This window comes from Tistrella arctica (assembly GCF_039630945.1).
Taxonomy (GTDB): domain Bacteria; phylum Pseudomonadota; class Alphaproteobacteria; order Tistrellales; family Tistrellaceae; genus Tistrella; species Tistrella bauzanensis.
This window is the reverse complement of the sequence record NZ_JBBKTV010000012.1, coordinates 57,672-115,342: the sequence shown is the minus strand read 5'-3', so window position 1 is coordinate 115,342 and position 57,671 is coordinate 57,672. Positions and strand designations below refer to the sequence as shown.

General features: G+C 67.1%; 51 protein-coding genes (2 of these 51 cut by a window edge). 22 read left to right on the top strand and 29 right to left on the bottom strand.

From position 1 onward, the window contains the following. Window positions 1–500, bottom strand: the 5' portion of a protein-coding gene (locus WG924_RS23560; protein WP_345935490.1) for a LysR family transcriptional regulator. 424 nt of this gene lie to the left of the window's left edge; 500 of the gene's 924 nt are visible here — the first part of the coding sequence; its start codon is at window positions 498–500; its stop codon lies off the left edge, out of view. A gap of 115 nt (window positions 501–615) precedes the next feature. On the opposite strand from WG924_RS23560, the gene WG924_RS23555 reads away from it, so the two are divergent. From WG924_RS23555 to uvrA, 3 genes are all read left to right on the top strand, one after another. After that, window positions 616–1,950 (top strand): ArgE/DapE family deacylase, encoded by a 1,335-nt coding sequence (locus WG924_RS23555; protein ID WP_345935489.1) that lies wholly within the window; start codon window positions 616–618, stop codon window positions 1,948–1,950. 55 nt (window positions 1,951–2,005) lie between these two features. Then, window positions 2,006–2,218: a hypothetical protein gene (locus WG924_RS23550; RefSeq protein WP_345935488.1), complete on the top strand. Its 213-nt coding sequence runs from the start codon at window positions 2,006–2,008 to the stop codon at window positions 2,216–2,218. A 155-nt stretch (window positions 2,219–2,373) separates the two neighbouring features. Continuing rightward, the gene (gene uvrA, locus WG924_RS23545; RefSeq protein WP_345935487.1) at window positions 2,374–5,277 is read left to right on the top strand and encodes an excinuclease ABC subunit UvrA; all 2,904 of its coding nucleotides are present in this window, start codon (window positions 2,374–2,376) and stop codon (window positions 5,275–5,277) included. A gap of 79 nt (window positions 5,278–5,356) precedes the next feature. On the opposite strand, the gene WG924_RS23540 is transcribed toward uvrA, so the two are convergent. Continuing rightward, window positions 5,357–6,136: a DeoR/GlpR family DNA-binding transcription regulator gene (locus WG924_RS23540; RefSeq protein WP_345935486.1), complete on the bottom strand. Its 780-nt coding sequence runs from the start codon at window positions 6,134–6,136 to the stop codon at window positions 5,357–5,359. A gap of 107 nt (window positions 6,137–6,243) precedes the next feature. Next, the gene (locus WG924_RS23535; RefSeq protein WP_345935485.1) at window positions 6,244–9,591 is read right to left on the bottom strand and encodes an autotransporter domain-containing protein; all 3,348 of its coding nucleotides are present in this window, start codon (window positions 9,589–9,591) and stop codon (window positions 6,244–6,246) included. A gap of 606 nt (window positions 9,592–10,197) precedes the next feature. Between WG924_RS23535 and WG924_RS23530 the strand changes: the two genes are divergently transcribed. Both WG924_RS23530 and trmFO read left to right on the top strand, forming a co-directional pair. After that, window positions 10,198–10,743 carry a hypothetical protein gene (locus tag WG924_RS23530; RefSeq protein WP_345935484.1) on the top strand — a complete coding sequence of 182 codons (546 nt, stop codon included), beginning with the start codon at window positions 10,198–10,200 and terminating at the stop codon, window positions 10,741–10,743. A 100-nt stretch (window positions 10,744–10,843) separates the two neighbouring features. Continuing rightward, the gene (trmFO, locus tag WG924_RS23525; protein ID WP_345935483.1) at window positions 10,844–12,211 is read left to right on the top strand and encodes a methylenetetrahydrofolate--tRNA-(uracil(54)-C(5))-methyltransferase (FADH(2)-oxidizing) TrmFO; all 1,368 of its coding nucleotides are present in this window, start codon (window positions 10,844–10,846) and stop codon (window positions 12,209–12,211) included. Window positions 12,212–12,227: 16 nt separating this feature from the next. Here the strand turns inward: trmFO and WG924_RS23520 are convergent, their stop codons facing one another. Further along, entirely contained in the window at window positions 12,228–13,085 is an 858-nt protein-coding gene (locus WG924_RS23520; RefSeq protein ID WP_345935482.1) for a phytoene/squalene synthase family protein, read from the bottom strand. A gap of 294 nt (window positions 13,086–13,379) precedes the next feature. On the opposite strand from WG924_RS23520, the gene WG924_RS23515 reads away from it, so the two are divergent. The 3 genes from WG924_RS23515 to WG924_RS23505 all read left to right on the top strand — a co-directional run bounded on the left by WG924_RS23515 (window position 13,380) and on the right by WG924_RS23505 (window position 17,395). Beyond that, the gene (locus WG924_RS23515; protein ID WP_345935481.1) at window positions 13,380–15,197 is read left to right on the top strand and encodes a phytoene/squalene synthase family protein; all 1,818 of its coding nucleotides are present in this window, start codon (window positions 13,380–13,382) and stop codon (window positions 15,195–15,197) included. A 1-nt stretch (window position 15,198) separates the two neighbouring features. Then, window positions 15,199–16,428: a hydroxysqualene dehydroxylase gene (locus tag WG924_RS23510; RefSeq protein ID WP_345935480.1), complete on the top strand. Its 1,230-nt coding sequence runs from the start codon at window positions 15,199–15,201 to the stop codon at window positions 16,426–16,428. A gap of 367 nt (window positions 16,429–16,795) precedes the next feature. Next, a complete protein-coding gene (locus WG924_RS23505; RefSeq protein WP_345935479.1) occupies window positions 16,796–17,395 on the top strand; it encodes a superoxide dismutase in 600 nt (199 codons plus the stop codon). 107 nt (window positions 17,396–17,502) lie between these two features. Here WG924_RS23505 and WG924_RS23500 read toward each other — a convergent pair whose 3' ends face one another. The 4 genes from WG924_RS23500 to yajC form a co-directional block, all read right to left on the bottom strand. Beyond that, entirely contained in the window at window positions 17,503–17,886 is a 384-nt protein-coding gene (locus tag WG924_RS23500) for an Mth938-like domain-containing protein (protein WP_345935478.1), read from the bottom strand. A 67-nt stretch (window positions 17,887–17,953) separates the two neighbouring features. After that, window positions 17,954–18,913 (bottom strand): protein translocase subunit SecF, encoded by a 960-nt coding sequence (secF, locus tag WG924_RS23495; protein ID WP_345935477.1) that lies wholly within the window; start codon window positions 18,911–18,913, stop codon window positions 17,954–17,956. A gap of 22 nt (window positions 18,914–18,935) precedes the next feature. Next, window positions 18,936–20,504: a protein translocase subunit SecD gene (gene secD / locus WG924_RS23490; RefSeq protein WP_345935476.1), complete on the bottom strand. Its 1,569-nt coding sequence runs from the start codon at window positions 20,502–20,504 to the stop codon at window positions 18,936–18,938. 95 nt (window positions 20,505–20,599) lie between these two features. Next, entirely contained in the window at window positions 20,600–20,998 is a 399-nt protein-coding gene (gene yajC / locus WG924_RS23485) for a preprotein translocase subunit YajC (RefSeq protein ID WP_188580841.1), read from the bottom strand. 266 nt (window positions 20,999–21,264) lie between these two features. Between yajC and WG924_RS23480 the strand changes: the two genes are divergently transcribed. The 3 genes from WG924_RS23480 to fabF all read left to right on the top strand — a co-directional run bounded on the left by WG924_RS23480 (window position 21,265) and on the right by fabF (window position 24,160). Then, window positions 21,265–22,158: an ATP-binding protein gene (locus WG924_RS23480; RefSeq protein ID WP_345935475.1), complete on the top strand. Its 894-nt coding sequence runs from the start codon at window positions 21,265–21,267 to the stop codon at window positions 22,156–22,158. A 134-nt stretch (window positions 22,159–22,292) separates the two neighbouring features. Continuing rightward, window positions 22,293–22,898 (top strand): TetR/AcrR family transcriptional regulator, encoded by a 606-nt coding sequence (locus tag WG924_RS23475; RefSeq protein ID WP_345935474.1) that lies wholly within the window; start codon window positions 22,293–22,295, stop codon window positions 22,896–22,898. Next, on the top strand, window positions 22,895–24,160 hold the full coding sequence (gene fabF / locus WG924_RS23470) for a beta-ketoacyl-ACP synthase II (protein ID WP_345935473.1): 1,266 nt from the start codon (window positions 22,895–22,897) through the stop codon (window positions 24,158–24,160). Before WG924_RS23475 ends, fabF begins: the two co-directional genes overlap by 4 nt. Before the next feature lie 108 nt (window positions 24,161–24,268). On the opposite strand, the gene WG924_RS23465 is transcribed toward fabF, so the two are convergent. The 10 genes from WG924_RS23465 to WG924_RS23420 form a co-directional block, all read right to left on the bottom strand. Next, on the bottom strand, window positions 24,269–25,663 hold the full coding sequence (locus WG924_RS23465) for a peptidoglycan DD-metalloendopeptidase family protein (RefSeq protein ID WP_345935472.1): 1,395 nt from the start codon (window positions 25,661–25,663) through the stop codon (window positions 24,269–24,271). A gap of 143 nt (window positions 25,664–25,806) precedes the next feature. After that, entirely contained in the window at window positions 25,807–26,472 is a 666-nt protein-coding gene (locus WG924_RS23460; protein WP_188574672.1) for a protein-L-isoaspartate(D-aspartate) O-methyltransferase, read from the bottom strand. 2 nt (window positions 26,473–26,474) lie between these two features. Next, window positions 26,475–27,230, bottom strand: a complete 756-nt coding sequence (gene surE, locus WG924_RS23455) for a 5'/3'-nucleotidase SurE (RefSeq protein ID WP_345935471.1) — start codon at window positions 27,228–27,230, stop codon at window positions 26,475–26,477. A gap of 96 nt (window positions 27,231–27,326) precedes the next feature. Continuing rightward, window positions 27,327–28,619 (bottom strand): serine--tRNA ligase, encoded by a 1,293-nt coding sequence (gene serS, locus WG924_RS23450; RefSeq protein ID WP_345935470.1) that lies wholly within the window; start codon window positions 28,617–28,619, stop codon window positions 27,327–27,329. A 173-nt stretch (window positions 28,620–28,792) separates the two neighbouring features. Next, complete coding sequence (gene tatC / locus WG924_RS23445; protein WP_345935469.1) at window positions 28,793–29,635, bottom strand: twin-arginine translocase subunit TatC; 843 nt, start codon at window positions 29,633–29,635, stop codon at window positions 28,793–28,795. 6 nt (window positions 29,636–29,641) lie between these two features. Further along, window positions 29,642–30,163 carry a Sec-independent protein translocase protein TatB gene (gene tatB, locus WG924_RS23440; protein WP_345935468.1) on the bottom strand — a complete coding sequence of 174 codons (522 nt, stop codon included), beginning with the start codon at window positions 30,161–30,163 and terminating at the stop codon, window positions 29,642–29,644. A 55-nt stretch (window positions 30,164–30,218) separates the two neighbouring features. Continuing rightward, entirely contained in the window at window positions 30,219–30,458 is a 240-nt protein-coding gene (tatA, locus tag WG924_RS23435) for a twin-arginine translocase TatA/TatE family subunit (RefSeq protein ID WP_188574663.1), read from the bottom strand. A gap of 85 nt (window positions 30,459–30,543) precedes the next feature. Further along, the gene (locus WG924_RS23430; protein WP_345935467.1) at window positions 30,544–31,605 is read right to left on the bottom strand and encodes an ABC transporter ATP-binding protein; all 1,062 of its coding nucleotides are present in this window, start codon (window positions 31,603–31,605) and stop codon (window positions 30,544–30,546) included. Between the two features lie 44 nt (window positions 31,606–31,649). After that, window positions 31,650–33,377, bottom strand: coding sequence for an ABC transporter permease (locus WG924_RS23425; RefSeq protein WP_372045114.1), 1,728 nt, complete (start codon window positions 33,375–33,377; stop codon window positions 31,650–31,652). A gap of 209 nt (window positions 33,378–33,586) precedes the next feature. Beyond that, window positions 33,587–34,651 carry a Fe(3+) ABC transporter substrate-binding protein gene (locus WG924_RS23420; protein ID WP_345935466.1) on the bottom strand — a complete coding sequence of 355 codons (1,065 nt, stop codon included), beginning with the start codon at window positions 34,649–34,651 and terminating at the stop codon, window positions 33,587–33,589. A gap of 397 nt (window positions 34,652–35,048) precedes the next feature. On the opposite strand from WG924_RS23420, the gene WG924_RS23415 reads away from it, so the two are divergent. Next, on the top strand, window positions 35,049–35,405 hold the full coding sequence (locus WG924_RS23415; RefSeq protein ID WP_345935465.1) for a hypothetical protein: 357 nt from the start codon (window positions 35,049–35,051) through the stop codon (window positions 35,403–35,405). Between the two features lie 108 nt (window positions 35,406–35,513). Here WG924_RS23415 and WG924_RS23410 read toward each other — a convergent pair whose 3' ends face one another. The 3 genes from WG924_RS23410 to WG924_RS23400 all read right to left on the bottom strand — a co-directional run bounded on the left by WG924_RS23410 (window position 35,514) and on the right by WG924_RS23400 (window position 39,418). Next, window positions 35,514–36,827, bottom strand: a complete 1,314-nt coding sequence (locus tag WG924_RS23410) for a hemolysin family protein (protein WP_345935464.1) — start codon at window positions 36,825–36,827, stop codon at window positions 35,514–35,516. Next, window positions 36,824–37,594, bottom strand: a complete 771-nt coding sequence (locus tag WG924_RS23405; RefSeq protein WP_345935463.1) for a TerC family protein — start codon at window positions 37,592–37,594, stop codon at window positions 36,824–36,826. The genes WG924_RS23410 and WG924_RS23405 overlap by 4 nt, the downstream gene beginning before the upstream one ends. A gap of 165 nt (window positions 37,595–37,759) precedes the next feature. Next, window positions 37,760–39,418, bottom strand: coding sequence for a Na/Pi cotransporter family protein (locus WG924_RS23400; protein WP_345935462.1), 1,659 nt, complete (start codon window positions 39,416–39,418; stop codon window positions 37,760–37,762). A gap of 277 nt (window positions 39,419–39,695) precedes the next feature. On the opposite strand from WG924_RS23400, the gene WG924_RS23395 reads away from it, so the two are divergent. Together WG924_RS23395 and WG924_RS23390 are read left to right on the top strand one after the other, a co-directional pair. Beyond that, complete coding sequence (locus tag WG924_RS23395) at window positions 39,696–40,031, top strand: STAS domain-containing protein (RefSeq protein WP_345935461.1); 336 nt, start codon at window positions 39,696–39,698, stop codon at window positions 40,029–40,031. Between the two features lie 57 nt (window positions 40,032–40,088). After that, a complete protein-coding gene (locus tag WG924_RS23390) occupies window positions 40,089–40,529 on the top strand; it encodes an ATP-binding protein (protein ID WP_345935460.1) in 441 nt (146 codons plus the stop codon). A 13-nt stretch (window positions 40,530–40,542) separates the two neighbouring features. On the opposite strand, the gene WG924_RS23385 is transcribed toward WG924_RS23390, so the two are convergent. Beyond that, window positions 40,543–40,770 carry a hypothetical protein gene (locus tag WG924_RS23385; RefSeq protein ID WP_345935459.1) on the bottom strand — a complete coding sequence of 76 codons (228 nt, stop codon included), beginning with the start codon at window positions 40,768–40,770 and terminating at the stop codon, window positions 40,543–40,545. Here WG924_RS23385 and WG924_RS23380 point away from each other — a divergent pair. From WG924_RS23380 to WG924_RS23365, 4 genes are all read left to right on the top strand, one after another. Next, window positions 40,760–42,235, top strand: coding sequence for a circularly permuted type 2 ATP-grasp protein (locus tag WG924_RS23380; RefSeq protein ID WP_372045113.1), 1,476 nt, complete (start codon window positions 40,760–40,762; stop codon window positions 42,233–42,235). The two genes, WG924_RS23385 and WG924_RS23380, sit on opposite strands and share 11 nt — an antisense overlap. A gap of 88 nt (window positions 42,236–42,323) precedes the next feature. After that, window positions 42,324–43,271, top strand: coding sequence for an alpha-E domain-containing protein (locus WG924_RS23375; protein ID WP_345935458.1), 948 nt, complete (start codon window positions 42,324–42,326; stop codon window positions 43,269–43,271). A gap of 30 nt (window positions 43,272–43,301) precedes the next feature. Further along, window positions 43,302–44,138 (top strand): transglutaminase family protein, encoded by an 837-nt coding sequence (locus WG924_RS23370; RefSeq protein ID WP_345935456.1) that lies wholly within the window; start codon window positions 43,302–43,304, stop codon window positions 44,136–44,138. A gap of 71 nt (window positions 44,139–44,209) precedes the next feature. Then, window positions 44,210–44,929 (top strand): proteasome-type protease, encoded by a 720-nt coding sequence (locus WG924_RS23365; RefSeq protein ID WP_345935455.1) that lies wholly within the window; start codon window positions 44,210–44,212, stop codon window positions 44,927–44,929. A gap of 111 nt (window positions 44,930–45,040) precedes the next feature. Here WG924_RS23365 and WG924_RS23360 read toward each other — a convergent pair whose 3' ends face one another. Then, on the bottom strand, window positions 45,041–45,226 hold the full coding sequence (locus WG924_RS23360) for a YqaE/Pmp3 family membrane protein (RefSeq protein ID WP_188574638.1): 186 nt from the start codon (window positions 45,224–45,226) through the stop codon (window positions 45,041–45,043). Window positions 45,227–45,412: 186 nt separating this feature from the next. Continuing rightward, on the bottom strand, window positions 45,413–45,664 hold the full coding sequence (locus WG924_RS23355) for a YMGG-like glycine zipper-containing protein (RefSeq protein ID WP_345935454.1): 252 nt from the start codon (window positions 45,662–45,664) through the stop codon (window positions 45,413–45,415). Window positions 45,665–46,000: 336 nt separating this feature from the next. Here WG924_RS23355 and WG924_RS23350 point away from each other — a divergent pair, with 336 nt between their 5' ends. Beyond that, on the top strand, window positions 46,001–47,755 hold the full coding sequence (locus WG924_RS23350; RefSeq protein ID WP_345935453.1) for a uracil-xanthine permease family protein: 1,755 nt from the start codon (window positions 46,001–46,003) through the stop codon (window positions 47,753–47,755). A 72-nt stretch (window positions 47,756–47,827) separates the two neighbouring features. Here the strand turns inward: WG924_RS23350 and WG924_RS23345 are convergent, their stop codons facing one another. Then, the gene (locus WG924_RS23345) at window positions 47,828–48,499 is read right to left on the bottom strand and encodes a winged helix-turn-helix domain-containing protein (RefSeq protein WP_345935452.1); all 672 of its coding nucleotides are present in this window, start codon (window positions 48,497–48,499) and stop codon (window positions 47,828–47,830) included. A gap of 416 nt (window positions 48,500–48,915) precedes the next feature. Here WG924_RS23345 and WG924_RS23340 point away from each other — a divergent pair, with 416 nt between their 5' ends. The 3 genes from WG924_RS23340 to WG924_RS23330 all read left to right on the top strand — a co-directional run bounded on the left by WG924_RS23340 (window position 48,916) and on the right by WG924_RS23330 (window position 50,485). Next, a complete protein-coding gene (locus tag WG924_RS23340) occupies window positions 48,916–49,293 on the top strand; it encodes an NHLP leader peptide family RiPP precursor (protein ID WP_345935451.1) in 378 nt (125 codons plus the stop codon). 4 nt (window positions 49,294–49,297) lie between these two features. Then, window positions 49,298–49,597, top strand: a complete 300-nt coding sequence (locus tag WG924_RS23335) for a hypothetical protein (protein WP_345935450.1) — start codon at window positions 49,298–49,300, stop codon at window positions 49,595–49,597. Between the two features lie 273 nt (window positions 49,598–49,870). Beyond that, on the top strand, window positions 49,871–50,485 hold the full coding sequence (locus tag WG924_RS23330) for a YqhG/Tai3 family protein (protein WP_345935449.1): 615 nt from the start codon (window positions 49,871–49,873) through the stop codon (window positions 50,483–50,485). Between the two features lie 65 nt (window positions 50,486–50,550). Here WG924_RS23330 and WG924_RS23325 read toward each other — a convergent pair whose 3' ends face one another. The 4 genes from WG924_RS23325 to scpB all read right to left on the bottom strand — a co-directional run. Beyond that, the gene (locus WG924_RS23325; protein WP_345935448.1) at window positions 50,551–53,589 is read right to left on the bottom strand and encodes an NHLP bacteriocin export ABC transporter permease/ATPase subunit; all 3,039 of its coding nucleotides are present in this window, start codon (window positions 53,587–53,589) and stop codon (window positions 50,551–50,553) included. Continuing rightward, window positions 53,586–55,853 carry an NHLP family bacteriocin export ABC transporter peptidase/permease/ATPase subunit gene (locus WG924_RS23320; RefSeq protein WP_345935447.1) on the bottom strand — a complete coding sequence of 756 codons (2,268 nt, stop codon included), beginning with the start codon at window positions 55,851–55,853 and terminating at the stop codon, window positions 53,586–53,588. The genes WG924_RS23325 and WG924_RS23320 overlap by 4 nt, the downstream gene beginning before the upstream one ends. After that, window positions 55,850–57,106, bottom strand: coding sequence for an NHLP bacteriocin system secretion protein (locus tag WG924_RS23315; RefSeq protein WP_345935446.1), 1,257 nt, complete (start codon window positions 57,104–57,106; stop codon window positions 55,850–55,852). Before WG924_RS23315 ends, WG924_RS23320 begins: the two co-directional genes overlap by 4 nt. A gap of 185 nt (window positions 57,107–57,291) precedes the next feature. Further along, window positions 57,292–57,671, bottom strand: partial view of an SMC-Scp complex subunit ScpB gene (gene scpB, locus WG924_RS23310; protein ID WP_345935445.1) — the 3' end only. Its footprint extends 391 nt past the window's final position; only the last 380 of its 771 coding nucleotides appear in the window; its start codon lies beyond the right edge, outside the window; it ends in the stop codon at window positions 57,292–57,294.

Genomic DNA, 57,671 nt, shown 5'->3' with positions numbered 1-57,671 from the left:
TGAGCCAGGCGGCGCGGGAAATAGCCGATCGCCAGATGGCTGGCACCGCCGATCACCATTTCTTCCAGCCGCGCGGGTGCGGCGGTGTCGACGGTCAGCCGCACATCCGGCGCCAGCGCCTTGAAGCGCGCGATCAGCCGGCTGAGGCTGAAATCCGGATGGGTGATCAGATTCTCCATCACCGCGACCGTCAATCGCCCGACCAGCGCTCCGCCCAGACCCAGATTGCCAAGATGGGTGCGGAAATCCTCAAGATGCCCGAACAGCGCCTGGGCCGCCTCGTGCACCCGGCGCCCATCCTCGGTCAGTGAGAATCCGCCCCGTCCACGACGGCACAGGGTAACCCCCAGGCGTTTCTCCAAGGTCGCGATCTGGATGCTGATCGTCGACGCGCTGACATTCAGCACCGCCTGCGCCGGCGCAAAGCCGCCACTGCGCACGACCGCCAGAAACACGCTGAGCAGCTTCAGATCGACCGTCGCCAGGGCCGGCACGGACATCCGGCAATTCCTTTCAGAATGATCAAACCAAGCTTTATCACACCGATATTTATCCAAGCAATGCCAGCTTCTAGGCTGTCCGGGCGGCGGCAGACAACAGGGAGACATCAAGCCGATGACCGATACCATCCAGGCCGACAGCGCGGCGCCCGAAGCGACGTCGAAACTCGATCCGGCCCTGACCGATGCGATCCTGACGGCGGTGAAAGAGGGTTTCAGCGATCAGGTGGCCTTCACGCAGGATCTGATCCGCATGCCGTCGGTGCGCGGACGCGAGCATACCGCGCAGGATTTCGTCGCCCGCGCGCTGAGGGATCGCGGGCTTGCCGTCGACCGCTGGGCGATCGACGTGAACGAGATCAGCCATCATCCCGGCTTCTCACCGGTCGCGGTCGATTATCAGAACGCCCTGAATGTCGTCGGCACCCATCGGCCGCGCAATGAAACCGGCCGCTCGCTGATCCTGAACGGCCATATCGACGTGGTGCCCGAAGGCCCGCACGAAATGTGGACCAACCCGCCTTACGAGCCGGTGGTCGAGGGCGACTGGCTGTATGGCCGCGGATCGGGCGACATGAAGGCCGGCATCGCCGCCAATGTCTTCGCGCTGGATGCCCTGCGCCGGTTGGGCTATCAGCCCGCCGCCACGGTCTATGTCCAGTCGGTGACGGAAGAGGAGTGCACCGGCAATGGTGCCCTGGCCTGCCTGGTGCGCGGCTATCGCGCCGATGCGGCCATCATCCCCGAGCCCGAGGACGAGAAGCTGGTGCGCGCCAATGTCGGCGTGATCTGGTTCAAGGTGAAGGTGCGCGGCATCCCCGTCCATGTCCGCGAGGCGGGGTCCGGCGCCAATGCGATCGAGGCCGCCTTCCGGCTGATGCAGGCGCTGCGCCGCCTGGAGGCCGACTGGAACACGCGCAAGGGCGCCTATCGCTATTTCGAGGATCTCGACCACCCGATCAACCTGAATTTCGGGCGCATCGAGGGCGGCGACTGGGCGTCGTCGGTGCCGGCCTGGTGCACCTTCGACTGCCGGATCGCGCTCTTCCCCGGCGTCAATCCGCGTGATGCCGCCGCCGAGATCGAGGCATGCCTGAAGGATGCCGCCGCCAGCGACGCCTTCCTCGCCAACAACCCGCCCGAGATCGACTATAATGGCTTCTTCGCCGAGGGTTACGTGCTGGAAGAAGGCAGCGCCGCCGAGAAGACCCTCAACCGCGCCCATGCCCGCAGCTTCGGCCGCAGCCTTGAGAGCTTCGTGACCCCGAGCTATCTCGACGGCCGGGTGTTCGTGCTCTATGGCGATTGCCCCTGTCTGGTCTATGGCCCCTTCTCGGACAACATTCACGGCTTCGACGAGCGGGTGTCTCTCGCCTCGATTGAGCGCGTAACCGGCACGATCGCGCTGTTCATCGCCGAATGGTGCGGCCTGGAACCGATCACGCCGTAACGGCACGACAGGAGGGCGGCCGCAGATCCAGGCTCAGATCAGCGAAATCCGCGCCATGGCCGCCACCGCCGAGATCGTGGACCCGATCAGCCGCGCGGTGACCGGTGCCGATGCGGTGAGCCAGGCCATCGGTACCGTCTCGCGTGAGGCCACGGATACCGGCAGCATGGCGCATCAGGTGCTGGACGCCTCCACCACCCTGGTCGATGAGCGCCGGCGGCTGAACGACCGGGTCGACAACTTCCTGGGCCATCTGCGCGCGGCGTGACCGAGCCTGCCGGCTGATCCGCCCCCGCACCTGCCATGCGCGTGTTGCCCATGCGCGTGTTGCATGGCAGGTGCTCGCGGATTTGCCACGTGACGACCGGGCCTTTGTGCACTATTTGTTCGTGTGCTGTCCCATGGACAAGAAGGGTTTGCCCGGTGCGTGATACTCCTCTCCGCGACACCACGCGTGACGCGACCAAGCTGATCAGCGTCCGCGGCGCGCGGGAACACAATCTGAAGGATGTCGATGTCGATATCCCGCGCGACAAGCTGGTGGTGATCACAGGCCTGAGCGGCTCGGGCAAGTCGTCGCTTGCCTTCGATACGATCTATGCCGAAGGCCAGCGCCGCTATGTCGAAAGCCTGTCGGCCTATGCCCGCCAGTTTCTGGAACTGATGCAGAAGCCGGATGTGGAGCGGATCGACGGGTTGTCGCCGGCAATTTCGATCGAGCAGAAGACCACCTCGCGCAATCCCCGATCGACCGTCGGCACCGTCACCGAGATCTACGATTACATGCGCCTGTTATGGGCGCGGGTCGGTATTCCCTATTCACCGGCAACCGGACTGCCGATCGAAAGCCAGACCGTCAGCCAGATGGTCGACCGGATGATCGAGATGGGCGACGGCACGCGGCTGCTGCTGCTGGCGCCGGTCGTGCGCGGCCGCAAGGGCGAATACCGCAAGGAATTGGCCGAGCTGATGAAGCGCGGCTTCACCCGTGTGAAAATCGACGGCGAGATCCACGAGATCGAGGACGCGCCGGCGCTGGACAAGAAGCGCAAGCACGAGATCGAGGTGGTGGTCGACCGGATCGTGGTCCGCGACGGGCTGGGCAACCGGCTGGCCGACAGTGTCGAGACCGCGCTGGAACTGGCCGATGGCATCATGATTGCCGAGAATGCCGAGACCGGCGCGCGCACGACCTTTTCATCGCGCTTCGCCTGCCCGGTTTCGGGCTTCACGATCGACGAGATCGAACCCCGGCTGTTCAGCTTCAACAACCCCTATGGCGCCTGCCCCGATTGTGACGGTCTGGGCGTGAAAATGCATTTCGATCCCGATCTGGTGGTGCCGGACCCGACCATCAGCCTGCGCGAAGGCGCGGTCGCGCCCTGGGCCAAATCGACCACCCAATTCTATCAGCAGACCCTGACCGGCATTGCCGCCCATTACAAGGTGACCCTGAACCAGCCCTGGGAAAAGCTGACCGACCGGGTCCGTCAGGTCATTCTGTTCGGCAGCGGTGAAGAAGCCATCCGCATCCGTTATGAGGACGGTGCCCGCGATTATACCGTCGACCGGCCGTTCGAAGGCGTGATCCCCAATCTGGACCGGCGCTGGCGCGAAACCGACAGCGCCTTCGTGCGCGAGGAACTGGCGCGTTTCCAGGGCACCCGCCCCTGCGAGACCTGCGGCGGCCACCGCCTGAAGGACACGGCCCTGGCAGTCAAGATCGACATGTGCCACATCAGCGCGGTGACGGCGCTGTCGATCGGTGCCGCCCGCGACTGGTTTGCCAGCCTTGAGCGCAAGCTCGATCCCAAGCGCCTGGAAATCGCCCAGCGGATCCTGAAGGAAATCAACGAACGCCTGCGCTTTCTGACCGAAGTCGGGCTGGATTACCTCACCCTCGCCCGGGGGTCCGGATCGCTGTCGGGCGGCGAAAGCCAGCGCATCCGGCTGGCCTCGCAGATCGGATCGCGGCTGACCGGCGTGCTCTATGTGCTGGACGAGCCGTCGATCGGCCTGCATCAGCGCGACAACGACCGGCTGCTCGCGGCGCTGCGCGATCTGCGCGATCTGGGCAATTCGGTGCTGGTGGTGGAGCATGACGAAGACGCCATCCGCTCGGCCGACCATGTCATCGACATGGGCCCCGGTGCCGGCGAGCATGGCGGCACGATCATCGCCGAGGGCACCCCCGCCGAAATCATGGCCAATCCGGCCTCGCTGACCGGCCAGTACCTGACCGGACGGCAGTTGATCCCCGTGCCGGCCAAGCGGCGCAAGGGCATCGGCGAGAGCATCAGCGTGATCGGCGCCCGGTCGAACAATCTGCAGGACGTCAGCGCATCCTTCCCGCTCGGCACCTTCACCTGCGTCACCGGCGTGTCCGGCGGCGGCAAATCAACCCTGGTGATCGAGACGCTGTATCAGGCCGTGGCCCGGCGGCTGAACAATGCCCGCACCCATCCCGGCCAGCACGACCGGATCGACGGGCTGGAGCATATCGACAAGATCATCAACATCGATCAGTCGCCGATCGGCCGCACACCGCGATCGAACCCCGCCACCTATGTCGGCCTGTTCACCACCATCCGCGACTGGTTCGCGGGCCTGCCCGAATCGAAGGCCCGCGGCTACAAGCCCGGCCGGTTCTCGTTCAACGTCAAGGGCGGGCGCTGCGAAGCCTGCCAGGGCGACGGCGTGATCCGGATCGAGATGCATTTCCTGCCCGATGTCTATGTCCAGTGCGATGCCTGCAAGGGCAAGCGCTATAACCGCGAGACGCTGGAGGTGCAGTTCAAGGGCAGATCGATCGCCGATGTTCTGGACATGACGGTCGACGAGGGGGTGGAATTCTTCCACGCCATGTCGTCGATCCGCGACAAGCTGCGCACCATCGCCGAGGTCGGGCTTGGCTATATCCGGCTGGGTCAGGCCGCCACCACCCTGTCGGGCGGCGAGGCGCAACGCGTGAAGCTGGCCAAGGAGCTGTCGCGACGGGCGACCGGCCGGACCTTGTACATCCTCGACGAACCCACCACCGGCCTGCATTTCGACGACGTCCGCAAGCTGCTGGAGGTGCTGCACACCCTGGTCGATCAGGGCAATACCGTGGTGGTCATCGAACATAATCTGGATGTGATCAAGACCGCGGACTGGATCATCGATCTGGGACCGGAGGGCGGATCGGGCGGCGGCCAGATCGTGGGTGTCGGCACGCCGGAGACGATCATCCGCAATCCGGCGAGCCACACCGGCCAGTATCTGGCGCGGCATCTGGATCTTGAACACGAAAAGCGGGATGCCGCCCGGGTCGCCGCCGCCGGGTGACGATCCGGTGCCAGGCGACGATCCGGTGCCGGGCGACAATCTGGTGCCGGGCGGCTGATGCGGGCTCGGTCTGAACCGGTCAGCCCCCGATCAGCTCCATCCTGACGCCGGCTTCGGCAAGCAGCGCCGCGATCGCCGGCGGCGGCGCGCTGTCGGTGACCACCAGATCGACCTCGGTGATCGCGGCCAGAGAGACCAGGCCACGGCGGAAGAACTTGCTGCCGTCGACCGCGAGGATCGTGCGGTCGGCCTGCTGCATCGCCGCGCGGACCGCCTGCACCTCGCCATGATCGTCATCGCCCATCACGCCGTGCTCGTCGATGCCGCTGACCGATATCACCGCGGTGTCGAAACGAAAGGCACCGATGAAATCCACGGTGTCGTGGTTGAAGACGCCGGCATCGACATGGCGCACGAAGCCGCCAGGAACCGCGACGGTCGCGGTTTCCACATCGCTCAACAAGGTGGCGCTGCGCAGGCTGTAGGTCACCACCCGCAGCCTCTCCCGCCGGGTGAGTGCGCGGGCGACCGCCTCGCAGGTGGTGCCGGTGTCGAGGAAGACCGCCGAGCCGTCGCCCACGAGCTGCGCCACCCGCTCGCCGATGCGCGCCTTGCCATCGGCATTTTCCACCCGCCGCCGGCGATAGGTCGGCGGGTCGATGGGCGGGGCGGCGAGTGTGCCGCCGCCATGCAGCCGCCGGACGAGGCCGGCCTCTTCCAGATCGATCAGATCCCGGCGCGCCGTCTGGGTGGTCACCCCGAAGCGGGTCGATATCTCGTCGAGCGAGATGAAGCGATGGTGTTGAAGATGCGCGACGAGCTGTGCCTGCCGTCGGCTCTTCTTGTCCGTGTCGTCCATTCAGCCCCCGGAGCCAAATGAGGTCTCGCCCTGATGAGACCGCATTCTTACGAGAAAAGGGAGGGGATTGTCCCCTCCCTCATCCCCATCATCGGATGGATGTGCGATCAGAACCGCACATGCAGTTTCGCCGTGACCGAATGGTCGGTGGCATCATCGCCGAACTGCCCGCCATAACCCAGCGCCAGACCGGCATCATCGGTGAGGCCGATATCGAGGCCGGTGCGCAGGATCGCGGCGTCCTCGGCGATCGATGCGCCGGTGACGCCAAAGCCCGCACCGCCGGCGGCGAAGCGGAGATCCGCATCGGGGTCGACATCGCCGAAGGCATGGCGCCAGCCCAGTTCCGCCCGGAAGGCGGCCGGTGTCTCGCCCAGGCCGAATGCCTGCACGGTGCGCAGGCCCAGTGTGGTGAAGGTGGTCCGCATGTCGACGCCGTCGCCGGACAGAGCCGCCGCGCCGCCGGTTTCGGTGAAGTCGTCGCCCGACAGACGCAGATGCGTGACCCCGGCGAAGGGCTCGAACGCGCCCTGGCTGGTGGCGATGCGATAGTTCACTTCACCGAAGATCTGTGCCGCATCCACGTCATAGCCGGCGGTGAGGGTTTCGGTGGTGCCGGCATAGCTGGCCCGGCGAGAGGTCTCGGCATCGTTCAGGCTGTAGGCGGCCCCCAGATGGAAGCCCACCGCGCCGGTGCGGGTCGCGGCATAGATACCGGCATGGTAGCTGTCGGCATCGAGCTTGCCGCCGGTACCGTCCTGCTTGACCGTGGCCTGACCAAAGCCCGCGAAGGCGCCGATCCGCCAGCTATCGCCGACCGCCGCGTCCAGACCGAACAGGGTGCCCGCGCTGTTGCGGTCGATCGAGGCGACCTGATCGCCATCATTGGAGCCCCAGGCGCCATAGGCCTGCAGCCACATCCGTCCGGCGCCATAGGCGGCTGACGCCGGCGCGTCGCCACCGCTGATCCCCCCGCCACTGAGCCCGCCCTGAGACGCGACCACATCGCCGACGGCCATGGCCCCCTGCATCAGCGCGCCCGCGGCCGAGGCATGCAGATCGCCCGACAGGTTTTCGAAGGCGGCACTGGCCGTGCCGGCATCGGTGAGCACCACCGCGTCATAGACGGCATTGCCCATGCCCAGCGTCTCGACCGCCGCGGCCGTGGCACGCTGGTTGGCCGTGCCGGCGACGCTGTTGAAGCTGGTGTCGTTGCGCTCCAGCCGCAGGGTGACATCGGTGGTGTCATAGCGCAGCGTCGGGTCGAGGAAGGCGAGCGAGCTGGTCACCGTGCCGAAGCGGCCGGTCACGCCGCCATCGGCCGTCAGGATGGTGTAGTCGGTCTGCGGTGCATAATCGCCGCCCGCGGCCATAGCCAGCACCGAGCCCGCCAGGGCGGCGGTGCCGGTGACGTCGACCCGGTCGGCCTTGCCGTCGGCATCGACCTCGACCTCATAGATCGCGCCATCGGCCATGGTCAGGTCGCCCGCGACCTTCAGCGTGCCGATCGACCGGCCGGGGGCGAGACGTCCGCCCGAGGCAATGGCGAGGTTGCCGACGGTGCCGGTGCCGCCCAGCGTGGCGCCGTCGCGGACCGTGGTCTGAGCGGAGCCGGCCAGCGAACCGTCGACGTTCAGCCGTCCCGCCTCGACCGTGGTCGTGCCGGTGAAGCTGTTATCGGCGGCGAGCGTCAGAGTGCCGGCGCCGGCCTTGGCGAAGGCACCGCCGCCGCTGAATACACCCGATGCCGTGACGGCGGCATCGGCATCGGCAACCTCGATGAAGCCGCCGCCGGCCTCGACCGACACATCGCGGGCAAGCGTCGCCATCTGCGTGCCGGCGATCCTGAGGCCGCCATTGTCGAGCCTGAGCCGCGCCGTGGCGTTGCCGAGCGCCGCGTCCTCGTCGACGATCACGGTGCCGGCATCGGCCACCAGGGTCTCGCCGATGAAGCTGTGATCATCGATGCAGTATTCCTGGATTGCCGCCTGGAGGCGCGCATCGTCGCTCGCGCAGTCGAGCAGGGTCTTCTTCTCGTCCTCGGTCAGGCCGGCCAGCACCGGCATGCCGTTCTCATCGGCGATCTGGCCCAGATAGAGGTCGGTCCGCATGTTGTTGCGGGTGAGGTAGAAGACCATGCCCTTCTCTGCAAAGACACCGGCGGCTTCGCCCCAGACCAGACGGGTTGCCTCGCCATCGCCGGCGGCATAGGTCTCAAGCGCCGGGCCGACCCATTTGACCACATGGGCCACCGGCTCGTGGTCCGAGAGCGGCGTGGTGCCGTCATTGGCATAGCCGGTGTCGTCGAGCACGCCGGTATAGGCGTCGTTGGGGTCGTCGGCCAGCACCTGCCATTTGCCGAAGGGCCGTGCCGCCATGAAATGGTCGATCGTCACCCGGTCCCAACTGGTCCAGGTGTTGGTGTGGTCCTCGCCGGCAGACGGCCAGGTGGTGCCGCCGTCGCCCAGCCCGTGCGGGGTAAAGGCCTCTCGCTCGCCCTCCTTCTGCAGCAGAATGTACTGCTTCTTCAGAATGTTGAGCGTCTGCGGCGTATTGCCCGCGACCGGATAGGTTTCGTCCTCGAAGGTCAGGCCGTTTCCGGCCATGTCCTTGGCGACGATCTGCTCCCACTGCCGCCAGCTCATGCTGGAAATGCTGTCGATCCCGGGGAATTCGTCGCGGTGGCTGTCGAAATAGCGCTGGATGACATTGCGGTAGCGGGCATTGCCATTGTCGTCCGTCGCCTGCATGGCGGCGACATAGGCCAGGAACTCGGCCTCGCGGCCTTCGGGCGTGTATTGTTGCGCGAGATCCCGCCAGAGGTCGGAACTGCCGCCGTCAATGATGGTGCGGGCAAACAGGTAGGATTGCTGCTCGGCACTGTGCAGGCCGCGCTCCGACAGATCGCCGGCATTGAAGTCGCCGGTGATGATGATCGGCTTGGCCTGGGCTTTGGCCCAGTCGTTGAGCGCCTTGGCCTCGTCGAGGCGATAGGTCGGTTCGTCGTAATAGTTCAGATGCACCGTGCCGACGACCGTCTCGGGCGTCTTGTTCTGCGCGTCCACGGTCTGATACGAGACCCGCACGCCATCCTCATGACTGCCATGGCTGCCGGTGAGCCGCGACGCCACGCCGACATCGCCGGTCTGCCCGGTGGTATAGGTGCCCAGTCCCTCATTCTCCAGCAGTGGCGGAATGGTCGAGAGATAGGTGGTGCCGCCGCGCAGTTCCTGGAAGGTCAGGATGTCGTAATCGCCATTGACCAGGAACTCGGACATCGCCGCTGCCGGATCAGGCTTGAAGCGATCGCCCCAGGTGTTCAGCGACAGAATGCGCATCTCGCCGTCTCCGGCAGATGCCGGCGCGGGAAGAAGCGGCAGGATAGCCACCGTGGACAGAAGCAGGGTCTGCAGGCGGCTGCGGGACGGCCTTGCGTGAAGGTCGGTGCGGTTCATCTCGTTTTCCTCGATTTCGGTGCCGGAGGGGAAGCCGGGCCCGGCACCGAATGTCAGGATACAGACGCATAATGTATGAAAGATGACATTTAAGATGATAATATGCGCCCGGCATCTCCTGCGGCGCCTTGCGTGAGCGATAACTGGCACCACATCTTCAGCCGCTATCAGCCGAGAGCCGCCACGCGCCATGCGTGCGGCACCATCGCTTTGCGGCGAATAGCCTTTAATTCATCACAATTTTATCAAGTTTTGGTCACGACCATGGCAAATCGGGCCATCTACCGATTTTATAACGGAAATTCCACTGAGAATGCCCCGCCGTCTCTTGCTGAACCGGATCTCCTGTCATAGCGTTGGCGTGTGACCGGAGACGCAGCGTAAGAGCTGTGCACCGGCGGGAATGGCAGGATGGGCGGATCGTGTCGTCCGCAACCGCCTTCCCATGAACGGACGACCACGGCGAGAGATCGGGATCAGACCGGGAGATTTTGCCACATGCCTGGTGCATCGGCGGCGAAGGACGATCTTTGTGTATTGGACCCGGAACAAGGGCGAAATGCGGACCCTGCAACATCCGCCGGAGATGTGGCGCGGTCGGGTGCCTTGAACCGCGCCACCCACGAACCGGACACCGGCGAGACAAGTTCCGCCGGCAAGGCGCGCGAAGCCGATATCCGGTCACTGCCGGCCATCCTGGCCGCGAATGATCCACGAGCGCCCGGTCTTTCAGGGCTGGAACCGGATGCGGCAGCCCAGAGCATTGCGCGCATCGGGCGCCGGCTGCTGGCCGATGCCGCAGCGCCCGGATCGCCTGTCGAACCCAGCCGCCCGGCCAAGGGCCCCGCGCCAGCCGACATGGCGATGATCGCCGACACCATCGCCGATCTCATCAGCCGTGGCGCACAGGCGCGGGAACTGGTGCAGCCGATGATTGCGCCGGCGGAAGCGCGTCGGCGGGCCGGGCTGGTGACCGCCTTGCTGGTCGGCGGTGCGTTGTTCACGCTGACCACACGCGAAAGCCATGCGGCCGGTGCAACACGACCCGACGACGTCGCGGTGATCGTCGCGGCGCTGGGGCTGGCCGGATTCCGGGCCGCAGCCTGCCCTGCGGCACTGGAAGCCAGCAGCCGCCAGCCCCGGCGCTTATGACAGCCACCACCGCGCTTGCGGCTTGAGGGTCGGGCGCTACTGTACTATGTCCTGAGGCGGCGGCCGGATCAGGCCGTCGGCGACGGAAAGGTTGTGCGCTGTGAACACCCCCACCCCGGTTCATATCATCGGCGGCGGCCTCGCCGGATCGGAAGCCGCCTGGCAGGTGCTGCGCGCGGGCGTGCCGGTCGTCCTGCACGAGATGCGGCCGGTCAGAGCCACCGATGCGCATTCCACCGATGGGCTTGCGGAACTGGTCTGCTCCAACTCCTTCCGGTCCGACGATGCCACCGCCAATGCTGTGGGTGTTCTGCATGCCGAGATGCGCCGCGCCGACAGCGTGATCATGGCGGCGGCCGACGCCAATCAGGTGCCGGCCGGTGGTGCGCTGGCCGTGGACCGGCATGGTTTTTCGGCGGCGGTCGAAGCCCGGCTGCGCAGTCACCCGCTGCTGGAGATCCGGCGCGAGGAGGTCACCGGCCTGCCGCCGGCCGACTGGGGGCCCACGATCATCGCCACCGGCCCGCTGACCTCGCCCGCACTCGCCGAGGCGGTGCGGATGGCCACCGGCGAAGACAGCCTCGCCTTCTTCGACGCCATCGCGCCCATCGTCCATCACGAGAGCATCGACTTCGACATCGCCTGGATGCAGTCGCGCTATGACAAGCCCGGGCCGGGCGGCACCGGCGCCGATTACATCAACTGCCCCATGGATCGCGAGACTTATGAAGCCTTCATCGCCGCGCTGATCGCCGGCGAGAAGACCGACTTCAAGGAATGGGAGAAGTCGACGCCGTATTTCGAGGCCTGCCTGCCGATCGAGGTGATGGCCGAGCGCGGGCCGGAAACCCTGCGCTTCGGGCCGATGAAGCCGGTGGGGTTGACCGATCCGCGCACCGGCCGGTCGCCGCACGCCGTGGTCCAGCTTCGCCAGGACAACGCCCAGGGCACGCTGTGGAACATCGTCGGCTTCCAGACCAAGCTGAAATATGGCGAGCAAAGCCGCATCTTCCGGATGATCCCCGGACTTGGCGGCGCCGAATTCGCCCGGCTGGGCGGCATCCATCGCAACACCTTCATCAACAGCCCGCGGGTTCTGGACGGTGCCATGCGGCTGAAGGTGGCGCCGCATCTGCGCTTCGCAGGCCAGGTCACCGGTGTTGAAGGCTATGTGGAAAGCGCCGCAATGGGGCTGCTGGCCGGCCGGTTCGCGGCCGCTGAGGCGCTGGGCGTGGCGGCCCTGCCCCCGCCGGCGACCACCGCGATGGGCGCGCTTCTGGCCCATATCACCGGTGCCGCCAACCCCGATACCTTCCAGCCGATGAACGTGAATTTCGGCCTGTTCGCCCCGCTGGAAGGCCGTGTCCGCAAGAATGAGCGCAAGGCCAACATGGCGCGCCGCGCCCTGGACGATATCGGCCCCTGGGCCGATGCCGCGCCGGCTGCGGGAACCCGGCCGGCGGCGTGACGTAACGACGGCCGGCTCAGCCGCGGGTCATCAACAGCGTGAAGGCCCGGCGCGCCGGTGACAGCATAGCCGGCTGCGCGAAGGGATCGTGACCGGCACCGGCCAGCCGCTTCAGGTACAGCCGGGCCAATGCGCCCTGGCCGGCAACAGGGCGCGGCAGCCGGCCGGCACGGCGGCTGTCGGTCAGAATGGCCTCTGCCCGTCCGGCGATGGCGGCGACGATCTCGCACATCGCCCGGGCGGCCTGACCTTTGCGCAGATGCGGCTCCACCACGGCGCTCACCGTCAGGCCGGCCGTCGTCATCCGATCGAGCGGCAGGGGCACGCGGCGACGGCGGGCCTGATATGGCAGAGCCCGTAATGTGCCGACCAGCCCGAAGCCGGTGCCTGTGTCCTCTGCCGCATCCAGAAGGGCCGCGTCGGTGACGCCTAGAACCTGGGCCTGGAGCCGCGCCAACTGGCCGGCGGTGTCGCGGGCATGACGCTCCAGCGCCGGCAGGTCGGGGAATGGTGTCGGCTCCAGATCGACCTCGCGGGCATCGATCATCCGGTCCAGCCGCGCGCGCGGCAGATCATGGACGATCATGGCCGGCCCCAGAATATCGATCACCTGATGCCGGCGGGGCGTGCCCGCCTCGATCCCGTCCAGCGCCTCGCGCCACCATTGCAGGCGGATGGCACCGATCATCGCCTCGCTGACCACATCGGCGGTCTTTGCGGTTTCGAACGCAAAGCCGAGCAGAGCCACCAGCCCCGGCCGACGCTCCGGCGGCGCCAGCATCAGGCAGGCGAAACGATCGGGGTCGGCGGTCGTCAGCTCCGCAGCGCAGGCATCGAGGGCTGCATGGCGTTCGATATCGGTGGCGGTCGGCATACATGTTCCTGTGGCGATGGACGGGGCCTGTGGCGATGGACGGGGCCTGTGGCGATGACAGGGCCTGTGGCGACGGCGGGGATCGCGTATGATCGGCATCAGAGGCATCGTGGCTGCATCCATCCGGGTGCAGCCCGGCCGCAGTTGTGCGACGATACAGGCTTCAGGGGGTCCACCGCAAACCGGGTGATGTTATGGTTTGGGGCGGCGGCGGCCATCCACCCTTTCTGACGCCACTCACATCTTCTGACACCACCCACATTTTCTGACGCCAGACCGGAGACCACACCGCCGATGCCGGCTGACGCCAATCCGCTACCTCGCCCCGTACAGCCCGCCCCGGCCCGCGCCGACATCGCCACCCGCACTGTGGCCGCGGGGCGGGAGGATTTTCCCGTTCTGTCATGGGCCGCACCGCCCGGCCCGGCCCGGCCGGCGATCCATGCCTTCTATCGCGCGGCCCGCAGGCTTGACGATATCGCCGACGATCAGACCCTGCCGGCGGCCACACGGATCGCGGCCATCGCTGCCTTCACAGCCGGGTTGGCGCCTGATGCCGCCCCGCAGACCCTGACCGGGGATGTGGGGGATGTGGGGGATGCGGCATCGCCGGAGGCGCGCGAACTGGGCCGGCTGGCCCGAGACGCGGCAACAGCACTGCGCGCCGCCGATATCAGCGTTCAGACGCTGGCCGATCTGGCCGAGGCATCGCGTCGCGATGTCGACGGCTTCCGACCGCAGGACTGGGCCGATCTGGACGCGCATTGCCGGCTGTCGGCGGCCCCCGTCGCACGGGTGCTGATGCAGGCGGCCGGCGACCACGACCAGCGGCGTGGCCGTGCCGCCGATGATCTGGCCGTGGCACTGCAACTGTTGAACCATCTGCGTGACCTGGGCCGCGATTACCACACAGCCGGCCGGGTCTGGATTCCCGGACGCTGGCTGGCCGATGCCGGCCTTGGTGTCGCGGTTCTGGGTGCACCGGCGGCACCGCCCCGGCTTGGGGCCGCAATCGGGCGGATGCTTGATGCGATCGATGAATTGCTGGCACGTGCGGCGTCGCTGCCGGTGGAGACGCCGTTCCGGCGTCTGCGCATCCAGGCCGGGCTGACGCTGCGCATCGCCCGTTGCCACCGCAGCCGGTTCACCGGCGCAGATCCCCTGGCCGACATGGTCCGACCGCGCCGCCGCGATTGGCTGGGCGCGATGCTGGGCACCGCATTCGCAGAACTGCATCCGGGCAACGCCGGCGGGCGCACCGCCATCGGCGGTAGCAGCTTCAGTATGGCGGTGCGGTTGATGCCGGCCGACCGCCGGCCGGCGATGCTGGCCCTGTACGGGTTCAGCCGCATGGTCGACGACATCGCCGATGGGGTCGATGCCACCGATATCCGCCGTCTGCGCCTGGATCTGATCGACGACCGGCTGCTGGTGATGGCCTCGGGCCAACTGCCCGCAGCACATCCGGCCGTGGATGCGGCCGAAGATGCCACCATCGGCACGGCGGTGATCAGCCACGGGCTGCCGGCAACCGCGCTGCGCATGATCATTGCCGGCTGTCGCAGCGATTGTCTGGACGGCGCCACCTTTGCCCCCACCTGGCCGGCCCTGCTGCGCTATGTCGACCGGGTGGCGGGTGCCGTCGGCCAGGCGGCGCTGCCGGTTTTCGACGTGCCGGGCGATCACGGCCATCGTTATGCCCAACAACTGGGCCGGGCACTGCAATTCGTGAACATCCTGCGCGACCTGGATGAAGATGCGGTTCGTGGCCGGATCTATCTGCCGGCCGAGGCGATCATCGCCGCCGGTGTCGACCCGAGGCTGCCGGCGGTGGAGCTCATCGAGGGACCGGCACGCCGGCCGGCCGCCACAGCGCTGGCCCGCGCCGCCCGCGCCGCCTTTGCGGCAGCGGATGCCGCCCTGCCGTCCGAACCCGCATTACGCCGCCGGCTGCGACCGGCGATGGCAATGGGCGATGCCTATCGCGGGTTGCTGGCCGTGCTGGAGGCGACCGGCTTCGACAGCATCGACCAGCCGACCCGCCGGCGACTGAAACGGCGCGCGATGCGTGTGGCGGTGGTCCACGCGCTCAATGCCCGGCTTGGTCGCTGAGGTGACCGGTCCCACCTGCCGCCGCGCCCTGGTCGTCGGGGCCGGCATCGCCGGGCTTGCCGCTGCCCTGGATCTGGCCGAAGCCGGGCTGGCGGTGGAGATTGTGGAGGCGGCCCCCGGTGCCGGCGGCCGCTGCCGGTCGTTCGACGATCGCGAGACCGGCCGCCGGCTCGACAATGGCACGCATGTGCTGCTGGGCGCCAATCCCGCGGCGCTCGATTTCGTGCGCCGCGTCGGTGGCCGTTTCAGAATGCTGCCGCCGGTCTATCCGGTGGTGGTGCTCGATGCTCCCGGCGGCGACGTCACCCGACGGCTGCATCTGGACCTGGATCGACCGCTGGCAGCCCTGCGTGCAATCGGCGCCGGTACCGGCGATCTCGCCGCCCTGCTGCGGCTGGTGGTTATTGGTGGCCGGAACGGCCGGATCGGGCATGACCATTCCAGGCTGCTCTCGACGCCGTGCGGCCGGCTGCTGCTGGGGCCGTTGATCCGCGCGGCGCTGAACATCGATGCGGCCGACGCCGACACCCGGCTGGTCCGGCGGCTTCTGGGCCGGCTGGCATTGGCGGGGCCCGCCGGCCTGCGCCTGTATCTGGCGGAAGGCGGACTGGATGCTGCCCTGATCGCCCCGGCGCTGGCGCGGCTGGGCGATCTTGGCGCCAGCCTGCGCGCCGGGGCCGCCGTCGATCGCCTGCCTGAACCGGCTGCGGATCAGGCGATCATTCTGGCGGTGCCGCCGGCCGCAGCGAAACGGCTGTTGCCGGCGCTGCGGGTGCCGGAGGGGTCGTCGGCGATCCTGAACCTGCATTACGCCCTGCCCGCCGGGGTCGGAACCAGCCATCTGCCGGATGCGCTGATGGTGGTGGGCGGGCTCGCCGACTGGATCTTTCATCGTGACGGCATTCTGTCGATCACCACCAGCGCCGCCGATGATCGGGTGGGCGACCCGGCCGAGCGGCTGGCGGCGATCGGCTGGGCCGAGATCCGGAACGCTCTGGGCGCCGATGCCGGCCTGCCACGAGACATGCCGCCGGTGCGTGTGGTGAAGGAAAAGCGCGCGACCATGCGCCATGATCCGGCGGGCGAAGCCCGGCGCCCGCCGCCTGGCACCAGCATGCAGCGGCAGGTTTATCTGGCCGGCGACTGGACCGATACCGGCCTGCCCGCAACCATCGAAGGCGCGGTTCTGAGCGGCCGCGCCGCCGCCCGCGCGGTGCTGACCGGCCGCTGACCCGTGACATGTCGACGGCACCTCTTGGCCACAGCCTCATCTGGCCCCATATTGCGCCACGACGGTTGCACGATGCCCGAGGAATGACGGGCGATCCGCTACCGCCAACGGCCTGCCAGTCCCCGCCGCTAATGGCATCTCCCCGCCGTCAATGGCATCGCCGCCAAAGGCGTCGGAGGCTGGCACAGACCGGGCATTCGAGCTATCACCACCCGGGGGGATCGCGGCCGCAATTGCCTTGCCCGCCCGTGCAACCTTTCCGCCAGCGGAGATGTTGCCCGTGTGGGCGACAATTATGCCGCCCTGCCCCCTGGGGCCGCCGGAACGGCGGCTTCACGGTAAAAAGACAACGAGGACGAGGATCGTCATGGCGTTCGAACTTCCCGCCCTGCCCTATGACAAGACCGCTCTGGAGCCGCACATCTCGGCCCAGACCTTTGAGTTCCATCACGGCAAGCATCACAACACCTATGTCGTGAACCTCAACAAGCTGGTCGAGGGCACCGATCTCGCCGACGCCAGCCTTGAGGACATCATCGTCAAGACCCGTGGCGATGCTTCCAAGGCCGGCGTGTTCAACAATGCGGCCCAGGTCTGGAACCACACCTTCTTCTGGAATTCGATGAAGCCGAATGGCGGCGGCGCGCCGACCGGCGAACTGGCCAAGCGCATCGAGGCCGATTTCGGCAGCCTCGACAAGTTCAAGGATGCCTTCAAGACCGCCGCCACCACTCAGTTCGGCTCGGGCTGGGCCTGGCTGGTGGTGAAGGACGGCACGCTTGACGTGGTCAAGACCGGCAATGCCGAGACCCCGGTCGGCACCGGCGCCACGCCGCTGCTGACCCTGGATGTCTGGGAGCATGCCTATTACCTGGACTACCAGAACCGGCGCCCCGACTTCATCCAGTCGTATCTGGACAATCTGGTGAACTGGGACTTCGCCGCCGCCAATCTCGGCGCGGCCTGATCCGGTATCCGGCGGCCACGGCCGCCGGCGCCTGCCAGCCTCTATGAAAAACCCCCGCCGGCGCATGCACCGGCGGGGGTTTTTTCGTCCGAGGCCTTCGGGTGCGATCAGAGCGCGATCAGCGCCGCCGCAGCCTTGCGGTCTTCCATCATCAGCACGTTATAGGTACGGGCCGCGGCACCCGTGTCCATGAACTCGACGCTCAGCCCGGCATCACGCAGGGCATCGCGGAGCGGGCGCGGCACCAGTTGGGTGCGCGCGCCACAACCGATGATCAGAATTTCGACCGCCCCGGCACGACCGGCGGCGATCATCGGTTCAAGGCTTTCGACCGTGGCACCGGCAATGTCGGTGGCCGACCACGGCTCCACCGCCGCCGGCAGGATCAGAACCGAGCCGGAGACGACCTCTCCGGCGATCCGGAAGCGGCCGGCCGCATAGCCCTGCACCACCTTGGCGCCATCGGCGAGCTTCGGGGTCAGGTCCATCATCGGGGTCGATCCTCCGGGGTTGCAGGGTCAGGTGGGTTGCAGCGGGCACACCGCCGGCGGCGCCCGGTCAGGCGTCGGCCGCATCCGCCGCATCGCCTTCCACCTCGCCGCCGATCCGGCCGCGCTGACGGCGCTGAAGGTTCAGATAGACCAGCACCGGCACAGCAATGAAGATGGTGGAGTATGTGCCGATGAAAACCCCCGCGATCATCGCAAAGGTGAAGCCCGACAAGGCCTCACCCGCCACGAAGAACAGGGCGAACAGGGCGATCAGGGTGGTGAGGCCGGTCATGATCGTGCGGGCCAGCGTGTCGTTCACCGCCCGGTTCAGAAGCTCGGGCACGGTCATATCGCGATATTTGCGCAGGTTTTCGCGCACCCGGTCGAAGATGACCACCGTATCGTTCAGCGAATAGCCGATGATGGTCAGCACCGCCGCCACCGAGGTGAGGTTGAACTCATACCCGGTAATCGCATACATGCCGATCGTCATGATCACGTCGTGGAACAGCGCCAGCACCGCCCCGACGCCGAACTGCCATTCGAAGCGGAACCAGACATAGACCATCATCGCCGCGATCGCGACGACGAAGGCAATGACCGCCCCCTCGATCAACTCGCCGCCGACCTTGGGGCCGACGAATTCGGCACGCTGGATCTGGATCTGCGGGTCGACGCGCTCGGCCAGGGTGCGCCGGACCTCTTCGACCAGCCGGCCCTGGGCATCGCCGGCGGTGTCATCCTGGCTCAGCCGGATCAGGACCGCATTTTCAGAACCGAAATTCTGCAGCGACACATCGCCGAAGCTGCCATCGCCGAGTGCCGTCCGCATGGCCCCCAGATCGGCCGGGCCGGAGGTTTCCACCTCGACCAGCACGCCGCCGGTGAAGTCGATGCCGAAATTGAGGCCGCGGAACACCACCAGCGCGATGATGCCGATGGTCAGAACCGCGGTGAAGACCAAGGCGACCACGCGATATCGAAGGAAGTCGATATTGGTCCGGCCGGGATTGAGAGAGAATTTCATCTGTTGCGGGCTCCCGGCTCGATCAGAAGGCAAGGGTCTTCGGACGCGCCCGCTTCAGCCAGGACGCGACCAGAAGCCGGGTCACGAAGACCGAGGTGAACAGCGTCGTCAGGATGCCGATCGACAACGTGACCGCGAAGCCCTTGACGGGGCCGGCTCCGAACTGGAACAGCAGCATCGCGGCAATCAGCGTGGTGAGATTGCTGTCGATAATCGTGGTCATGGCGCCCTTGAAGCCGGCCTCGACCGCGGAAATCGGTGATCGGCCATTGCCAAGTTCCTCGCGGATGCGCTCATAGATCAACACATTGGCGTCCACAGCCATACCCAGCGTCAGCACGATGCCGGCGATACCCGGCAGGGTCAGGGTCGCCTGAAGCGCCGACAGCGCGCCCAGCAGCAGAACCAGATTGGCAAACAGCGCCACATCGGCATAAACACCGAGCCGCTTGTAATAGGCGGCCATGAACAGCACCACCAGCACGAAGGCCAGCACGCTGGCGATTTCGCCGCGGGCGATGGCGTCAGCACCCAGATCGGGGCCGACGGTGCGTTCCTCGATCACGGTCAGTGGTGCCGGCAGGGCGCCGGCGCGCAGCAGCACCGCCAGATTACTGGCTTCCTGCACGGTGAAGGTGCCCGAAATCACGCCCGACCCGCCCAGGATCGGCTCGCGGATCACCGGCGCGCTGATCACCTTCTCGTCGAGCACGATGGCGAGGTTGCGACCGACATTCTGCTGGGTCGCCTCGCCGAAGCGCCGACCGCCGACGCTGTCGAAGCGGAAGCTGACCACGGGCTCGTTGTTCTGGAAGCTGGGCTGGCTGTCGGTCAGCCGTTCGCCCGAGACCAGCACCCGGCGCTGCACGACATATTTCGTCGGCTGGCCACCGGGGCCGGTGCCATCGAGGATCTCGGAGCCCGGCGGTAGCCGCCCGCCCGAGAGCACCTCGGAAGCACTGGTGGTGGGGTCGAGCAGCCGGAAGCTCATCTTGGCGGTGGTGCCGAGCAGTGCCTTGATCTCGGCGGGATTTTCCACGCCGGGCAGCTGAACGATGATCCGCTCGTCGCCCTGGCGCTGAATGGTCGCTTCCCGCGTGCCAAGCTCGTCGACACGGCGGCGGACCACCTCGATCGACTGCGCCAGCGTCTGATCGCGACGGTTGGCGATCTCGGCGGCGGTGAACCGGCCGCGGACAACGCCGTCGGCGGCCTCGACATCGAGGCCGGCATTCATGCCGCGCATCTCGTCGGCAATGCGCGAGGCATCGGCCGCATCGCGCACCCGGACCACGACCGCGTCGCCATCGACGCCGATCCCGGCATAACCGATGCCGGCTTCCCGCAGGCGGGCGCGGACATCGTCGGAAACGGCGTTCAGCCGCTCCCGCAGGACGGCGCTCATATCGACTTCGAGCAGGAGATGCGATCCGCCGCGCAGATCCAGCCCCAGGCTGATGCGCTGTTTGGGCAGCCAATCGGGCAGACTGTCGAGCGTCTGGCGCCCGATCAGATTCGGGGCGGTGAAGAGCACGCCGATCAGGCAGATCGCGATGATCAGCACGGTCTTCCACTTGGCGAAATGCAGCATGGATACCGTCGAGGGTGGGCGGGGCGGGCGATGATGGCGGCGCTGAGGACAGCCGCGATCAGACGACAGGCGCCCGATCGCGGCTGTCCGTCAGGTCACTTCTCGGTCTTGTCGGTCTCGACGGTCTCGTCCGCATCCTCGACCACGTCCTTGGCGGCCTTGCGGCGGCTGGACGCGGGCTCGGTGGCGGCGACCTTGTCGGTGATGGTGTGGCGCATGACCTTCACCCGCACATCCGGCGCGATCTCCAGCGTCGCATAGCTGTCGTCATCCACCTTCACGATGGTGCCGACGATGCCGCCGGCGGTCACCACCCGGTCGCCACGGCGCAGCGCCGCGATCATCTCGCGATGCTGCTTGGCTTTCTTCTGCTGCGGACGGATCAGCAGGAAATAGAAGACGACGAAGATCAGGAGCAGCGGCAGCAGCTGCATAAGCATGCCGGCGCCGCCGTCGCCGCCGGCGGCCTGCGCATAGGCCGGAGAGATGAGCATCGAGACGTCCCCGTAAGGTGATGCGTTGGCAATGAGATAGCCGAAGCCGCAAGCCGGCTCCGGCGCAGTCGTGTCGGGACTATAACGGTGCACTGCCACTTTGCAAAGCGAACCCGCCCCCTGCCCGCCCCGATATGGTCGCCCAGCCCCCGATCGCCAATGGTCCCCATGATGACCCCGGGCTTTGGCCGGGCGGCGGGAGACGCTATAACCTGCGGCAGACTTGGCCGACCGCCCACGCCACAGGAACCTGACAGGACCAGCCGATGACCGACAGCACCTCCACCGCCGCCATGCTGATCCCCGTGCTCGACCGGATCGCCTCGGCCCTTGAACGGCTGGCGCCGCCCGCCACGGTCAAGACCGACCTCGATGCCGCCGATGCGTTTGTCTGGCAGTCGTCGAACCGCAGCCTGATGCCGGTGGTCCGGGTGTCGCGGGTGGATATCGGCCTTCTGGAAGGCGTCGATCTGGCACGCGATCAGTTGATCGCCAACACCCGGCGCTTCGCCGCCGGCCTGCCGGCCAACAACGCGCTGCTGTGGGGCGCGCGCGGCATGGGCAAAAGCTCGCTGGTCAAGGCGGTACACGCCCGCATCGTCGCCGACACCCCTGCCGGCGAAAAGCCGCTGAAGCTGATCGAGATCCACCGCGAGGACATCGCGCAACTGCCCGATCTGCTGGCGGTGCTGCGTGGCGGGCCACACCGGGCGCTGCTGTTCTGCGACGATCTGTCCTTCGACCACGACGACACCGATTACAAATCGCTGAAGGCAGTGCTGGATGGCGGCATCGAGGGGCGGCCCGACGAGGTTCTGTTCTATGCGACATCGAACCGCCGCCATCTGATGCCGCGCGACATGATCGACAACGAACGCTCCACCGCGATCAATCCATCTGAAGCGGTCGAGGAGAAGGTGTCTCTGTCCGACCGGTTCGGTTTGTGGCTGGGCTTCCATGCCTGCGACCAGAAGACCTATCTGGCCATGGTGCGCGGCTATGCCCGGGCCTATCAGCTGGAGATGGCTGATGAGGCCCTGGATCGCGAGGCCATCGTCTGGGCACAGACCCGTGGCGGACGCTCGGGCCGCGTCGCGTGGCAGTATATTCAGGATCTGGCAGGCCGCATGGGCCGGCGGCTGGAAACCAAGAGCGCCTGACAACCGGCGCGCCCGCCCCGCCCTCGCCCCCCACCCTCGCCCCTCAACACCGGCAACCGCGCTTGACGCGGTGCCGGCATGATTCTATGTAAGTCAGGCAACTGACTTTTATCCTGGCCATGGACTTCCGATCGATGCGCCCTTCCGCTGCCCTCAGACGCGACCGGCTGGCCCAGGCGGCGGCGGTCCTGTTCCATCGACGGGGCTATCATGGTGTGGCCTTGCGGGATATCGCCCTGGAAGCCGGTGTGCCGGCGGGCGCGATCTTCTATCATTTCCCCACGAAAGCGGCCCTTGCATGTGCCGCGGCGCACGCCCAACTCGCGTGGATGGATCAGGTGATCCGCGACATGCAGACGGCGGACACCGTGGCCGCGCGGCTGGACCGGCTTGGGAACGCGCTTGCCGGCAGGTCCGACGACGCCGCCGCCTATGGCTGTCCGATGCAGCGCCTGTTGCGGGATCTGGCCGGCGGCGATGCCGACGAGGCGGAGGCATGCGCCTTGACGGCGCAGGTCGTGCACCGGTTGATCGACAGGCTGACAGCCGAGCTGACCGGCGCTGGCCTGTCGGAGACAGAGGCGGTCAACCGGTCGAGACAGTTTGTTGCGAGATGGGCCGGCAGCAGCGTGCTGGCCCATAGTTTCGGCGATCCGGCCATGATGCGATCGGAAATTGCCGCTGCCATCCAGGATCTTCAGGCCGTGTTGCCTGTCCGCGAAGGAAAGACGCCCTCATGAGACGTATTGTCGTCACCGGTATCGGAACGGTCTCCCCCCTTGGCTGCGGCACTGAACGCGTGTGGCAACGGCTGCTGGAAGGGCGCTCAGGCATCCGCGCGCTGCCCGAGGCGATGGTGGCCGATCTTCAGGCCAAGGTCGCCGGCGTCGTGCCCGATATCGCCGAGGATGCCGAGGGCGGCTTCGATGCCGCCGCCGCGGTGCCGCCCAAAGACCAGAAAAAGATGGACCGCTTCATCCTGCTGGCGATGGCCGCAGCCGATGAGGCCATGGCCCATGCCGGCTGGGCGCCTGCCACCGATGTGGAGCGGGCGCGCACGGCCACAGTGATCGGCACCGGCGTCGGCGGTCTGCCGGCCATGGCCGAGGCGGTGCGCATCACCGACACCCGCGGTCCCCGCCGGCTATCGCCGTTCACCGTGCCGTCCTTCCTGCCCAATATGGCGGCGGGCCAGGTGTCGATCCGCCACCGCCTGCGCGGGCCGCTGGGCGCGCCGGTCACCGCCTGTGCCGCCAGCGTTCAGGCGATCGGCGACGGCGCCCGGATCATCCGCGCGGGTGAGGCGGATATCGCGCTGGTCGGCGGTGCCGAAGCCTGCATCGACCGTGTCAGCCTGGGCGGATTCGCCGCGGCCCGGGCCCTCTCCACCGGCTTCAACGACCGGCCGACCGAAGCGTCGCGCCCGTTCGACACCGCCCGCGACGGCTTCGTGATGGGCGAAGGCGCCGTGATGCTGGTGATCGAGGCGCTGGATCATGCGCTCGCCCGCGGTGCGGTCCCGATCGCCGAGGTGACCGGCTATGGCACCAGCGCCGATGCCCATCACATGACCGCGGCCCCGGAAGACGGCGAAGGCGCCCAGCGCGCCATGCGCGCGGCGCTGGCGGCAGCGGGCCTTCAGCCGGCACAGATCGGTTATCTGAATGCGCACGCCACCTCGACGCCGGTCGGTGACGCGGGCGAACTGGCGGCGATCAGGGCTGTGTTCGGCACCGACAGCGGCGTGTCGATCTCGTCGACCAAATCGGCGACCGGTCACCTGCTGGGGGCCGCCGGCGCCATCGAGGCGATGTTCTCGCTGATGGCCCTGCGCGACGGCATGCTGCCCCCCACCCTGAACCTGACCGATCCCGATCCGGCAGCCGCCGGGCTGGACCTGATCGGCCCGGAAGCCCGGCGCAAAACCGTCGATCATGTGCTGTCGAACGGCTTCGGCTTCGGCGGCGTCAACGCCTCGGTGATCTTCAGCCGGATGACCTGACCGGCTGCCCGCAGCCACATGTGGTTCAATAGCAGAATGCCCGATCCGGACATTGCCGGATCGGGCATTTTCGTATGGGCCGATCGCCTGCCGGCAGACGGCCCAGGCCTACCGCCGCGGCAGATACCGTTCCGGGTCGACCGCCTCGCGGCCCCGGCGCAGTTCGAAATGCAACTGTGGCTGATCGACATTGCCGCTGGAGCCGACACGGGCGATGACCTCGCCCTGCTTCACCCGCTGGCCGCGATCGACCAGCACCGCCTGGGCATGGGCATAGGCTGTCAGCCAGTTGCCGCCATGGCGGATCAGCAGCATGTTGCCGAAGCCCTTCAGATCACTGCCGGAATAGACCACCACGCCATCGGCGGCGGCGCGGATCGGCGTGCCGCGCGGCGCCTGGATATTGACGCCGTCATTATGCAGACCGCCAGCCTTGTCGCCATAGCCCGACACCACCCGGCCATTGACCGGCCAGACGAAGCGCTTGGGCGCCGGCCCCAGATCGCCGACCTCGACCGGCTTGGCCTTGATCGGTGGCGGTGTGGGTGCCGGCGGCGGGGCCGCGACCTCAGCCGGTTTTTCCGGTACCGGGGGCGTGGCTGCGGCCGGGGCGGTTGCGGGCGCGCTCGGCTCCGGTGCGGCCGGCTGCGGTGCAGCCAGATCCGTTGCCGTCGGAGCGGGCTGGGCCGCCGGAACATCCTGTGCCGCCGGCACCGTCACCGGCACTGTTGTCGACGGGTCTGTGCCCGGTGCGGCCGAAGGCGGCACGGCGGGGGTCAGCGCCACAGGCCCCTCACCGGCAGCACGCACCGTGTCGTCCGCAGGCGAGCCCGCCTCGGAAATGGTGGTGCCGGCATCGCCGTCTGGGGCCGCCAGGGTCGTTGCGGTGATGCCGGCGCCGCTGACTGTGGTGGCGGTACCGCTGCCGGCAGCCGCGACCGATGACGGCGGCCCGCCCAGAGCGGGCGATACCGACAGGATCTCGGGCTCGCCGATACGGGTCGAGGGCGGCCGCCCCTCAGGTCCGGCCGCAGCCACGGCCGCCGCCGCGGCGTCGGTGGCGGCCCCCTGACCTTCCGGCACCACCAGTTGCATGCCCGGGGTGACGATGAAGGGCTGCGTCAGGCCGTTGGCCTGGGCAAGCGCGCTCATCTCGACGTCATAGGCACGCGAAATGCCGTACAGCGTTTCGTTCTGTCGCACGACATGGACCCGCCGGGCCGGCAGCACCAGCCGGTTGCCGGGATAGATGGTATAGGGCGGCTGAAGGTGATTGGCCTCGATCAACGCCCTGAGTGGCACGTTGTTCCGCCGCGAGATGGCATAGAGCGTGTCACCGCGCTCAACCACGATCTCCCGCGCGCCGGCCGGCAGCGCGATCGCGGGCGCATCGCCCCGGAACTCGACCGGGGCGGGTTGATCGCGACCGGCACAGCCGGCAAGGACAAGAAGCGTCGCCACAAGGGCGAAGCGGCGTGACGACGACAGGCTGGCTCTGGTCATGGATGCCCCGTTCATGGCCGCCCCAGTCTATGCTCCGTGCCGCACTGCGGCAATGCATGCGTCACCATCGACCGCCGGTTGCGGCCGCAATCCACGCCATCTCTGGCAATGCGCCGCCCCGGGATATGCCGCCCGACCATCACCTATCCCACCACCGGGCCCGGATCTTCCTCACGTGGGACACCCGGCATCAGCGGCACAAAACGCACACGGGCAATTTCGACGTCATCGGCGCCATCTTCGTTGCGGATCAGCTTCATCAACCGCTGTTCGCGGCCATGCGCGCCGACCGGCATCACCAGAATGCCGCCGATGACCAGTTGATCCAGCAGTTCCTCGGGAACCTCGTCGGCGGCGGCGGTCACGATGATCCGGTCGAAGGGCGCCTGCTCCGGCCAGCCGCGCATGCCGTCGGACACGCGGTTGACCACATTGTGCATGGCAAGTTCTGCGAAGCGGGCCTGAGCCTCGCGCGCCAGACTGCGATGGCGTTCCACCGTGTACACGCGGCGGGCCAGGCGCGAGAGGATGGCCGTCTGATAGCCCGACCCCGTGCCAACCTCCAGCACCTTGTGCCGATCGCCCAGATTCAGCGCCTGAGTCATCAGCGCCACCACTTCCGGCTGGCTGATGGTCTGGCCCTGCCCGATCGGCAGCGCCCGGTTGGCATAGGCCTTGGGCACCAGCGGCGGCGGCACGAAGATTTCGCGCGGCACCGTTTCGATCGCTTTCAGCACGCGCGTGTCGGTGATGCCCGCCGAACGCAGCTGCATCAACAGCTTGATCTTTGCCTCGGCGAGCACGTCCATCGTCACACCCCCAGAATGCCCTCAAGCGCCGGCATGAAGCTGCGCGCGGTGAGATCGATGTGCAGCGGCGTGACCGAGATCTTACCCTTGCGGATCACCGACAGGTCGGTGCCTTCGGTCTCGTGGCCATCGCGGCGCAGGCCGCCGATCCAGTAATAGGGCACGCCGCGCGGGTCGCGGCCCTCGACGATCATCTCGCCCAGCACGCGCTGCCCCTGCGACACCACCTCGACCCCGGTCACCGCCTCGGGCTCGACGGGCGGATAGTTGACATTGACCACCACACCCTTGGGCCATTTGGCAGCGATCAGCTTCTCGACCAGCGCCGGCCCATGCGCGCGGGCGGTACGCCACGGCACATCGGCCGGATCGACGAACACCTGGCTCATCGCGATCGCCTGAAGGCCCAGAAGCGTCGCTTCCTTGGCGGCGGCGATGGTGCCCGAATAGTGGACGTCCTCGGCCAGATTAGCGCCGCGGTTCACGCCCGACAGCACCAGATCGGGCGCGGTTTCGTGCATGATCCGGCGAGTGGCGATCAGCACGCAATCGGTGGGTGTGCCGCTGACGCCATAGCGCTTGTCCGCGATCTTGCGCACCCGCAACGGGTTGTGAATCGTCAGCGAATGCGACACGCCGCTCTGATCGGTCTCAGGCGCCACGACCCAGACATCATCGCTCAATTCGCGGGCGATCTGCTCCAGGATCGCGATCCCGGGGGCATTGATGCCGTCGTCGTTGCTGATCAGGATGCGCACGTGCCGAACTCCTTCAAGGTCATGAGACCCGTTGGCCGGGCCTTTAGGTCAATATCGCGGGGGAGAGGTGGTCCGATGGCGGCCAGCCGGCCGGGCTCAGGCGGCGCCGATGGTCGCGGCGCCGCCAAGATACGGCTGCAGCGCCGGGGGGACGCGGATGCTGCCATCGGCCTGCTGATGGTTCTCGACCAGGGCTATCAAGGCTCGGCCAACCGCCACGCCCGACCCGTTGAGGGTGTGAACGAAGCGGGTATCGCGCTCGCCGGCCTTGCGGCAGCGGGCGCGCATACGGCGGGCCTGGAAATCGCGGGTATTCGACACGCTGGAAATCTCGCGATAGGTTTGTTGCGCCGGCACCCAGACTTCGATGTCATGCGTGCGCACCGCCGAAAAACCGGTGTCGCCGGAACACAGCATCACCACCCGATAGGGCAGTTCCAGCTTCTGCAGCACCGCTTCGGCGCAGGCGGTCATATAATCCTGTTCGTCGCGTGAGGCCTCGGGCACCGTCACCGACACCATTTCGACCTTGCTGAACTGGTGCTGGCGCAGCATGCCGCGGGTATCGCGCCCGGCAGACCCGGCCTCGGAGCGGAAACAGGGCGTGCAGGCGGTCAGCCGCAGCGGCAGGACCGCTTCATCCAGAATTTCCCCCGCCACCAGATTGGTCAGCGGCACTTCCGATGTCGGGATCAGCCAGCGATCATCGGTGGTGCGGAACAGGTCGTCGGCGAATTTCGGCAGTTGCCCGGTGCCGAACACCGCATCCGTGCCGACCAGATAGGGCGGCTGCACTTCCACGAAGCCGTGCTCGGTGGTGTGCAGGTCCAGCATGAACTGCGCAAGCGCCCGTTCCAGCCGCGCCATCGGCCCGGCCAGCACCACGAAGCGCGCGCCGGCGATCTTGGCCGCCCGTTCGAAATCCATCCCGCGCAAGACCGGGCCGGCGGCCATCCGCTCGCCCAGTTCATAATGCGGCAGCGGCTCGAAATCGAAGCTGCGCGGCGTGCCCCACCGGCGCAGTTCCACATTGTCGGCCTCGTCGGCGCCGGCCGGCACCGCGTCGTCCAGATGATTGGGCAGGCTGGCCAGGGCCGCGTCGAGTTTATGGCCAAGCTCTGCCTCCTCGGCCTCCAGCGCCGGCATCCGCTCCTTGATCGCCTGGACCTCGGCGGTCAGCGCTGCCGCGTCACCGCCGCTCCGTCGGATCTGGCCGATCTCCTTCGACGCGACATTGCGGCGGGCCTGAAGCTCCTGAAGCTCGCGGATCAGCGCGCGGCGCGCCTCGTCGATCGCCAGAAGCTGGCTGGACGACGGCGCGATGCCCCGGCGGCCGAGAGCGGCATCGAAGGCCTCGGGTGCGTCGCGCAACAGGCGGATGTCATGCATCGGAATGGCTCGCAAGATGGCGGTCGGGATCGGCGGCGGTCAGTGATCGGGCGGCTCGCGGCCACTGGTGACGACATGGATCAAGGGACCGCCGTTCTCAAGACGCCGTCCCCTGCCCGCCATCACCGGCCCGGCCCAAAGCGCGCCCATCTAACGGCCCCTCCCCTTCCGGGTCAAGCGTCGCTGTCGTCCTTGGTGTCGGCAAGGGCCGCGGCAAGAGCCGCCTCCTCGGCCTTTTCCTTCTCGCGCCGCGCCTTCTCGATCCGGCGTCCGATGAAGATCGAGATTTCGTACAGGATCAGCAACGGCACCGCGAGCGACATCTGGCTGATCAGGTCGGGCGGGGTCATCAACGCCGCCGCCAGAAACACAAGGACCACCGCGAATTTACGTTTCTTGGCCAGCGCGTCGGCGCTGACCAGCCCTGCCCGCACCAGCAGGCTCAAGGCCACCGGCAACTGGAAGGCCAGACCGAAGGCGAAGACCAGGGCCAGCACCAGTGACAGATACTGGTCGACCTTGGCTTCAAGCTCGATCGCCATGGTGGTCTCGTCGCCGGTGGTCTGAAAGCCGGCGAAGAACCCCCAGGCGAGCGGGAACACGAAGTAATACGCGAGCGCCGCCCCCAGGATGAACAGGAAGGGGGTCGCTGCAAGGAATGGCAGGAAGGCCTTGCGTTCGTTGCGATAGAGCCCTGGTGCCACGAACATGTAGAGCTGGCTGATAATCACCGGCGAGGCAATGAACAGCGCCGCATAGAACGACACCTTCACATAGGTGAAGAAGGCCTCGGTCAACCCGGTATAGATCAGCCGGCGATCATGCCCCAGCACCTGCGCCAGCGGTTCGACCAGGAACCCGAAGATATCCTGAGCGAACAGATAGCAGACCGCGAAAGCGATCAGCAGCGCACCGACCGAGTACATCAGACGGTTGCGCAACTCGATCAGATGTTCGAGAAGCGGCGCCTTTGCGTTCTCGACTTCGTCTTCCTCGTGCTCGTCGCGGATCGCCATGCAGAATCAGGCCTTCGGGGTCGCACTGTCGGGCGGGGTGGTCTCTGCGGCGGGTGCCGCAGGTGAAGGCTCCGGACTGGACGACGGCCCAGGCGCAGCGACGGGCGGCGGCGAGACGGCAGGTGCCGCCGACGGCCCGGCGGACAGGACGTCGTCGGCAGATGCCGGTGCATCGGCCGTCTTCGCCGACACCTCGGTGTCAGCCGGCGCCTTGGTGTCAGCCGGCGCATCGCCATCGATGCGGATGGGGCTGGTCGCCCGCGCCAGCGCCCCATCGGGGTCGATGGCGCGTCGCGTCGCCTCGCCCATGTCGAAGCGTGACGCCTTCTCGGCGCGCTCGCGCAGCTCCTTCAACTCGCTTTCGCGCAGAACGTCGTCAACGCTCGACTGGAATTCGCGCGCCATGCGCCGCAAGCGGCCCATCCAGACACCCACCGTCCGCATCGCGACCGGAAGATCCTTGGGGCCGATTACAAGCAGGGCGACGACGAACACGACAGCGAGTTCAGCCCAGCCGATCTCGAACATGCGGTCACGCTGCCAGGGGCGGCAAGCCGCCCCCGCTCCTCAGGTTGCCTTAAGGTCAAGCCTTGGGCTCGTCGCGACGGACCTCGTCGGCCATACGCGCGTCATGCCCCTTGCCCAGAACCTTCGGGTCGGCAGACGTGGTCGTGGTCGTGTCCCCGTCGTCGTCCTTCATGCCCGACTTGAAGCTCTTGATCCCCTTGGCGACGTCACCCATCACCCGCGGCAGCTTGCCTGCTCCAAACAGGATCAGGACCAGAACCAGGATCAGAACGATCTGCCAAATACCGATGCTCATCGGGTGTCCCTCCTCCGCAGTCCGACGGACTGCCCAAACGTGCGGCGCATGATGGCAGAAGCCTGGCACCTGTGCAATGCGCCCATCAGGTCGCGTCGCCCGCGAATACGAAAGCCTGCTCCGGCGCCAGTCTCAACGCGATCCGGTCGCCCCGCCCATGGCGCGGCGGCCCCGGCAGGCGCAGGCCCAATGTCGCCGGCCAGCCCGGCACTCTGACACGCAATGCGGTGACCGGCCCCAGCGCCCGCACCTCGGCGACCTCGGCGGTAATACCGCCATCGGCCGCTTCGATCAGCGCCTCCGGCCGGACCAGCACCGACACGGCGGTTCCGGGGGCGAAGGGTGCAGCCTTCAGCCGGCCCAGCGGTGTATCGACACAGCCATCGGCCGCGACCGTCAGCGCGATCGTGTTCAGTTCGCCGAAAAGCCTTGCCACAAAAGGTGTTGCCGGCGCCTGATAAAGTGTCGCCGCAGACCCCGACTGCATGATCCGCCCCTGGCGCATGACCGCGATCCGGTCGCCCATTCTCAGTGCCTCGTCGGGGTCGTGGGTCACCATCAGTGCTGCGGCACCGACATCGCGCAGCACCGCCAGCGTGTCGGTACACAGCCGATCGCGCAAGGCGATGTCGAGGCCGGAAAACGGTTCATCCAGCAACAGCACCTGCGGTTCGGGCGCCAGCGCCCGGGCCAGCGCCACGCGCTGCTGCTCGCCGCCCGACATCATGTGTGGGAAATCGTCGCCGCGCCCGCTCAACCCCACCAGATCCAGAAGCTCATCGGCGCGTCGCCGCCGCGTCGTCGCGGCATGCCGCCTGAGACCGAAGGCGATATTGTCGCGGATCGACAGATGCGGGAACAGGGCGTAGTCCTGAAACACCAGGCCGACGCCGCGCGCCTCGGGCTTCATCTCCCGGCCGGGCATCGCCACCACTTGACCATCGATCAGGATCCGGCCGCTCTGGATGCTCTCAAGCCCCGCCGCCAGGCGCAGGCAGGTGGTCTTGCCACAGCCGGACGGCCCCAGAAGGCACAGGATCTCGCCGGCGGCGATGCCGATCGAGACATGATCGACCACGATCCGGCCATCGAAGCTGTGGGAGACGTCGTCGAACGCCAGACGCCGGGCCGTCGCATCTTCAGGCATGGCATCACGGGGCTGGTGCGACGGAACGGGGATTGCTGTGGATGTCATCGGGTCTGGGCACCGGGGCGGGATCGGGCAATGGCCCGTGACAGCAGGATCACCGGCAGAATGCCGGCGGCAACGATGGCGAGCGCCGGCGCCGCGGCATCGGCCAGCCGTTCATCGCCGGCCAGTTCATAGGTGCGCATGGCCAGGGTGGTCAGGTTGAACGGCCGCAGGATCAATGTCGCCGGCAGTTCCTTCAGCACGTCGACGAACACCAGCAGCCCGGCCGTCAGCAGCCCGCCCGACACCAGCGGCGCATGCACACGCACCAGCGTGGCACCGGGGCCCAGGCCGAAGACTCTTGCCGCATCGTCCATCGAGGCGGTCACCTTGCCGAGACTGGCCTCGACCGTGTTCAGCGACACCGCCAGAAAGCGCACCATATAGGCATAGAGCAGCCCCGCAATGGTCCCGGTGAGCACCAGGCCCGGATTGCCGAAGCCCAGGGCCTGCACGCCATCGATGATCGCCCCGTCGATGAAGGCGAGCGGCACCACGATGCCGACCGCGATCACGGCACCCGGCACGGCATAGCCCAGCGCCGCGATCCGCGCCGACACCGCCGACAGCCGCCCCGGCGCCAGCCGGCGGGCATAGGCCACGACCAGGGCCGCCGCCACCGCCAGGACGGCGGCAGAGGCCGCGAGCGCCAGGCTGGTCAACACCAGCCGCGGAAATCCATCACCCGAGGTGAGGCTGGATGTCAGCGCCCACAAGCCCAGCGCGGACGCCGGCAGCAGGAAGCCCAGCCCGATCGGCAGACCGCAGGCGACGAGCGCGCCAGCACCCCGCCAGCCACGCAAGGGATAGCCCGGCAGGGGCCGATAGCGGCGGGATGTCTGATCGAACCGCGCATGGCCACGACTGACCCGCTCGATCAGGATCAGCGCCAGCACCACCGACAGCAGCACCGCCGCCAGTTGTGCCGCCGCCGCCCGTTCGCCCAGCCCGAACCAGGTCCGGTAGATGCCGGTCGTGAAGGTATCGATGGCGAAATAGTCGACGGTGCCGAAATCGGCCAACACCTCCATCAATGCCAGCGTGACGCCGGTGACGATGGCCGGTCGCGCCAGCGGCAGCGCGATCCGCCGGAAACAGGCCCAGGGTCCGTTGCCAAGTGTGCGGCCGATCTCGATCACGCAGACCGATTGTTCAAGAAAGGCCGCGCGCGCCAGCAGATAGACATAAGGATACAGCACCAGCGTCATCACCACGATGGCGCCCCCCAGGCTGCGAACCTGGGGAAACCAGTAGTCGCGCCGGCTGGTGGCGCCGATCAGCCAGCGCAGGGTTTCCTGCACCGGCCCGGCATAATCCAGCAGCCCGGCATAGGTATAGGCGATGACATAGGCCGGCACCGCCATCGGCAGCAGCAGCGCCCATTCGAACAGCCGCCGGCCGGGAAAGCTGCACATGGTTACCAGCCAGGCCGTGCCGACGCCGATCACCAGCGTCCCCGTGCCCACGCCCACCGACAGCCACAGCGTGTTGGCCAGATAGCGCGGAAGAACCGTGGCCGCCAGATGCGACCAGACGCCGACATCCGGGTTGAGCCCTGCCGCCAGCACCATCAGCACCGGCACCGCGACCAGAAGCGCCAGCAGCCCCGCGCCCAGCGGCCACGCACCGCCGCGATGCCCGCCCATGCGCCCACGGCGACGCGGCGGCACAACAGCACGGATCTGCGGCGCTGTCGGTCTGGTGCTGTCTGCGTCGATGGTCGCCATCTGGTCGGCGCCCGCCCTTTCAATCCGCGGTGGTGATCAATCCGTGGTGATCGCCGCTATGCGGCGATGATGGGTACACGGCGCCCGGACCAAAGATCAAGACCCGCGATGTCCCGGCCGTCACATGATCCCAGACGGCACTGGGCGCGGGCCGCTTCCGAAAGCCGCCCGCGCCCGCAACGTCGCTCCGGTTTCCGGCGCGATCGGGATCAGCGCCAGCCCGCGCGGTCCATCACCTCGACGGCTTCACGGTTCAATTCACCCAGGCGGGTGATGGCGACCGTGTCTTCCTTGAACGGCCCCCAGGCGCTGACGATGTCGGAGGCGGGCACGCCCGGCCGCACCGGATATTCCTGGTTGACCTCGGCATAGAATTTCTGCGCCTCTTCCGAGGTCAGGAATTCGATCAGCTTGACCGCGTCATCATGATTGGGGGCGGTCTTCAGCACACCCGCGCCGCTGACATTGACATGGGTGCCCCGGCCGTCCTGATTGGGGAAGAACACCGCGACCTTGTCGGCCGCCGCCTTCTGGTCGGCATCATTGCCGGCCAGCATGCCGCCCAGATAGTAGGTGTTGACGATGGCGATATCCGCCTCGCCGGCCGCGACCGCCTGAATCTGGTCGCGATCGCCGCCCTGCGGCTTGCGGGCGAAATTCTCGACCAGCCCCTTGGCCCAGGCCTCGGTCGCCTCGGCGCCGTTTGCCGCGATCATCGATGCGGTCAGCGACTGGTTATAGGTGTTGCTCGACGACCGCACCGCGATCCGCCCCTGCCAGACATCATCCGCCAGCGCTTCATAGGTCGACAATTCCTCGGGCTTCACCCGATCCTTGGCGTAAACGAGCACCCGGGCACGCTTCGACAGGCCGAACCACTGATTGTCGCTGTCACGCAGATGCGCCGGGATCGCCTCTTCCAGAACCGTCGACTGCACGGGCACGAAGATGCCGGCATCCTTGGCCTGTTCCAGACGCGCCACATCCACCGTCAGCAGAATATCCGCCGGGCTGTTGGCACCTTCGGCCTGGATCCGGGCCAGCAGCTTGTCGCCGCCATCCGACAGCAGATTGACCTTGACCCCGGTCTCGGCCGTGAACTGATCCAGAATCGGGCGGATCAGCTGTTCCTGGCGCGCCGAATACAGATTGACCTCGGCCGCGGCGGCCGCCTGCGAGGCAATCAGTATGGCCGCAGCAGCAGCGGCACCGCCAAGCTGCTTGAACAGACGCCCGCGACCGGCGGGGGACTGGTGACGGAAGGCTTCAGTCATGACGATCTCGATTGCTGGTCGGGATACCGGGCGCGATAGCGGGGCATCTGAGGGGGCCACATCCCATGACGCAGGGGCGCAGCCGGACGGCGCCGCGAGTGCGACTCCTTCTCAATATTTGGGTAACACCGTATCGATCAGGCTTCAAGCGAGATTGCGAGTGACTTGCACCATTGACGGGACCAGAGCGCGACGCGCATCGGCTGCGATGACCGGTTTACACCCGACCCATGCGTGGTGATACTGCGGCGCGGAATGGTCGCTCCAGAGGGTCTGGTCCCGACTGCCGCCCCTGCCTCCCCGATCGCCTCCGGCGATTGGGGCCAGCCGCTCGCCTTTGCCCGATACGCGCCTCGCCGTACAAACGGCCCTGCGCCCATCAAGGCCGCCTTCCGGGATGATCAGTTCGCTCGCGCATGCCCGCCATCGCTCCCTGCCCCACAGCGCAGCCGCGGCAGCGCTGTTCCTGGCCATGACCGCCGCATCATCGCTTGCCCCGCTAACGGCCCGTGCGGCGGAAACCGTCACCACCACGCAGCGATCGTCCTGCCGCTCGGCCGTGCAGACGCTGGCCAAGCTTGTGGCCGATCCGCCCCAACGCGATCGTCGCGTCGCCGACTATATCGCCGCGCGCCAGCATCTCGACCGCGCCAACCGCGCCTGCGACGGCAATGAGGACGCCCGCGCCATGGCGGAAGCGGATGCCGGCATCCGCCGTCTGGCGCCCGATCTGCGCGGCGGCATCCTGCGCTGACCGCCGCTCGCCACGCCCCCCTCTCTGACCCCAAGGCCACCCTGTCTGACCCGCCGCCCCGGTTCGAGATGCGCCATGCCACACGGCGGGCCGGCCCCGGACCGCGTCTCAGATCCCCCCGCCCGGCAGAACCTCGTCGTTGGGCCGGTTGGTGATCATGATCTTGTCGATGCGTCGGCCATCCATGTCGACCACCTCGAAGCGGATATCCTGCCAGTCGAGCACATCGCCCGCGGCGGGGACACGCTCCATATGCCACAACAGAAAGCCGGCCAGGGTGGCATAATCGCCGGCGCCGCGCAGATCGTCGCGGTCGAGCAGCCGTTCGATCTCGCCGATCGCCATGCGTCCGTCGGCCAGCCAGCCGCCATTCGGCCGCGCCACCGCCGATGGCCGGTCGTCATCCCAGCCGAGGGCCGTCTCGCCCGCGATCGCCGACAGGATATCCGTGGCGGTCACGACGCCTTCGACCCCGCCATATTCATCGACCACCAACGCCATCGGTTCCCGCTCGTCGCGCAGCAAGGCGATCATCTTCAGCAGCGGCACGGCTTCGTGAACCACCAGAACCGGCCGGGCCAGCGCCGCCGGGTCGGGTGTGCCGCCGGCCAGAACGATGTCCAGAATCTCGCGGCTGGCGGCGATACCGATCGGCTCATCCAGACTGCCGCGCGCCACCGGATAGCGCGACCGGGCGCTGCCGGTGATCTTCTGCAACTGATCCGCGAACGGAATATCGGCATCCAGCCAGATCACCTCGTGGCGCGGGGTCATCACCGTGCGCACCGGCCGGTCGTCCAGAGCCAGCACGCTGTTGATCAGGCTCTGTTCCGCCCGTTCGATCGCGCCGCTGTCGGCGCCCTCGCGCACCATGGCGCGGATCTCATCCTCCGTCACGGCGTCGGCACTGGCGATATCGATCCTGAACAGCCGCAGGATGGCATCGGTCGATATCCGCAACAGCCACACCGCCGGCGTGGCGATTGTCGCCAGCACCGACATCGGCCGGGCCACCAGCATGGCGATGGTGGTGGCATTGGCCAGCGCCAGTCGCTTGGGCACTAGTTCGCCCACGACCAGCGAGACGAAGGTGACCCCGGCCACCACCAGCGCCACCGCGATCGGCCGGGCATGGGGCGCCAGCGCCGGCACCGTCGCCAGCAGATCCGCGACCGGTCCGGCCAGGGTGGCGCCGGAATAGGCGCCGGCCAGCACGCCCACCAGCGTGATGCCGATCTGGACGGTCGACAGAAAACGCGTCGGATCCTCGGCCAGCCGCAGGGCCGCCGCGGCGGAGCGGTCGCCGGCGGCGGCCCGCTCGATCAATCTTGGCCGGCGGGCCGAGACCAATGCCATTTCCGACATGGCGAAAACCGCATTGAGCAGGATCAGTCCGCAAACGATGAGAATTTCCACGATCACGAGCGGGGCGCGGCCTCACGCGGTGTTGCGGGCCGGATTGCGGCCGCCTTCCGGTTCCGGCGGTTGCGGGCCATGATGTTCAGCCCCTCGACCAGTGCCGAGAAGGCGATGGCGAAATACAGATAGCCCTTGGGAATGTGGAAATGCAGCCCGTCGGCAATCAGCGCCACGCCGACCAGCAGCAGGAACGACAGGCACAGCATCTTGACCGACTGGTGGCGATCGACGAAGCGCCCCACCGGTGCCGCGGCGGCAATCATCACGATCATGGCGGCGATCACCGCCGCCACCATCACCGGCAGATGCTGCGACATGCCGATGGCGGTGATCACGCTGTCGAGCGAGAACACGATATCGAGCAGCGCGATCTGGGCGACGGCGGCCCCGAAGCCCAGAAACACCGTCTTGGTGGTCGCGGCATGATCTTCCGCGCCATCGACCGTGTGGTGGATCTCGGTCGTGGCCTTGGCGAGCAGGAACAGGCCGCCGCCGATCAGAATGACGTCGCGCCATGACAGCACGAAATCGAAGATCTCGACCAGCGGTGCCGTCAACCCCGCCACCCACGAAATGGCGGCCAGCAGCAACAGCCGGGTGACCAGCGCCAGTGCCAGACCGACACGGCGGGCGGCATCACGGCGTTCCGGGGCCACCCGCCCGGCAATGATCTGCACGAACAGCAGGTTGTCGATGCCAAGCACGATTTCGAGCAGGGCCAGGGTCAGAAAGCTGACGATCACCTGGGGATCGGTGAGCAGATCCAGCATGGATGGCGGGCCTTCCTGGGCAAGGGGTATGCGTGCGACAGAGACGTGCGACAGAATGGATAAGCGGAACACAGGATAACCCGGGCGCGCGCCCGGCATGTGCAGCCATTCGCGGCACGGCTGTCGAATTTCGGTGTCATGACCCGAAAGTCACAGTGGGTACGGTCATCCCTCGCCGGCGGCGGAAAGCGGCGCCACCATGCCATTGTCCGCCGCATCCGACAGCGTGGTCTCAAGACCCTCGACCAGACTGGCCAGCAGCCAGAACAGGCGCTCGCACAGATTGGTCGCGTTCAGAAGCCGGGCACGATCGGCCGGCGGCATCTCCGCCTCGGCCGACAGATACTGCCGTCGCAGCCGCGTCATGATCTCGCCCCGGTCGCCGACCACGGCGGCGAGCATGGCGCGCTCGTCGGCGTCACCGCTGCGGGCTGCGGCACCAAGGGTCATCATGACCGCGTCGACACCATGCATGATGGCCGTGGCCACCCGGCCGATGGCGTCGGGGCGATCCATCTGGTCGACCAGAAGATCGACCAGATCGCCGAGCGTGCCCACCACCGCATCCAGACGGCGCTGGCCGGCGACGGCGACGTTCAGCCGCTCATAGCCCCCAGGCGACAGCCGGCCGCCGGCAATCTCGGTGAGATACAGGTCGATGCGGACCATGAGCTGCCGCAAGCCGTCATGGCGGAGTGCGATGATCCGGCGGCGCTGCGCCAGCGCCCCGTCGCGGGTGAGCACCGCGGTGAGATGCTCGACCTGCCCGATCAGGCGCCTCTGTTCAAGGATCGCCAGGTCCAGCGCACCTTCCGGATCGCCAAGCGCCAGATCGTCCAGAAACACCGGCTGCGCATCCGACTCGATCGCCGTCGACGGCCACAGCCGGGCGAGCGTGTCCGAAATCCGGCCAAGGAACAGCATCGAACTGCCGGCGCCAAGCAGGTTGAACAGCAGATACGACCATGCGACGCCACGGCCGGGATCCTGGGTCATCGTCGTGATCAGCGCCGCAGGCCCCACGGGTAGAGATGCCACCCGCTCGACCATCAGCAGCGGTATCACCACCGCGGTGCCGACCAGACCGAGCGACACCTGAAAGGCCGCCATCTGGCGCGCCCGGCCGGTCAGATGGCGGCTGAGCAGAAACATGTTGAGCCCGTTGCCGAGATTGGCACCGAAGGCCACCAGCATCGCCTGTTCGATGCCGAACAATCCGGCGCCGGCGAGCGTGACGCCCAGCATCCCCACGGCCGTGGCCGATTGAAGCAGCATGACCAGCCCCACCGACAGGCCGAAGATCAGGACGTCATGCCGCCCGGCGATCACCAGCAGATCGGTGACGATCGCCACCTCCGCCATCGGCGCGACCGCATGGCGCAACAGCCCCAGGCCATAGATGAGCAATGCGCCGCCCACCACCGCCGCCATCGGGTTGCGCAGCGCCGGGCTGGTCGCCCGCGCATAGGCGATGCCCGAGATGCCGAGGATCGCCAGAACCAGGGGCTGCATGTCGAACGAGGCGACGAACAACAGGCCGCAGACGCCGACATTGGTGCCAGACAACACGATCATCGCCCGCCGCAGGCGGATAAGGCCGGCCTTGATCAGGCCGACCATCAGAAACGTGGTGACCTGTGTCGACTGGGTGACCGCCGCAATGGCGACGCCGATGCCGAAGGCGCGGCCGGCATGATGGGTGTGACGCACCACAAAGGCACGCGCCCGCCGCCCCGTCAGCCGGGTCAGCGCATCGTTCAGGAAACGTCCGCCCAGGAAGAAAAGCCCCAGCCCGGCAGCCATCATGGTCAGTTCCGTCAGCATCCGGCAGCTTCTTCAGTTGTGATCACCGGCCAGGGGGCATCGGTTGTCGGCGCCGACCTTGCCCAATCCCGCCCCCGCTGACAATGCTGCATCTGCGAATGACACCCCCGCTTGCAGCCGGCTGACAAAACCCTTGGGCAAACTCCGTTCACCTGATATGGAATCCGGAACGGGTTTCGGGCTGGGGAGCGCAATCCGGTGACGACAGGCAGCCGCGACGCGGCGTCGGCGATCCATGGCGCCCCCGTCCCTCGACGGATATGTGACGGGAGCCAAGATGCAGATCGAGCGTCAGTCCACGGGAACGGTTGTCATTCTAGGCCCCAAAGGCCGCCTGGACGGGACCAGCTGCCCGGCCTTCGAGGCCGAGGTGCTCGATGCGCTCGACGCCTCGTCGGGCCGTCTCGCGGTCGATCTCGCCGGGCTCGACTATATCAGCAGCGCCGGCCTGCGCGTGCTGCTGATCGCGGCCAAGCGATCGAAGGCAAGCGGCGGCAAGGTGGTGCTGTCGGGCATGCGGCCGGAAATCCGCGAAGTCTTCGACATCAGCGGCTTCAGTGCCATTTTCGCGATCTTCGCGACCCGCGACGAGGCGGTGGCGACCTTCGGCTGATCAGTCGCCGGCCCATCGCATCAGGCGCGACCGCCACTGGACCCAGGGAACGGCCCGATGACCGCTGCAACCCAGATGGCCCTGGCGGCCGACCTGAGCGAACTGACCCGTCTCGCCGACAGGATCGAAGAATTCTGTGCGGCCAATGAAGTACCGCCGGCGGTGGCCTATCAACTGACCCTGGCCGCTGACGAGCTGATCACCAATGTCATCAGCTATGGCTTTCCCGACGGAGCGCCGGGCCTGCCGATTTCGGTGTCGCTGTCGGCCGGTGCCCCCGGCAGGGCCGAGGTCAGCGTGGTGATCAGCGACGACGGCCCCGCTTTCGATCCGTTCGCCGAGGCACCGCCGCCGATTCTGGAGGGCGATATCGACGACCGGCCGATCGGCGGCCTGGGCGTGCATCTGGTCCGCACCATGATGGATGACGTGAGTTATGCCCGCGAGGCCGGCCGCAATGTCGTGACCCTGCGCAAGCGCATCACCTTGGCTGGCTGATCGGCCGCCGGTTTCACGACGCGGACGGGACCGCCGCCAGTTCGACCACCGCTCCATTGCGGCCTGCAACCCGAAATAGCGCCCGGAACGCCGCCCGGAACGCCGCATGCCTGCGCAGCACAGTTGTTCTCTGCCGAAAAGATGGGCAGGATTCAGTCAGGGGGCGGCCGGCATCGGCAGAAATGCTGGCCGAGAGATCGATGGCATGACATTTGCTGGTCTGCCGGTCGATGATCAACACGGCGGAGGATGCGCTCTTGAGCGATGCGACTGACACCCGGATCTTCGACGAAATGAGCGGCTGGGCCGGCGCGGATCCCGACGCATTGCGCGCCGCCTATGCAGGGATCAGGGAATGGCTGGCACAAACGCCCCATGACCGCCTGCACCTGAAGCGCCGCGAGGCCGAGGTTCTGTTCAGGCGTATCGGGATCACCTTCGCGGTCTATGGCGAGGGCGGCGATCCGGAACGCATCCTTCCCTTCGATCTCGTGCCCCGGATCGTGACCGCCGACGAATGGTCGACGCTGTCCCGGGGACTGGCCCAGCGGGTGCGGGCGCTGAACGCCTTTCTCACCGACATCTATCACGCCCAGGACATTCTGAAGGCCGGTGTGATCCCGTCGGATCTGGTGCTGCGCAATGTGGGCTATCTGCCGCAGATGCAGGGCCTGCATGTGCCGGGCAATGTCTATACCCACATCGCCGGCATCGATCTGGTCCGCACCGACGAGAGTGATTTCTTCGTGCTGGAAGACAATGTCCGCACGCCCTCGGGCGTGTCGTACATGCTGGAAAACCGCGACGTGATGATGCGGCTGTTCCCCGACCTGCTGTCGGCGCATCAGGTACGTCCGGTCGATCATTACCCGTCGAGCCTGCGCGACACGCTGTGTTCTGTGGCGCCGCCCAACATGGCGGGCGCACAGCCGACCGTGGTGCTGCTGACACCCGGCATCTATAACAGCGCCTATTACGAACACACCTTCCTGGCCGATCAGATGGGCGTGGAACTGGTGGAAGGCCAGGATCTGTTCGTGGCCGAGAACAAGGTGTTCATGCGGACCACCGAGGGCCCGAAACGGGTCGACATCATCTATCGCCGGCTCGACGACGATTTCCTCGACCCGCTGGTCTTCCGACCCGACAGCACGCTGGGCGTGCCCGGGCTGATCGATGTCTATCGCGCCGGCAACGTGACGCTGGCCAACGCGGTCGGTGCCGGCATCGCCGACGACAAGATGATCTATACCTTCGTTCCCGCCATGATCCGGTTCTATCTGGGCGAGGAGCCGATGCTGAACAACGTGCCGACCCGCTGGTGCGGCCGGCGCGACGATTGCCAGTACGTTCTGGAGCATCTGGGCGAACTGGTGGTGAAGGAGGTTCGCGGTTCGGGCGGCTATGGCATGCTGGTCGGGCCGAAATCGACCCGCGCCGAACAGGCCGCCTATGCCGAGCGGATCAAGGCCAATCCAGGCGACTTCATCGCCCAGCCGACACTGGCTCTGTCCACCTGCCCGACCCTGGTGGATGAAGGCGTGGCGCCGCGCCATGTGGATCTGCGCCCCTTCCTGCTGGTCGGCAGCAATGGCGTGTCGATGGTGCCCGGCGGCCTGACGCGGGTGGCCCTGCGGGAGGGTTCGCTGGTGGTCAATTCCAGCCAGGGCGGCGGCACCAAGGACACCTGGGTGCTGAACCACTGACCGGGCGGATGCGCGGCCATCCGCGCCACCTGCCGCATGCCGGGCCCTCGTGCCGGGCCGACCGAAGTTCTTTCCGGGACGTCCTTTGATGCTGAGCCGTACCGCCGACAACATCTACTGGCTTTCCCGAAACATGGAGCGGGCCGAGAACCTCGCCCGTATCCTGGAAGCCGCCCATCGCATGGCCCTGCTGCCGTCATCGGGTGATGGCGGCTATGACGAGTGGCCATCAGCCCTGATCAGTGCCGGCGTCTTCGCCAGTTTCGTGGCCAAGCATGGATCCGACGGCGTCGATCAGGCCCGTGTGGTCGACTATATCGCCTTCGACCGTGAGAACCCGTCGAGCATCCGCAGTTGCATCGAGACCGCGCGCCGCAATGCCCGGTCGGTGCGCACGGCGCTGACCACCGAGATGTGGGAGAGCATAAACAGCACCTGGATGGAGCTGAACAAGATCAATCCAGCCGATATTTCAGGCACGTCGCTGCGCGACTTCCTGGATTGGATCAAGGAACGGGTGACCCTGTTCCGCGGCAGCGCCTATGGCACGATGATCCGCGACGACGCCTTCTCGTTCATGCGGCTGGGCACTTATGTCGAGCGGGGTGACAATACCGCCCGCATCCTGGATGTGAAATACAACATCCTGCTGCCGCCCGAGGAGGCCGTCGGCGGCGCGGTCGACGAATATCAATGGATGTCGATTCTACGGGCGGTATCGGCCAACCGGTCGTTCCACTGGCTGTATCGCACCAATGTCCGACCCTGGCTGGTGGCGGAGTTCCTGATCCTGCGTCCCGAAATGCCGCGGTCGCTGATCGCCTGCGTGCGCGAGGTGGATCATCAGTTGGACCAGTTGGCGAAACTGTATGGACGTCGGGCGGAATGTCATCGCCTGGCCGGCCAGTTGCACGCGCAGCTGACCTATGGCCGCACCGAAGACATCTTCCAGGCGGGCTTGCACGAGTTCCTGACAGACTTCATCATGCGCAATGCACGATTGGGCGATGAGATTCAGCGCTGCTATCTGTCGTGAACGGGTTTCACGACGCTCTGAGGTAACCCCATGCGCCTGACCGTCGAGCACCAGACCATCTATACCTATGGCCGACCCGCCCGCTATGCCATCCAGGCCCTGCGGCTGACTCCGCCCGACACCGATGCCCAGCGCGTGGTGTCGTGGCGGATCGATGTGGAGCCGGCGGCGCACATGGTGGCGATGGTCGACAGCTTCGGCAACCGGGTCCATCAGCTGAGCCTGGATCGCGAGCATAACCGTCTGGCGGTCACGGTTCGCGGCGTGGTCAACACGCGCGACACGGCCGGCATCGTCGGCGCCGACCTGCCAGATCGGCTGTTGCCGGCCGTGTTCCTGCGCGAGACACCGCTCACCGCGTGCAGCGGCGCCGTCCGGGCCTTCGCCGATGACATCGCCCCGATCCTGGATGCCGACGGCCCGGTTGCCGCGATGCACGCGGTGATGACGGAAACCGCCCGCCGGGTGGCCTATGTCAAGGGCGCGACCGACGCGCGGACCACCGCGGCACAGGCGCTCGATCATGGCCGCGGCGTCTGCCAGGACCATGCACACGTGTTCATCGCCGTGGTTCGTGCCCTCGGCCTGCCGGCCCGTTATGTCAGCGGCTATCTGTCGCCTTACGACGATGACAATGCCGCCGGTCCCGGCGGAGAAGCCAGTCATGCCTGGGCGGAAGCCTGGCTGGCCGGGCTGGGCTGGGTGGGGTTCGACCCCAGCAACGGCATCAGCCCGACCGGTTCCTATATCCGGCTGGCCCACGGCCTCGATTACCTGGATGCCGCACCTGTGCGTGGCATCCGTGTCAGCGGCGACCAGGAACAACTGGCCGTCCGCGTCCACGTCACAGAACAGGCACAGCAGTGAAGCCGCCGCGGCCGCGGCCACCCATGAGCCAGCCTTTCGACAGCGCCCCTGTAAGACGGATTCCCAAACCCATGACATACTGCGTCGGATTGAAGATGCGTGCCGGGTTGGTCATGCTGGCCGACACCCGTACGAATGCCGGCGTCGATAATATTTCGACCTACCGCAAAACCACCCTGTGGGGCCGGCCGGGCAAATCGGTGCTCTGCCTGACCGCGGCCGGCAATCTGGCACTGACCCAGGCGGTGGTGAACCGGCTGCGGCGCGGCCTTGAAGACGGCCGGCACCTGGACGACGCCACCGACATGGTCACTGCCGCCGAAATCGTCGGCGCGTCGATCCGCGCCGTCCATCGCGCCGACGGCCCGGCATTGGAGGCACATGATACGGCCTTCAACGTCACATTCCTGCTGGGCGGCCAGATGCGCGGCGAGAGCGTGCGGCTGTTCCAGATCTATTCGGCCGGCAATTTCATCGAGGCGATGAGCGATACCCATTATCTTCAGATCGGCGAGCACAAATACGGCAAGCCGATTCTGGACCGGGTCATGGGGCCGGATACGCGTATTCACGACGCGATCAAGCTTGCGATGATTTCGATGGACAGCACATTGCGCAGCAATCTGTCGGTGGGCATGCCGATCGACCTGACGGTGATCCGCGCCGATACCTTCGAATACGATCTGGAGCGACGGATCGACGAAACCGACCCCTATTTTCTGACCATCCGCCAGCGCTGGTCTGAAGCTCTGCGCGCGGCCTATCTGGATCTGCCCGATCCCGAATGGTGACCGAAGTACCCCGATCGGGCCCCTCGTCAACAGAAAGCCCCGGACCTGATAGCCAGATCCGGGGCGTTCCGCGTGTCGGCCATGGCCATCGCCCGCAAGCGACCGCCGGGATCAGCGACGGGTGATGATCCACACGGCATGGATAATACCGGGCAGCCAGCCAAGCAGTGTCAGCAGAATGTTGATCCAGAAATGCTTGGTCAGGCCAACTTCCAGCAACACGCCCAGTGGCGGCAGGATCACCGCCACAATGATTCTGAACAGATCTCCGAGAAAACTGTCCTGACGTCCCTCCATGGATAACCTCCGTGCTGATGGCCGTTTCACCTCGGGCGGATGATCGCGGCCTGATGCCATGGGCCTCGTGTCATACGAAACCGCAGAGCTACAAGTAGGAAAGGCGGCGGGTCGCGTCGACCTCACCGCCCGTGATGTTTCTGCGACGACGCCGCGGCCGCCGGGGCCGCGGCGTCATCAACCGGGTCAGTCGCCGATATCGATGTCGTCCTTGTCGGTCAGGGCGCCGGTCGCACCACCGGCGACACCACCGAGCAACGCACCGCCCAACACGCTGCCACCGGTCGCCGCACCCACGGCCGCACCAGCGCCGGCGCCGAGGCCGGCACCTGTCAGCCCGCGGCGTTCCGGCGAGTTGCCGCACGCGGCGAGGGCGAGCGCTGCGACGCAGACGGTGACCGCGGCAAGGGTCTTGGTCTTGAGCTTCATGGCGGACATGGATCGGTGCTCCTCAAGCTGGGGACCGTCGCCGCGCTTCCTGCCGTTGACGTTCGGGGATGCAAGAGCGGCCGACGCCGTATGGCGCCCGGGGGTGCGACGATCAGAGGCGCGGTGTGGTCCGCGCCATCGACATGCCAACAACATAGGGCGAATAGTCCGGCTTGGCGTGAAGCAAAGATAGGACGCCTGTGAGCACGGGATCCGATGCCGCAGATGATACAGGTCGATGTCCAGTCATACCATTGACACAGATAATTTGGCTTTTCATGCGCACGCGACCTAGGATGAACAACTCACCGGAAACGACGCTTTGACAAAGGATTTGGCGCCCCGATGAAACCTGAAGGTATTTTCTTCGGCGTGGACGATCAGCCGCCTCTTGGCACCCGGATTGGCTGCGCGCTCCAGCATGTCAGCCTTCAGGCCGTGGGTCTGGTTTTCCCGATTCTGGTCGTCGCCGCGTCGGGCCGTCCCGATCTTCTGGCGACGGTGGTCGCCGTGTCGCTGGCCGCCCTGGGCATCGGATCGATCCTGCAGAGCCTGCGCGGCCGAATGGGCATCGGCTCAGGCTATCTGATCCCCTGCACCTTCACCGCCGCCTATCTGCCGGCCAGCCTTGCCGCAGCCGAACTGGGCGGGTTGGGGCTGGTGCTGGGCATGACCATTTTCGCGGGCTGTGTGACCCTGGTGCTGTCGCGTGCCGTCCATCGCCTGCGCGCCTTCCTGCCCAGCGAGATCGCGGGCTTCGTGGTGGTGATGATCGGCATCATTCTTGGTGAACTGGGGGTGGCGCAGTTGTTCGGCGCCCTGCCCTATGACGCACCGGCGGTCCGGGGGCTGGCGATCGAACACCTGGCCGGGGTGGCAACGCTGTGCATCACGATCGGGTTGAACATCTGGGCCCGTGGTCCGTTCCGGATGTTCTGCGCGCTGATCGGCATCGTGACCGGCTATGCGCTGGTCGCGATCCTGGCGCCCGAGGCCCTTGGCCGCAGCACCGCCATCACCGCCACGCCCTTCTGGCAATTGAGCTGGCCGGTCGCCGCGCCGCGCTTCGATCTGCTGATGGTGGTGCCGTTCACCATCGGTGCGATCGCCTGCATGCTGCGGGCAACCGGCGACATCATCACCGCCCAGAAGATCAATGCCACCGACTGGGTGCGCCCGAACACCACATCGATCCGGTCGGGCATCGTCGCCGACGGTATCGGAACGATCATTGCCGGCCTGATCGGCACCGTGGGGCTGAATACCTATTCGGCATCGATCGGGGTGTCGCGCGCAACCGGCGTCACCGCCCGCAGCGTCGGCACGGCCACCGGCATCGCCCTGATCATTCTGGCGCTGGTGCCCGGCGTGCCGCAGCTCATCGCAGCCATGCCGGCCCCCGTGATGGGCGGCGCGCTGATCTTCGCCTCGGCCTTCATCATCCTCAGCGGCATCCAGATCATCACCCAGCGCATGCTCGACAGCCGGCGGATCATCACGCTGGGCATCGGGCTGGTCATGGCGCTGGCCCATGATATCCATCCGCACATCTTCGACGACGCCCCCGCCGTCGTGCAGCCCCTGCTGTCGTCATCGCTGGTGGTGGGCGTGCTGACGGTGCTGGCCCTGAACGCGCTGTTCCGCATCGGCGTCCGCCGCAGCGCCGTTCTGGACATCACCACGACGCCACCGGCCGGCACGGCCGCAGCCGGTACCGATACCGCCATCGACATGGCCGACCGCCTGCAGACATTCATGGAACAGCAGGGCGGTAGCTGGGGCGCCCGGCGCGACGTGGTGCACCGTGCCACCTCTGCATTGATGGAGGCGCTGGAACTGATGCCCGAGCTGACCGGCGGCACCGGCCCGGACACGGCGCCCGCACGATTGCGGCTCAGCTTCGACGAGTTCAACCTGGATGCGGTTCTGTCATGGCAGGGGCGACCGTTCACGGCGGCGTCCGGCATCGATCCGCTCAGCGCCGCCGAAGCCGGCGATCACGCGGCGCTGGCCCGCGCTCTGATCCAGCGCTATGCCGACAAGCTGACCATCACAGAGGACAATGGCTGGCAGGTTCTGAGCCTGCACTTCGCCCATTGACGGGAACGCCCCGGGCCGGCAACCCGGACTGGGGCGCAATACGCTGGATTCCGGATGATAAAGGCGCCCCGATCAGTCGGCGGTGATGCGATACCCGACGCCGGGCTCGGTCCGGATCAGGTCGAGTTCGCCGGTGCCACGGTCGAGCTTGCGGCGCAGGCGGCTGATCAGCGTGACCACTGTGCGGTCGCTGACGGCATCGGCCCGCTTCGACACCACTTCCAGAAGATATTCCCGCGTCACCGCCCGGCCGCCCGCCTGAACGATGGCCGCCAGCAGATCGAATTCACCACGGGTCAGGCGCACGACCTCGCCCGACGGATCGCTGATTTCCCGCCGGGTCAGATCGATGGTCCAGCCACGGACATGGCGGACATCGGCGCCGATCGATTCCGGCATCATCCGGCGGCGGCGCTGGACGGCCCGCACCCGTGCGGCAAGTTCCCGCAAGCTGAAAGGTCGCACCAGGAAGTCGTCCGCACCCATGTCGAGTGCGATCACCCGCTCGACCTCGTCATCACGCTTGCTGACCAAGACCAGGGCCGGCTGTCCCTGCGACAAGATGCGCCGCCCGAGCGCAAGTCCGTCGACCGTGCGGCCATCGCAGTCGAGCACCACCAGATCGACCGGCCGTTCGACAAGCAGGTCGACGGAACCCTTAGTGGCAATCAGGGCCGTCGCAATAAAACCAGAGGTTTTGAGATGGTCCGATATCCTGCGGGCTTCGCCAATGTCTTCCGACAAGACGGCAACACGGTCTCTGGGTTCAGGCGGCATTGCCACCCCATTCTGCCGCAGAGCCACGCCTCTGCCCCCGATCCACTCCGGACGGCGGTTAACTCCGCCGGCCCTACCCTTGGAATGCTTGTTACATCGCCTTATATACCGATTGCCAACTGGTTGCATCCTGAAAAGGTGGTGCCCCGTTCAGGGTATTGCCTTGGTCGGCCGGAGCGGCAGCGCCACCCCGCGGCAATCATACGAGACGCTTTGTCACAGGCCGGTCCGGCTTGCATTTCGTTCCCCTGCGTAAATATATCGGATGCCCCATAAACGACCATTGACCGCAGCCGTGCCGGCAATTACCAAACACCCGGCGGATGTCGTTGAATGGCTGTGCGAGTGGGCCATTCCGCACGCTGAGGGCCCATGGCGACGAGATGATGAGCGATAAGGGTACGGCTTCAAACCAACGGGTGACTGAGGAATTGCGCAAGCGTATCGGCGAGATCATCGACCATGCGTGGCGGGATGCGGATTTCCGTGCCTTGTGCCAGGCCGATCCGCGCCGTGCCCTTGCAGCCCACGGAGTTGAGGTGCCAGAGAACCTGACCCTGGTGGTGGTGGAAAACACCCCTGATCAGGTTCACCTCGTCATCCCACCGGCGGCGCAGGCAGCGCATGATGACGGCGCCTTGGCGGACGACGCCTTGGAACAGGTGGCAGGCGGTACCGGCGGACAGCCGGCCGTCAGCGATAACGGCCTGCTGATCCTGGGCTCGTCCGGCCTGACCCTTGGCCCATCGGGAGGACGTTGAACCAATGGCTGATGTCACCCAGCGTCTCGCCGACCTGCTGCGCCAGGCCGCATCCGATGCCGACCTGCGCGCGCGGCTGCGTCACGACCCGCTGGCGGCCCTCGCCGATGCCGGGCTGGACGTTCCGGAGGGATGCGAGGTGACCGTGCTGGAAGACCGGGCCGAGCTGATGCATCTGGTGCTGCCGTCGCCGCTGATGGCCTATGATGATATCGATGAGGGCAATGTCGGCGAGGATATCGTGACCGTGGGCAAGGCCGCCTTCGCATCAGGGCTGTTTCCGCGCGCCGATCCGGGCAGATGACCCGCATATCGCGACATCGCCACAGCGATCATCGCCCATCCCCCCTCTGACCCGCCCCCCTCTGAAATGGCGGCCATCCTGGCCGCCATTTTCATGAGCGGACCGCGGACTGGAAGCACGCGCGCTGAGCCTGAATGTGCCGTATCATGATCCATCAGGCGATTATGAGGCGGTGACATGGCGCGTCTTCGTGAACCCCGTCACGGGCAAGTGACACGGAACACTGACGATGGCGGCGTCGTCAGGCCGGCCGGAGGGCGGCAGAGGCGGTGCGTGGCAGGACTGGCAGTGCTGGTGACCCTCGCGCTGCCGATCACCGGCACAGGTATCGCACGGGCGCAGGAGGAGTATGGGTCCACCCGCGACGCCGAGGCACGCGCCGCCCGCGCGGCTGCGGCCGAGGATGGCGTGGCGGTGGCCGCCATGGGCGCCGCTTTCTGCGCCGTCTATCCCGATATCCGGGGCGGCGGCCTGCCCGACCCTGAACCGCGCATGCGGCTGGAGCCACTGCTGACGCTCGCCTTCGACGGCGCGCTGGACGCGGCCGGCCATCTGCGTGACCGGGCGATCAGGCGCGCCCCCGGCGACAAACCGCCTTTCGTGGATGGCGATCTGTTCTCAAGCCTGTTCGAAGGCGCCACCGACTGTCAGGCCGGTGCCGTAACGCTGGGCCGGCACACGGCCGGCGTGGTTCTGCATTATCGCTATGCCCAGGGCACCACACAGATGGGCTGGACCGATCGCCTCACCCTGCTGCGCACCGACGATGGCTGGCGGATCGATGACGTGGTCTATGGCGGTAGCTGGGATTTCGCCAGCCGCGGCAGCCTGCGGAGCGCGATCGAGGCCGCCGCCGCCGAGGATGCCGGGCTGACGCCGCCTGACTGACGCCGCCCGGCTGAAGCCACCCACCTGACCACCGGATCGGCGCCAAGCGGCCATGCGGCCGGACGTCAGAGCAACTGCCGACGGGCAAGGGCTGCGAACTCGCCATCCATCTCCATCAGGCTGCGATAGTCGCCCTGTTCGATCAGCCGGCCGTTCTTCATCACATGAATGCGGTGGGCATCCTGGATGGTCGACAGCCGGTGGGCGACGACGATCCGGGTCATGTTCAGCTTTGAAATGCTCTCGTTGACGATCGCCTGGGTGCGGTTGTCGAGTGCGCTGGTCGCTTCGTCCAGGATCAGAATGCGCGGGCGGTGGACCAGGGCGCGGGCGATCATCAGCCGCTGACGCTGACCGCCCGACAACGCGCTGCCGCCTTCGGACAGCATGGTGTGCATGCCCATCGGCAGCGCGCGGATATCGTCTTCCAGGCCGGCGAGCCGTGCCGCGGCCCAGGCGTCGTCATGGGTCAGCGGCCACGATCCCACGATATTGTCGAAGATGCTGCCGGCCATCAGCCGGCCGTTCTGCAGCACCACGCCGAACTGCCGGCGCACGGCGGTCAGGTCCAGCCCCGCCAGGTCCATGCCGTCGAAATAGACGCCGCCCGCCTGTGGCTGTTCGAACCCCAGCAGCAGGCGCAGCAGGGTCGATTTGCCCGATCCGCTTTCCCCCACAAAGGCGACATAGCCGCCGGCCTCGATGGTCAGCGACAGGTCCGACAGCACCGGCGGCGCATCCGGGTCGTAATGAAAGGTCAGGCGGGAAAACTCGATCCGGCCGGTGATATCGCCGGGATCGGCCCGATCGGGGGTCACTTCCGGCTCTTCCTGAAGCAGAGGCGCCACCCGTTCATACAGCGGCACCACGGCCAGCAGCACGCCCGCCGTGGTGATCAGCGAGGCCAGAGCCGTCGAGAACTGGGCGAAGGCGGCCGTGAAGGCCATGAAATCGCCGATGCCAAAGGCGCCCGCACCCGGCCCGCCCACCAGCAACACCGCCACACCCATATAGATGACCAGCATCGCCGCCACGGGGAAGAATTCGGCCAGCGCTGCCTGAAGCGCGCTGTTCAGCCGCACCCGATAGGTCAGACGCTTCTTTTCGGCGAAGGCGCCGGCCCAGCGGCTGAAGGCGCGCGGCTCGCTGGCCGAGATCCGGATCTTGGACAGGCCGGTGAGCAACTGGAAGACCAGCCCCTCGATCCGACCGCCCAGGCTCATCAGCCCGCGTTGATCGGGCAACTGGCGGCGCAGCAGCAGCACGGTCGCCAGCACCTGCACCAGCACCACACCCAATGCGACGATGGCGAGTTTCCAGCTATACCAGAACAGCAGCGCCAGACTGGCCACCGAAAACATCGCATCCAGCCCGACCTGCAGGGCCGAACCGGTGAGCAATTCGCGGATCGCCGACACGCTGTTGGCGCGATCGGCCAGGTCGCCGCCGCTATACCGCCGGAAAAACGGCGCCGGCAGGGCCAGAAGCCGGTCCCAGACCGCCGACTGCACCGCACTGTCCATATTGGCCTGGATCCGCAACAAGGCGATGCCGCGGACCAGCGCGAAAGTGAGGATGCCAAGCGCGCCGGCAAGCAATGCCAGTACCACCCAGAGATGGGTGACGACATCGGCGCGCGGAATAACGGTCGAGAACAAGGCCCCGCTGGCGATCGGGGTCAACAGCCCGATCAACCCGGCCAACAGGCCGGTCGTCACCACCGTCGAGACATCGTCCTCCAGCCCCTTCAGGCCAAAGCGCCAGACCTCGGACACAGACATCCGCCGGGCCGGGAACGGCCGATAGAGCATCCAGCCCTCGCCCGTCAACCCGTCGGCGATCGCGGCCGTGACCGGCCGGCCCGCACTGCCCGGCGGGTCTTGTGCCGGGTCGACCAACCGCCAGCGCCGCCGGCCATCGGGCAGCACAGCCACCGGCCGGCCCTGTTCATGACCACGCCCGTCCTGTTCAGCAGCGCCCGGCTCGCCGATGAACCCAACGAATGCGGCGCCAGGCATCTGCCACCACGCGCCCGACAGGGTGATGCGGCGGCAGCGCAGCCGCAGGCTCTGCGCCACGTCGATCACCCGCCGGCCGCGCGGCCGTGCGCCCCGGGTGGTGGGGTCGATACCGGTCGCACGCGCCACCAGATCCACCGCCATCACCAGCGGCGTGGCCCCGTCTTCGGCCGCGCCGAACGCCGGTGCCCCCGGCGGATCGAGCAGGCGGCCGATGCGACCGAGCGCACCCTCGAAACGCCGGCGGCTGGCGTCGCGGCGGGCTTCCAGCCGGCCGCTGCCGCTTTCGGCCACCCGCGACAGCCGCAGGGCCAGGGCGATCAGCACCATCCGGTGCAACTGCGCGAGGCCGTCCCAGGCCAATCCCCGGAAGACGGCGGTGGGTGTATAGGCCGGCGACAGGATCACCTGCTCGACGGTCTCCACCCACAACTGGCGGGCGATCGGTACCGGCGGGTCGTTGCGGCCGAACTCCAGCGCCGGCAGACCCATCAGCCGCAATCGGCCGCTGTTGCTCTGCACCCAGATCACGTCTTCGGGCTGGGGCCCCAGAATCCGGCCTTCCGGGATATGCTGGCCGGGTTCGGCCTCCAGCAGCTCGGCGGCCCGGGCACCGGCGCCGGGCAGCGCCACCTCGGCCATATGGGCGATCCACCGGTCCAGCCAGTCGACCACGATCAGGTCCAGGTCGCCGTCCTCAAGATCGGCGCGCCGCGCCTCGAACAGTTCGGTGCCCATCACCGCAACCGCCCGCAAGGTCAGCTCGGCGCCCTCCTCGACCGCGACCAGCGCGCCTTCGGCCGGCACCCGTCCCGGCGAGAACACCAGTTCGCCCGCCGGCACCCGGCAGACATGCTGGCCGACGCCGATCACCTCGCCGTCGCGCACCGGCACCGCGTACAGGTCGACCGCGCCTTCCAGCACCAGCCAGATCACATCAGGCCGGTCGAGCAGAAACGGGTTGTGATATCCGACCTGGCGCCGCACGCCGCTGATCTTGGCCAGCAGCTCGGCCTTGGCCTCGACCAGTGCCGGATCGATCGGCGGCAGGTCGTCGGCATCGGTCATGGCGACCGGCGGGCTCATGCGTCCACCGCCGTCTGTTCCGACCGGATCAGCCGGGCATAGGGGCCATCCTCGCGGATCATGTCTTCGTGCCGGCCACGTTGGACGATGCGGCCACGCTCCAGCACGATGATCTCGTCACAGTCGCGAATGGTCGACAGACGGTGGGCGACGATCAGGCAGGTGCAGCCCCGATGACGCAGATGCTCGTCGATCTGCTTCTCGATCTGGGTGTCCAGCGCGCTGGTGGCTTCATCCAGGATCAGCACCGCCGGATCGTTGACCAGGGCGCGGGCGATCTCCAGCCGCTGACGCTGGCCGCCGCTGAAATTCACCCCGTTCTCGGCGACCGGGCTGTCATAGCGGCCGGGACGCGCCTCGATCAGATCGAGCAGGGCGGCGTCGCGCAGCGCCCGGGTCACCGCCGCCTCGTCGATGGTATCGTCCCACATGGTGACGTTCTCGCGCACGCTGCCTTCGAACAGGAAGATATCCTGATCCACCGAGGCGATCGAGCCGGCGAAATAGGCATGGGGCAGGTCTTCGGCCGGCACGCCGTCGAACAGCACCCGGCCGCTCCAGGGGCGATACAGACCGCAGACAATCCGGGCCACCGTCGATTTGCCGCTGCCCGATCCGCCGACCAGAGCCACACGCTGGCCGGGACGGATGGTCAGCGAGATGTCGTTCAGCAATGGTGCCTCCGACCGGTTATAGCCGAAGGTCAGGTTCTCGATCCGCACCTCGCCCCGCAGCCGTCGCGGCAGCGGCCGGCCGTCGGTGCGATCGATCGCGAGCACGCTGTCGGTGCTGGCAAGCGAGGGATCGGCATCATAGCGCAGCACGTCATCGATCCGCGCCACCTGCCCCTTGATGCCATGCAATTCGCCGCCGAATTGCATCAGACCCGCGACCGGCGCTGAGAAACTGGCCATAAGGGTCTGAAATGCAACCAGACCACCCACCGTGATCGCGCCCGACATCACCTCCAATCCGCCGATGCCAAGAACGACCGCGGCACTCAATGCCGCCATGAAGGCGGGCACCGCATTGACCCAGGCGGTGATCCGGCCGACCTGCTGAAGGGCGTTCAGATAGCGGGCATGCACCCCGGCCCAGCGGGCGAAGAAATCGCTTTCACCACCGCTGGCCTTCAGCGTCTCGACCATCTGAATGCCGCTCATCGAGGTGGCCGCGAGTGCCCCCTGCTCTCGCGCCAGCCGGCGGCCGCCATCCTCACGCGCGCGCTGGGCCAGTTTCAGCACCACGGCATTGGTCGCCGCCAGACCGATACCGACGGCGCCCAGCAGCGGCGAATAGCTGAGCATCACCAGGCCATAGAAGCCCATGGTGATCAGACCGACCGCATTGACCGCCAGTTGCCCCGACAGGATCTGCGCGATCCGGTCGCCTGCGTCCACCCGCATGGCGACATCGCCGTGATAGCGTTGCGAGAAGAACGCCACCGGCAGGCGAAGAACATGCCATAACAGCTTGGCGGAGCCCGCGATCGCGAGCTTCAGCTCCAGCCGCGCCAGATAGCGCATCTGCGCCCAGGTCAGCGCGGCGCGGACCAGTGCCGTGATCCCCATGCCGATCAGCAGCGGTTTCAGCCAGTCCTGTTCATGGCCGATCAGCACCCCGTCGACGAACAGCTTCGAGAACACCGGCAGCGCCAGACCGGGCAATACCAGCATCAGGGTGATCAGCAGCACCAGCGTCAGCGCCGGGCCGCTGCCCCGCAACCGTTCAGAAAACGCCGCCCACAGCCCCGGCGGCCGGCCGGCGCGCTTGAAGGCGGGGGTCGGCTTGAACACCAGACAGACGCCGGTGAAACCCAGATCGAACTCCTCGATCGTCATCCGCCGCGGCCCCATGGCCGGATCGTTGATCCACACCCGGTCGGCCTTGGGGTCGATGCCCTCCAGCACCACGAAATGATTGAAGTTCCAGAAGATGATCATCGGGAACGGCAGCGTGGTCACCGTCTCGGGTTCACGCCGGAAGCCCTTGGCTTCAAAGCCGAACCGCCGGGCGGCCCTCAGCAGGTTGGCGGCCTTCGACCCATCGCGCGACACACCGCATTCGCCGCGCAGCACTTCCAGCGGCAGCCACAATCCATGATGGGCCATCACCATCGCCAGTGCCGCCGCCCCGCATTCCGTGGCTTCCATCTGCAGGACCGTGGGTACACGGAAGCGCCGTCCGCCCTTGGGAGCATTGGGCCGGATCAGGGTGTCGGTGACGGGCTGGGCGGCAGGCCCGGGTCCGGCGGCGGTGGTCAAAGCCCGGTCCATTCCTTGAGCAGCGGCACGACCATGTCGATCGGCCGGCTGGTCGAGGTTTCGACCTCGACGGTGGCAAGCGTGCCGCCGGACAGAACCAGATCAGCGCCCTTCGACGAGGTCCAACGATAGCCGGACAGCGCATCCGGATCGCGGTCCAGCCGGATCCGGGCCAGGAAGGGCGGCCCGGCGGTGACGAAGCTCTGTGCCAGCGACGGGTTGTCGACCACAGCGCGGATACCCTCCATCGATACCGGAAAATCGGAAATCGACACCACCTCGCCCTTAAGCGATCCGAAAGCCTCACGCGGGGCCGAAGACGGGTTGATCTGGGCCGGCATGCCCGGTTTCACCGATTTGCCGTCCCTGGGCGCCACGAACAGCACCACTTCAAGGCTGTCGCCGCCGGTCTGAAGGGCCAGAATCGGCTGACCGGCGGTAACCCGCGCACCGGCAAGCTGCTTCAATTCGATCACCCGCCCGGTTTCCGGCGCCAGCACCACCCCACCCCGGCTCGACCGTGCCTGAAGTTCGCCGACCCGGCGCCGGGCCTCGGCGATCTGGCCTTGCAGCGCGTTGCGGCGGCGTTCGCTATCCAGCGTCGCCTCCAGTTCCCGCGCCCGCAGATCGGCAGCACCGGTCTCGATCTCTGCCAGATCCTGGCGGGCTGCGGCCACATCGTCGCGCGCGCGCGCCAGCGCGTCACGCGACGCCACGCTCTGCGGCGGCAGGGCCTCAAGATCAGCCAGCCGCTGTTCCTGATAGGTCAGGCGAGCCCGCGCCGCCGCGAGCCGGGTGCGCAAGGCCTCGGTTCGGGCAGCCATCGCCGCCTGCCGCAGCGCCGTCTCGCGCGCCAGATCGGCCTCCAGGCCGCTGAGCGCCGCCTCACGCTCGGCCACCACTGCCTGCTGGTTCTGAAGCTGCAATGCCAGATCGGGATTGGCGATCCGGGCCACGGCCTGGCCTGCGGTCACCGCCCCGCCGATATCGACCAGCACGTCCGACAACACGCCCTCGCCCTGGGCCACCGCATCCAGCAGCCGGCCACCTTCCGCGATCAGCAGGCCCTGGCCGGCGGTGCGGTTGGGGATCTGGCCCACCACCGACCAGACGACCACCCCGGCGAGCGCCAGAGCCACGAACGCCGTCGCGGCCCAGCCGCGCGGCGTGGCGACCGTCAAGGCCTGATCAAGCTGTTCCGGGGATGACAGCCGCTCAAGCGCCGCCTTTCGGAAGATACCGCTGGCACTCATCTGATACGGACACAGCCTCTGGTCGTCGGGAGCCCCGGACCGGATGCCCGGCGGGGCGGATGCAATGATGATACGCGCCACGCGGTATCGGCACTCTCGGCACTCGGAAAGAAGCTAGCGGCAACCGCCCGCCCCTGTCCATGGCGGCCGTCATCGGCGCCGCAAAGATCGCATCCGCGCCGCGATCAGCCCGGGCTTCCGCCCTCGTCCGGCGCGGCGTCGCGGTCGCCGTTGGTGCCAGTGCCAGTGCCAGTGTCGGTGCCAGTACCAGTGTCGGTGCCAGTGCCGGCGGTAAATCCGCCCAGCCGGCCGCGCGGTCGCAAGACCAGCGGCAGTTGCGGCTGGTCGCGCTCGGCCGCATAGTCGGCGATGCCACGTGCACCGCCGATCAGGCCTGCGGCCTTCAACTCGTCGAGCCCCGGCAGATCGGCCAGCGATGCCAGATCGAAATGGTCCAGGAAATGCGGGGTCGTCACCCATTCCAGCGGCCGGCCGACCACCTGCCTGCGGCCGCGCGGCCGCACGAACCCCGCCTCCACCAGCAGGTCCAGCGTGCCCCGCGCCA

Coding starts and splice junctions, on each gene's coding strand:
- WG924_RS23555 (WP_345935489.1), top strand. CDS start 616: ATGACCGATACCATCCAGGCCGACAGCGCGGCGCCCGAAGCGACGTCG.
- WG924_RS23550 (WP_345935488.1), top strand. CDS start 2,006: ATGGCCGCCACCGCCGAGATCGTGGACCCGATCAGCCGCGCGGTGACC.
- WG924_RS23540 (WP_345935486.1), bottom strand. CDS start 6,136: ATGGACGACACGGACAAGAAGAGCCGACGGCAGGCACAGCTCGTCGCG.
- WG924_RS23535 (WP_345935485.1), bottom strand. CDS start 9,591: ATGAACCGCACCGACCTTCACGCAAGGCCGTCCCGCAGCCGCCTGCAG.
- WG924_RS23520 (WP_345935482.1), bottom strand. CDS start 13,085: ATGCCGACCGCCACCGATATCGAACGCCATGCAGCCCTCGATGCCTGC.
- WG924_RS23515 (WP_345935481.1), top strand. CDS start 13,380: ATGCCGGCTGACGCCAATCCGCTACCTCGCCCCGTACAGCCCGCCCCG.
- WG924_RS23505 (WP_345935479.1), top strand. CDS start 16,796: ATGGCGTTCGAACTTCCCGCCCTGCCCTATGACAAGACCGCTCTGGAG.
- WG924_RS23500 (WP_345935478.1), bottom strand. CDS start 17,886: ATGATGGACCTGACCCCGAAGCTCGCCGATGGCGCCAAGGTGGTGCAG.
- secF (WP_345935477.1), bottom strand. CDS start 18,913: ATGAAATTCTCTCTCAATCCCGGCCGGACCAATATCGACTTCCTTCGA.
- secD (WP_345935476.1), bottom strand. CDS start 20,504: ATGCTGCATTTCGCCAAGTGGAAGACCGTGCTGATCATCGCGATCTGC.
- yajC (WP_188580841.1), bottom strand. CDS start 20,998: ATGCTCATCTCTCCGGCCTATGCGCAGGCCGCCGGCGGCGACGGCGGC.
- WG924_RS23480 (WP_345935475.1), top strand. CDS start 21,265: ATGACCGACAGCACCTCCACCGCCGCCATGCTGATCCCCGTGCTCGAC.
- WG924_RS23475 (WP_345935474.1), top strand. CDS start 22,293: ATGCGCCCTTCCGCTGCCCTCAGACGCGACCGGCTGGCCCAGGCGGCG.
- fabF (WP_345935473.1), top strand. CDS start 22,895: ATGAGACGTATTGTCGTCACCGGTATCGGAACGGTCTCCCCCCTTGGC.
- WG924_RS23465 (WP_345935472.1), bottom strand. CDS start 25,663: ATGACCAGAGCCAGCCTGTCGTCGTCACGCCGCTTCGCCCTTGTGGCG.
- WG924_RS23460 (WP_188574672.1), bottom strand. CDS start 26,472: ATGGACGTGCTCGCCGAGGCAAAGATCAAGCTGTTGATGCAGCTGCGT.
- serS (WP_345935470.1), bottom strand. CDS start 28,619: ATGCATGACATCCGCCTGTTGCGCGACGCACCCGAGGCCTTCGATGCC.
- tatC (WP_345935469.1), bottom strand. CDS start 29,635: ATGGCGATCCGCGACGAGCACGAGGAAGACGAAGTCGAGAACGCAAAG.
- tatB (WP_345935468.1), bottom strand. CDS start 30,163: ATGTTCGAGATCGGCTGGGCTGAACTCGCTGTCGTGTTCGTCGTCGCC.
- tatA (WP_188574663.1), bottom strand. CDS start 30,458: ATGAGCATCGGTATTTGGCAGATCGTTCTGATCCTGGTTCTGGTCCTG.
- WG924_RS23430 (WP_345935467.1), bottom strand. CDS start 31,605: ATGCCTGAAGATGCGACGGCCCGGCGTCTGGCGTTCGACGACGTCTCC.
- WG924_RS23425 (WP_372045114.1), bottom strand. CDS start 33,377: ATGGCGACCATCGACGCAGACAGCACCAGACCGACAGCGCCGCAGATC.
- WG924_RS23420 (WP_345935466.1), bottom strand. CDS start 34,651: ATGACTGAAGCCTTCCGTCACCAGTCCCCCGCCGGTCGCGGGCGTCTG.
- WG924_RS23415 (WP_345935465.1), top strand. CDS start 35,049: ATGATCAGTTCGCTCGCGCATGCCCGCCATCGCTCCCTGCCCCACAGC.
- WG924_RS23405 (WP_345935463.1), bottom strand. CDS start 37,594: ATGCTGGATCTGCTCACCGATCCCCAGGTGATCGTCAGCTTTCTGACC.
- WG924_RS23400 (WP_345935462.1), bottom strand. CDS start 39,418: ATGCTGACGGAACTGACCATGATGGCTGCCGGGCTGGGGCTTTTCTTC.
- WG924_RS23395 (WP_345935461.1), top strand. CDS start 39,696: ATGCAGATCGAGCGTCAGTCCACGGGAACGGTTGTCATTCTAGGCCCC.
- WG924_RS23390 (WP_345935460.1), top strand. CDS start 40,089: ATGACCGCTGCAACCCAGATGGCCCTGGCGGCCGACCTGAGCGAACTG.
- WG924_RS23380 (WP_372045113.1), top strand. CDS start 40,760: ATGATCAACACGGCGGAGGATGCGCTCTTGAGCGATGCGACTGACACC.
- WG924_RS23375 (WP_345935458.1), top strand. CDS start 42,324: ATGCTGAGCCGTACCGCCGACAACATCTACTGGCTTTCCCGAAACATG.
- WG924_RS23370 (WP_345935456.1), top strand. CDS start 43,302: ATGCGCCTGACCGTCGAGCACCAGACCATCTATACCTATGGCCGACCC.
- WG924_RS23365 (WP_345935455.1), top strand. CDS start 44,210: ATGACATACTGCGTCGGATTGAAGATGCGTGCCGGGTTGGTCATGCTG.
- WG924_RS23360 (WP_188574638.1), bottom strand. CDS start 45,226: ATGGAGGGACGTCAGGACAGTTTTCTCGGAGATCTGTTCAGAATCATT.
- WG924_RS23355 (WP_345935454.1), bottom strand. CDS start 45,664: ATGTCCGCCATGAAGCTCAAGACCAAGACCCTTGCCGCGGTCACCGTC.
- WG924_RS23350 (WP_345935453.1), top strand. CDS start 46,001: ATGAAACCTGAAGGTATTTTCTTCGGCGTGGACGATCAGCCGCCTCTT.
- WG924_RS23340 (WP_345935451.1), top strand. CDS start 48,916: ATGATGAGCGATAAGGGTACGGCTTCAAACCAACGGGTGACTGAGGAA.
- WG924_RS23335 (WP_345935450.1), top strand. CDS start 49,298: ATGGCTGATGTCACCCAGCGTCTCGCCGACCTGCTGCGCCAGGCCGCA.
- WG924_RS23325 (WP_345935448.1), bottom strand. CDS start 53,589: ATGAGCCCGCCGGTCGCCATGACCGATGCCGACGACCTGCCGCCGATC.
- WG924_RS23315 (WP_345935446.1), bottom strand. CDS start 57,106: ATGAGTGCCAGCGGTATCTTCCGAAAGGCGGCGCTTGAGCGGCTGTCA.